Source organism: Aliinostoc maniaoense (genome assembly GCF_058172895.1).
On sequence record NZ_CP187952.1, the window covers coordinates 2,247,570 to 2,305,240 of the forward strand.

General features: G+C 41.1%; 55 protein-coding genes (2 of these 55 cut by a window edge). 31 read left to right on the plus strand and 24 right to left on the minus strand.

The features are described from left to right. Both ACPZ3T_RS10030 and thrS read left to right on the plus strand, forming a co-directional pair. On the plus strand, positions 1-839 hold the 3' portion of the coding sequence (locus tag ACPZ3T_RS10030) for an acyl-CoA desaturase (RefSeq protein ID WP_490277181.1). Its footprint begins 4 nt before the window's first position; the window shows 839 of its 843 coding nt (coding positions 5-843); its start codon lies off the left edge, out of view; it ends in the stop codon at positions 837-839. Positions 840-1,591: 752 nt separating this feature from the next. Then, positions 1,592-3,436 carry a threonine--tRNA ligase gene (gene thrS, locus ACPZ3T_RS10035; protein ID WP_490275744.1) on the plus strand — a complete coding sequence of 615 codons (1,845 nt, stop codon included), beginning with the start codon at positions 1,592-1,594 and terminating at the stop codon, positions 3,434-3,436. A 431-nt stretch (positions 3,437-3,867) separates the two neighbouring features. Here the strand turns inward: thrS and ACPZ3T_RS10040 are convergent, their stop codons facing one another. The 4 genes from ACPZ3T_RS10040 to ACPZ3T_RS10055 all read right to left on the minus strand — a co-directional run bounded on the left by ACPZ3T_RS10040 (position 3,868) and on the right by ACPZ3T_RS10055 (position 8,500). Then, complete coding sequence (locus tag ACPZ3T_RS10040; protein WP_490275746.1) at positions 3,868-5,517, minus strand: serine/threonine protein kinase; 1,650 nt, start codon at positions 5,515-5,517, stop codon at positions 3,868-3,870. A 236-nt stretch (positions 5,518-5,753) separates the two neighbouring features. Beyond that, positions 5,754-6,239, minus strand: a complete 486-nt coding sequence (locus tag ACPZ3T_RS10045) for a putative signal transducing protein (protein ID WP_490275749.1) — start codon at positions 6,237-6,239, stop codon at positions 5,754-5,756. A 270-nt stretch (positions 6,240-6,509) separates the two neighbouring features. Further along, positions 6,510-7,352 (minus strand): tetratricopeptide repeat protein, encoded by an 843-nt coding sequence (locus tag ACPZ3T_RS10050; RefSeq protein WP_490277182.1) that lies wholly within the window; start codon positions 7,350-7,352, stop codon positions 6,510-6,512. Between the two features lie 233 nt (positions 7,353-7,585). After that, positions 7,586-8,500 (minus strand): ribonuclease D, encoded by a 915-nt coding sequence (locus tag ACPZ3T_RS10055; RefSeq protein ID WP_490275751.1) that lies wholly within the window; start codon positions 8,498-8,500, stop codon positions 7,586-7,588. A gap of 130 nt (positions 8,501-8,630) precedes the next feature. Between ACPZ3T_RS10055 and ACPZ3T_RS10060 the strand changes: the two genes are divergently transcribed. Then, positions 8,631-8,768 (plus strand): hypothetical protein, encoded by a 138-nt coding sequence (locus ACPZ3T_RS10060; protein ID WP_490275753.1) that lies wholly within the window; start codon positions 8,631-8,633, stop codon positions 8,766-8,768. Positions 8,769-8,858: 90 nt separating this feature from the next. On the opposite strand, the gene ACPZ3T_RS10065 is transcribed toward ACPZ3T_RS10060, so the two are convergent. Both ACPZ3T_RS10065 and ACPZ3T_RS10070 read right to left on the minus strand, forming a co-directional pair. Beyond that, on the minus strand, positions 8,859-9,560 hold the full coding sequence (locus tag ACPZ3T_RS10065; RefSeq protein ID WP_490275755.1) for a serine/threonine protein kinase: 702 nt from the start codon (positions 9,558-9,560) through the stop codon (positions 8,859-8,861). A 121-nt stretch (positions 9,561-9,681) separates the two neighbouring features. Continuing rightward, positions 9,682-10,224, minus strand: a complete 543-nt coding sequence (locus ACPZ3T_RS10070) for a Uma2 family endonuclease (RefSeq protein WP_490275759.1) — start codon at positions 10,222-10,224, stop codon at positions 9,682-9,684. Between the two features lie 204 nt (positions 10,225-10,428). Between ACPZ3T_RS10070 and ACPZ3T_RS10075 the strand changes: the two genes are divergently transcribed. Next, complete coding sequence (locus ACPZ3T_RS10075) at positions 10,429-11,043, plus strand: Uma2 family endonuclease (RefSeq protein WP_490275766.1); 615 nt, start codon at positions 10,429-10,431, stop codon at positions 11,041-11,043. Here the strand turns inward: ACPZ3T_RS10075 and ACPZ3T_RS10080 are convergent. Together ACPZ3T_RS10080 and ACPZ3T_RS10085 are read right to left on the minus strand one after the other, a co-directional pair. After that, a complete protein-coding gene (locus ACPZ3T_RS10080) occupies positions 11,036-11,206 on the minus strand; it encodes a DUF5615 family PIN-like protein (RefSeq protein WP_490275769.1) in 171 nt (56 codons plus the stop codon). The genes ACPZ3T_RS10075 and ACPZ3T_RS10080 overlap by 8 nt on opposite strands. Then, positions 11,203-11,316, minus strand: coding sequence for a DUF433 domain-containing protein (locus ACPZ3T_RS10085; RefSeq protein ID WP_490275771.1), 114 nt, complete (start codon positions 11,314-11,316; stop codon positions 11,203-11,205). The genes ACPZ3T_RS10080 and ACPZ3T_RS10085 overlap by 4 nt, the downstream gene beginning before the upstream one ends. 222 nt (positions 11,317-11,538) lie before the next feature. Between ACPZ3T_RS10085 and ACPZ3T_RS10090 the strand changes: the two genes are divergently transcribed. After that, a complete protein-coding gene (locus ACPZ3T_RS10090; RefSeq protein WP_490275778.1) occupies positions 11,539-11,730 on the plus strand; it encodes a hypothetical protein in 192 nt (63 codons plus the stop codon). A 119-nt stretch (positions 11,731-11,849) separates the two neighbouring features. Here ACPZ3T_RS10090 and ACPZ3T_RS10095 read toward each other — a convergent pair whose 3' ends face one another. Continuing rightward, positions 11,850-12,707 carry an acyl-CoA desaturase gene (locus ACPZ3T_RS10095; RefSeq protein WP_490275780.1) on the minus strand — a complete coding sequence of 286 codons (858 nt, stop codon included), beginning with the start codon at positions 12,705-12,707 and terminating at the stop codon, positions 11,850-11,852. A gap of 179 nt (positions 12,708-12,886) precedes the next feature. On the opposite strand from ACPZ3T_RS10095, the gene ACPZ3T_RS10100 reads away from it, so the two are divergent. From ACPZ3T_RS10100 to ACPZ3T_RS10120, 5 genes are all read left to right on the plus strand, one after another. After that, a complete protein-coding gene (locus ACPZ3T_RS10100; RefSeq protein WP_490275783.1) occupies positions 12,887-14,104 on the plus strand; it encodes a TetR family transcriptional regulator in 1,218 nt (405 codons plus the stop codon). 317 nt (positions 14,105-14,421) lie between these two features. Then, a complete protein-coding gene (locus ACPZ3T_RS10105) occupies positions 14,422-14,853 on the plus strand; it encodes an NUDIX hydrolase (RefSeq protein ID WP_490275786.1) in 432 nt (143 codons plus the stop codon). Positions 14,854-15,174: 321 nt separating this feature from the next. Then, the gene (gene argZ, locus ACPZ3T_RS10110; RefSeq protein ID WP_490275788.1) at positions 15,175-17,286 is read left to right on the plus strand and encodes a bifunctional arginine dihydrolase/ornithine cyclodeaminase; all 2,112 of its coding nucleotides are present in this window, start codon (positions 15,175-15,177) and stop codon (positions 17,284-17,286) included. A gap of 152 nt (positions 17,287-17,438) precedes the next feature. Beyond that, positions 17,439-17,954 (plus strand): DUF2085 domain-containing protein, encoded by a 516-nt coding sequence (locus ACPZ3T_RS10115; protein WP_490275790.1) that lies wholly within the window; start codon positions 17,439-17,441, stop codon positions 17,952-17,954. Between the two features lie 17 nt (positions 17,955-17,971). After that, positions 17,972-18,763, plus strand: coding sequence for an Rpn family recombination-promoting nuclease/putative transposase (locus ACPZ3T_RS10120; RefSeq protein ID WP_490275792.1), 792 nt, complete (start codon positions 17,972-17,974; stop codon positions 18,761-18,763). A 179-nt stretch (positions 18,764-18,942) separates the two neighbouring features. Here the strand turns inward: ACPZ3T_RS10120 and ACPZ3T_RS10125 are convergent, their stop codons facing one another. Further along, a complete protein-coding gene (locus ACPZ3T_RS10125) occupies positions 18,943-19,629 on the minus strand; it encodes an N-acetylmuramoyl-L-alanine amidase family protein (RefSeq protein ID WP_490275797.1) in 687 nt (228 codons plus the stop codon). Positions 19,630-19,735: 106 nt separating this feature from the next. Here ACPZ3T_RS10125 and ACPZ3T_RS10130 point away from each other — a divergent pair, with 106 nt between their 5' ends. The 5 genes from ACPZ3T_RS10130 (at position 19,736) to ACPZ3T_RS10150 (ending at position 22,625) form a co-directional block, all read left to right on the plus strand. Beyond that, positions 19,736-20,485, plus strand: a complete 750-nt coding sequence (locus ACPZ3T_RS10130) for a hypothetical protein (protein WP_490275802.1) — start codon at positions 19,736-19,738, stop codon at positions 20,483-20,485. Further along, positions 20,485-21,276, plus strand: coding sequence for a Nif3-like dinuclear metal center hexameric protein (locus ACPZ3T_RS10135; RefSeq protein ID WP_490275806.1), 792 nt, complete (start codon positions 20,485-20,487; stop codon positions 21,274-21,276). The genes ACPZ3T_RS10130 and ACPZ3T_RS10135 overlap by 1 nt, the downstream gene beginning before the upstream one ends. A 257-nt stretch (positions 21,277-21,533) precedes the next feature. Next, a complete protein-coding gene (locus ACPZ3T_RS10140) occupies positions 21,534-21,752 on the plus strand; it encodes a hypothetical protein (protein WP_490275808.1) in 219 nt (72 codons plus the stop codon). 188 nt (positions 21,753-21,940) lie between these two features. After that, entirely contained in the window at positions 21,941-22,096 is a 156-nt protein-coding gene (locus ACPZ3T_RS10145; protein WP_490275812.1) for a hypothetical protein, read from the plus strand. 217 nt (positions 22,097-22,313) lie between these two features. Continuing rightward, positions 22,314-22,625, plus strand: coding sequence for a DUF6679 family protein (locus ACPZ3T_RS10150; protein WP_490275816.1), 312 nt, complete (start codon positions 22,314-22,316; stop codon positions 22,623-22,625). Positions 22,626-22,918: 293 nt separating this feature from the next. Here ACPZ3T_RS10150 and ACPZ3T_RS10155 read toward each other — a convergent pair whose 3' ends face one another. Together ACPZ3T_RS10155 and ACPZ3T_RS10160 are read right to left on the minus strand one after the other, a co-directional pair. Beyond that, positions 22,919-24,556, minus strand: a complete 1,638-nt coding sequence (locus tag ACPZ3T_RS10155; protein ID WP_490275819.1) for an MBL fold metallo-hydrolase — start codon at positions 24,554-24,556, stop codon at positions 22,919-22,921. A gap of 228 nt (positions 24,557-24,784) precedes the next feature. Continuing rightward, complete coding sequence (locus tag ACPZ3T_RS10160; RefSeq protein WP_015137787.1) at positions 24,785-24,907, minus strand: DUF8629 family protein; 123 nt, start codon at positions 24,905-24,907, stop codon at positions 24,785-24,787. A 466-nt stretch (positions 24,908-25,373) separates the two neighbouring features. Here ACPZ3T_RS10160 and ACPZ3T_RS10165 point away from each other — a divergent pair, with 466 nt between their 5' ends. Further along, the gene (locus tag ACPZ3T_RS10165; RefSeq protein ID WP_490277183.1) at positions 25,374-25,982 is read left to right on the plus strand and encodes a ParA family protein; all 609 of its coding nucleotides are present in this window, start codon (positions 25,374-25,376) and stop codon (positions 25,980-25,982) included. Between the two features lie 144 nt (positions 25,983-26,126). Beyond that, on the plus strand, positions 26,127-26,393 hold the full coding sequence (locus ACPZ3T_RS10170; protein ID WP_490275826.1) for a CopG family transcriptional regulator: 267 nt from the start codon (positions 26,127-26,129) through the stop codon (positions 26,391-26,393). A gap of 146 nt (positions 26,394-26,539) precedes the next feature. Here the strand turns inward: ACPZ3T_RS10170 and ACPZ3T_RS10175 are convergent, their stop codons facing one another. Beyond that, a complete protein-coding gene (locus ACPZ3T_RS10175; protein WP_490275831.1) occupies positions 26,540-27,064 on the minus strand; it encodes a hypothetical protein in 525 nt (174 codons plus the stop codon). Between the two features lie 343 nt (positions 27,065-27,407). Here ACPZ3T_RS10175 and ACPZ3T_RS10180 point away from each other — a divergent pair, with 343 nt between their 5' ends. Both ACPZ3T_RS10180 and ACPZ3T_RS10185 read left to right on the plus strand, forming a co-directional pair. Further along, entirely contained in the window at positions 27,408-28,868 is a 1,461-nt protein-coding gene (locus ACPZ3T_RS10180) for an integrase (protein ID WP_490275833.1), read from the plus strand. Between the two features lie 155 nt (positions 28,869-29,023). Beyond that, positions 29,024-31,627 carry a PAS domain-containing sensor histidine kinase gene (locus ACPZ3T_RS10185; protein WP_490275838.1) on the plus strand — a complete coding sequence of 868 codons (2,604 nt, stop codon included), beginning with the start codon at positions 29,024-29,026 and terminating at the stop codon, positions 31,625-31,627. A gap of 51 nt (positions 31,628-31,678) precedes the next feature. Here the strand turns inward: ACPZ3T_RS10185 and ACPZ3T_RS10190 are convergent, their stop codons facing one another. Then, entirely contained in the window at positions 31,679-32,257 is a 579-nt protein-coding gene (locus ACPZ3T_RS10190) for a Uma2 family endonuclease (protein WP_490275840.1), read from the minus strand. A gap of 262 nt (positions 32,258-32,519) precedes the next feature. Between ACPZ3T_RS10190 and ACPZ3T_RS10195 the strand changes: the two genes are divergently transcribed. The 3 genes from ACPZ3T_RS10195 (at position 32,520) to ACPZ3T_RS10205 (ending at position 34,540) form a co-directional block, all read left to right on the plus strand. Then, positions 32,520-33,158, plus strand: coding sequence for a Uma2 family endonuclease (locus ACPZ3T_RS10195; protein WP_490277184.1), 639 nt, complete (start codon positions 32,520-32,522; stop codon positions 33,156-33,158). Positions 33,159-33,596: 438 nt separating this feature from the next. After that, positions 33,597-33,803, plus strand: coding sequence for a hypothetical protein (locus ACPZ3T_RS10200; protein ID WP_490275843.1), 207 nt, complete (start codon positions 33,597-33,599; stop codon positions 33,801-33,803). A gap of 113 nt (positions 33,804-33,916) precedes the next feature. Next, positions 33,917-34,540, plus strand: a complete 624-nt coding sequence (locus ACPZ3T_RS10205) for a Uma2 family endonuclease (protein WP_490275846.1) — start codon at positions 33,917-33,919, stop codon at positions 34,538-34,540. Between the two features lie 20 nt (positions 34,541-34,560). Here ACPZ3T_RS10205 and ACPZ3T_RS10210 read toward each other — a convergent pair whose 3' ends face one another. The 4 genes from ACPZ3T_RS10210 to ACPZ3T_RS10225 all read right to left on the minus strand — a co-directional run bounded on the left by ACPZ3T_RS10210 (position 34,561) and on the right by ACPZ3T_RS10225 (position 38,258). Continuing rightward, positions 34,561-35,130 (minus strand): REP-associated tyrosine transposase, encoded by a 570-nt coding sequence (locus ACPZ3T_RS10210; RefSeq protein WP_490275849.1) that lies wholly within the window; start codon positions 35,128-35,130, stop codon positions 34,561-34,563. Between the two features lie 148 nt (positions 35,131-35,278). Next, a complete protein-coding gene (locus ACPZ3T_RS10215; RefSeq protein ID WP_490275853.1) occupies positions 35,279-37,207 on the minus strand; it encodes a bifunctional serine/threonine-protein kinase/formylglycine-generating enzyme family protein in 1,929 nt (642 codons plus the stop codon). 143 nt (positions 37,208-37,350) lie between these two features. Continuing rightward, positions 37,351-37,728 carry a Pepco domain-containing protein gene (locus tag ACPZ3T_RS10220; protein ID WP_490275855.1) on the minus strand — a complete coding sequence of 126 codons (378 nt, stop codon included), beginning with the start codon at positions 37,726-37,728 and terminating at the stop codon, positions 37,351-37,353. Positions 37,729-37,982: 254 nt separating this feature from the next. Further along, complete coding sequence (locus ACPZ3T_RS10225; protein ID WP_490275858.1) at positions 37,983-38,258, minus strand: HigA family addiction module antitoxin; 276 nt, start codon at positions 38,256-38,258, stop codon at positions 37,983-37,985. A 166-nt stretch (positions 38,259-38,424) separates the two neighbouring features. Between ACPZ3T_RS10225 and rsmA the strand changes: the two genes are divergently transcribed. From rsmA to ACPZ3T_RS10245, 4 genes are all read left to right on the plus strand, one after another. Beyond that, positions 38,425-39,243 (plus strand): 16S rRNA (adenine(1518)-N(6)/adenine(1519)-N(6))-dimethyltransferase RsmA, encoded by an 819-nt coding sequence (rsmA, locus tag ACPZ3T_RS10230; protein WP_490275861.1) that lies wholly within the window; start codon positions 38,425-38,427, stop codon positions 39,241-39,243. Positions 39,244-39,298: 55 nt separating this feature from the next. Further along, on the plus strand, positions 39,299-40,252 hold the full coding sequence (gene ispE, locus ACPZ3T_RS10235; RefSeq protein WP_490275863.1) for a 4-(cytidine 5'-diphospho)-2-C-methyl-D-erythritol kinase: 954 nt from the start codon (positions 39,299-39,301) through the stop codon (positions 40,250-40,252). A gap of 46 nt (positions 40,253-40,298) precedes the next feature. Beyond that, the gene (locus ACPZ3T_RS10240) at positions 40,299-40,622 is read left to right on the plus strand and encodes a DUF3082 domain-containing protein (RefSeq protein WP_490275865.1); all 324 of its coding nucleotides are present in this window, start codon (positions 40,299-40,301) and stop codon (positions 40,620-40,622) included. A gap of 620 nt (positions 40,623-41,242) precedes the next feature. After that, positions 41,243-43,876 (plus strand): EAL domain-containing protein, encoded by a 2,634-nt coding sequence (locus ACPZ3T_RS10245; RefSeq protein WP_490275869.1) that lies wholly within the window; start codon positions 41,243-41,245, stop codon positions 43,874-43,876. Here ACPZ3T_RS10245 and ACPZ3T_RS10250 read toward each other — a convergent pair. Further along, positions 43,826-44,182 carry a hypothetical protein gene (locus ACPZ3T_RS10250; protein WP_490275871.1) on the minus strand — a complete coding sequence of 119 codons (357 nt, stop codon included), beginning with the start codon at positions 44,180-44,182 and terminating at the stop codon, positions 43,826-43,828. The two genes, ACPZ3T_RS10245 and ACPZ3T_RS10250, sit on opposite strands and share 51 nt — an antisense overlap. A gap of 4 nt (positions 44,183-44,186) precedes the next feature. On the opposite strand from ACPZ3T_RS10250, the gene ccmP reads away from it, so the two are divergent. The 3 genes from ccmP to ACPZ3T_RS10265 are packed head-to-tail and all read left to right on the plus strand — an operon-like array spanning position 44,187 to position 46,526. Next, positions 44,187-44,828, plus strand: a complete 642-nt coding sequence (ccmP, locus tag ACPZ3T_RS10255; protein ID WP_490275875.1) for a beta-carboxysome protein CcmP — start codon at positions 44,187-44,189, stop codon at positions 44,826-44,828. Between the two features lie 21 nt (positions 44,829-44,849). Continuing rightward, positions 44,850-45,656 (plus strand): pentapeptide repeat-containing protein, encoded by an 807-nt coding sequence (locus ACPZ3T_RS10260; protein WP_490275879.1) that lies wholly within the window; start codon positions 44,850-44,852, stop codon positions 45,654-45,656. A 21-nt stretch (positions 45,657-45,677) separates the two neighbouring features. Then, on the plus strand, positions 45,678-46,526 hold the full coding sequence (locus tag ACPZ3T_RS10265; protein ID WP_490275883.1) for a lysophospholipid acyltransferase family protein: 849 nt from the start codon (positions 45,678-45,680) through the stop codon (positions 46,524-46,526). A gap of 73 nt (positions 46,527-46,599) precedes the next feature. Here ACPZ3T_RS10265 and ACPZ3T_RS10270 read toward each other — a convergent pair whose 3' ends face one another. Further along, on the minus strand, positions 46,600-46,839 hold the full coding sequence (locus ACPZ3T_RS10270) for a hypothetical protein (RefSeq protein ID WP_490275888.1): 240 nt from the start codon (positions 46,837-46,839) through the stop codon (positions 46,600-46,602). A gap of 269 nt (positions 46,840-47,108) precedes the next feature. On the opposite strand from ACPZ3T_RS10270, the gene ACPZ3T_RS10275 reads away from it, so the two are divergent. Beyond that, complete coding sequence (locus ACPZ3T_RS10275) at positions 47,109-49,814, plus strand: cation-translocating P-type ATPase (RefSeq protein ID WP_490275891.1); 2,706 nt, start codon at positions 47,109-47,111, stop codon at positions 49,812-49,814. A 47-nt stretch (positions 49,815-49,861) separates the two neighbouring features. Here the strand turns inward: ACPZ3T_RS10275 and ACPZ3T_RS10280 are convergent, their stop codons facing one another. Together ACPZ3T_RS10280 and ACPZ3T_RS10285 are read right to left on the minus strand one after the other, a co-directional pair. Further along, complete coding sequence (locus ACPZ3T_RS10280; RefSeq protein ID WP_490275895.1) at positions 49,862-51,934, minus strand: AAA family ATPase; 2,073 nt, start codon at positions 51,932-51,934, stop codon at positions 49,862-49,864. Further along, a complete protein-coding gene (locus ACPZ3T_RS10285; RefSeq protein ID WP_490275897.1) occupies positions 51,931-52,104 on the minus strand; it encodes a hypothetical protein in 174 nt (57 codons plus the stop codon). Before ACPZ3T_RS10285 ends, ACPZ3T_RS10280 begins: the two co-directional genes overlap by 4 nt. A 329-nt stretch (positions 52,105-52,433) precedes the next feature. Between ACPZ3T_RS10285 and ACPZ3T_RS10290 the strand changes: the two genes are divergently transcribed. Continuing rightward, entirely contained in the window at positions 52,434-52,685 is a 252-nt protein-coding gene (locus ACPZ3T_RS10290; RefSeq protein ID WP_490275899.1) for a hypothetical protein, read from the plus strand. Here ACPZ3T_RS10290 and ACPZ3T_RS10295 read toward each other — a convergent pair. Continuing rightward, complete coding sequence (locus ACPZ3T_RS10295; protein WP_490275901.1) at positions 52,640-56,644, minus strand: PAS domain S-box protein; 4,005 nt, start codon at positions 56,642-56,644, stop codon at positions 52,640-52,642. The genes ACPZ3T_RS10290 and ACPZ3T_RS10295 overlap by 46 nt on opposite strands. A gap of 453 nt (positions 56,645-57,097) precedes the next feature. Beyond that, positions 57,098-57,671, minus strand: partial view of a DNA phosphorothioation system restriction enzyme gene (locus ACPZ3T_RS10300; RefSeq protein ID WP_490275904.1) — the 3' portion only. The gene runs 905 nt beyond the window's last position; only the last 574 of its 1,479 coding nucleotides appear in the window; its start codon lies beyond the right edge, outside the window; it ends in the stop codon at positions 57,098-57,100.

Here is a 57,671-nt window from a genome sequence, read left to right on the forward strand (position 1 = left end):
GAGCTTGGTCAGATAATTCTGAATCTTTGCGGCTTGATTGGTTAGCTGTAGTATTTTTCGGTGCTATTCATGCAGTAGCATTATTAGCACCCTGGTTTTTTTCGTGGTCTGCATTGGGTGTAGCGGTGTTTCTGCATTGGCTATTTGGTAGTATTGGAGTTTGCCTTGGCTATCACCGAATGTTAAGTCATCGGAGTTTGCGAGTACCTAAATTGTTAGAATATGCGATCGCAATTTTAGGTGCTTTATCCATCCAAGGAGGGCCGATTTTCTGGGTGGCTGGACACCGTTTACACCATGCTCACACGGAAGATGAAAACAAAGATCCCTACTCGGCGCGGAGAGGTTTTTGGTGGAGTCATATGTTATGGATTCTCTACCCCAAAAAGGATTTCTTTGATTATGAGTCCTATCAAAGATATGCTCCCGACTTAGCAAGAGATCCCTTTTATTGTTGGCTTAATCGCTACTTTTTGCTACTACAAATTCCCGTAATATTACTGTTGTATGCTTTAGGTGGTTGGTCATTTATCATTTACGGTGTATTCGTAAGAGCGGTGATTTTGTGGCATACAACATGGTTTATCAACTCCGTCACCCATATGTGGGGCTATCGCACCTTTGAGTGTAATGATAATTCCCGTAACCTCTGGTGGGCAGCAATTCTTACCTATGGTGAAGGCTGGCACAACAATCACCATGCTTATCCTCACGTAGCTAAATGTGGCTGGCGGTGGTGGGAAATTGACATTACTTGGTGGGCGATCGCATTATTAAAAACCATAGGTTTAGCAAAAGATGTCAACTTACCACCGAGGCAGGTAATTACTAATTCGTAATACCGCTACGCGGAAGCAAGCTACGTAACGATGCTCCCGCCCCGCTCCGCTAAACGTAATTCGTAATTCATTTGGTAGTAAGGACTTTAGTCTTTTTTTTAGGACTAAAGTTCTTACTACTAACGTGCTAATTACTATTTAGAGGTTGTTTGAAAAGTCCTTTTATATCTTTAACATTATCCCAAAGTAACCGAGGAGTTAGCTTTTCTTTTTGCAAATAATAGTTAATCTTGTCATGGCTAATATAGGAATCCGACTTGAATATTGAAATTATTTGCGTAGGTAGGGAACGGGGAACAGGGTTGGGGGAACAGGAAAAGAAGTAACACAGGTGTACTGAGTTTTTTTCAGAAATCAAATATGATTCCTATATTTTCTAAATGTTCTGCTAAATTAGTAATTGTATAATTAATTTGGCTACTAAGCAGATACTGGCAATAATCCAATTTAGTAAACTTCATATTCAATCATTAATCAACTATTAACATTTCCTAACTATTTTACCAATCAAGCCATACTAATAGTATTTTTATTATCTATGTTGCTTGTAATTAAAAATCAATTTTAAGAAATGTAAAACTCCCTTTTTTGCTTGCACTTTCATTTTTGAACCCTGCTTGATATCGATGACGCAACTCCGTCTTGCCGATACTGATTGTGCCAGTTGCGTAAGTCCTGATAACCCCGTGCTATATTTGGTTAGGTTTTTCCCAAATGTAATTTATAAATTACAATTGCAATTACTTAAGCCAATGGTTCAGCAGCCAATGTCGCCTAATCAAGCTCCCAACCCATCAGCACAACCTGAAAAAATGTATTTACCGCGTACCAGCGAATCAGAACAGTTAAAGAAGATTCGCCATACCGCTTCCCATGTGATGGCAATGGCAGTACAAAAGCTGTTTCCTAAAGCGCAAGTGACAATCGGCCCCTGGATTGAAAATGGATTTTATTACGACTTTGATAATCCAGAACCATTTAGCGATAAGGATCTCAAAGCCATCCAAAAAGAGATGGTGAAAATTATCAATCGTAAACTGCCAGTAGTTCGGGAAGAAGTCAGCCGCGAGGAAGCAGAACGCCGTATCCAGGAAATCAAAGAACCCTACAAATTAGAAATCCTGGGGGATATTAAAGCAGAACCCATCACAATTTACCACCTGGGGAATGAATGGTGGGATTTGTGTGCAGGGCCTCATGTAGAAAACACTAGCCAACTCAACCCCAAAGCCATAGAATTAGAAAGTGTTGCGGGTGCTTATTGGCGCGGGGATGAAACCAAAGCCCAATTGCAACGGATTTATGCTACTGCTTGGGAAACTCCTGAACAATTAGCTGAGTATAAGCGACGCAAGGAAGAAGCATTACGGCGTGATCACCGTAAACTCGGTAAAGAATTAGGTTTATTTATCTTCTCAGATCAAGTAGGGCCGGGTTTACCTTTGTGGACACCCAAAGGGACTTTGTTACGCAGTATCTTAGAAGACTTTCTCAAACAGGAACAACTCAAACGGGGTTATTTGCCTGTAGTTACCCCCCACATTGCTAGAGTTGATTTATTTAAAACCTCTGGACACTGGCAAAAATATAAAGAAGATATGTTTCCCCTGATGGCGGAAGACGAAGCGGCGGCGGCACAAGAACAAGGTTTTGTTCTCAAGCCGATGAACTGTCCTTTTCATATCCAAATATACAAAAGTGAGTTGCGTTCCTACCGGGAATTACCGATGCGCTTGGCTGAATTTGGTACTGTCTACCGCTATGAACAGTCAGGAGAATTGGGCGGTTTAACTAGAGTGCGTGGTTTTACTGTCGATGATTCCCACTTGTTTGTGACTCCAGAACAATTAGACGATGAATTTCTGAATGTAGTAGATTTAATTTTATCGGTGTTTAGAAGTCTGCAACTGAAGAATTTTAAAGCTAGACTGAGTTTCCGAGATCCAGCTAGTGATAAATATATTGGTTCGGATGAGGTGTGGAATCAAGCCGAAGGTGCAATTCGTCGTGCTGTGCAGCAACTGGGAATGGAATACTTTGAAGGTATTGGGGAAGCGGCATTTTATGGGCCGAAACTCGACTTTATTTTCAGTGATGCCTTAGAAAGAGAATGGCAGTTGGGAACTGTACAGGTAGATTACAACTTGCCAGAACGCTTTGATTTAGAATATGTGGCAGAAGATGGCAGTCGTAAACGTCCAGTGATGATTCACCGTGCGCCGTTTGGCTCTTTAGAACGGCTAATTGGGATATTGATTGAAGAATATGCGGGAGATTTCCCCTTATGGTTAGCACCAGTGCAAGCAAGATTGTTACCTGTGGGTGAAGCACAGTTAGACTTTACCAAAGATGTGGCAGCAAAGATGCGCGCTGCGGGCATTCGTGCGGAAGTTGATACAAGTGGCGATCGCTTGGGTAAATTGATTCGCAACGCCGAAAAGGATAAAATCCCTGTAATGGCAGTTATCGGTGCAAAGGAAGTCGAAACCAACACCTTAAGCATTCGCACCCGTGCTTCTGGAGAATTGGGAGCTATCCCTGTGGATGAGGTGATCGATAAAATGAAAACAGCGATCGCTAAATTCGAGAACTTTTAGCAATTAAACTCTCCCCCTGCCCCTGGCTGATAGGTGTAGGGGTGTAGGGGTTTAGGGGTGTAGGGGTGTAGGGGTGTAGGGGTTTAGGGGTTTAGGGGTTTAGGGGTGTAGGGGTTTAGGGGTGTAAGGGTTTAGGGGTGTAAGGGTTTAGGGGTGTAAGGGTTTAGGGGTGTAGGGGTTTAGGGGTGTAAGGGTGTAGGGGTAGGGTGTTATCATCGGTGAGCCAAATTCAATAAGTAATAAGTAATAAATCATGGGTATTTACTCATTACTCATTACTCATTACTCATTACTCATTACTCATTACTCATTACTCATTACTCATTACTCATTACTCATTACTCATTACTCATTACTTAAAGAAGAAAAGGATTGTGCATGAATTTTTCACCCCAAAAAAGGTACACAGTCAACAGCCTGCCCCCTGCTTCCTACCTATCCCCAGCTTGGTTATCTGAAAGCTTGTCGTTTTTCTGAGGTGGTACTTTTGCTGGTTGGTTATCAGTTGCAGAATTTTGCTTAACTTCCACTGTCGGCACTACTACAGAAGAATCTGTGTTTTTGGATTCTGTAGCGGGTACAGTTGGCACTACCACAGGTTTAGGTTGTTTCTCACTGGGGGAGGGGGTAGAACTTTGGCTATCGGAGGATGGGGAAGTTTTACCAGAGTTGGCGGGGTTAGCTTTGCGAGAGGAGCGAATTTTCCTCAGTTTCTCTACTAGGGATGGTGAAGTTGTTGTCTGGGGTGAAACAGGAGATTTTTCTCTATTGCTGTTGGCGGATGCTTCTGTGTTGGGTTCTGGTGATGGTTGTGTAGCCGGGGTGTTGGTACTTGCAGGTGCTGTCTCTTGTTGTGGTAGTCTACGTCTCCGTCTTCTGTAATTAGAAACAGGTGCAGTTTCTCTAGAATCAACGGTGGTAGAGTTTTGGATATTGTTATTTTCTTCGGGTGATGTCAGAGTAGTATTTTTACCTGCCGGTGCGATGGGGCGTTCTTCAAATAATGGCTTTGAGGGTGATTTTGGCTGAGAACCAGAAAAAAGGTTGGTAATGCCAAAACCAGCACTAGCAGCAATTGCCGCTACACCAACACCTAAAATCACCTTAGAACCAGCCAACTTCTGAGCTAGAACTGTGAGGTTTGGCAGTGGGGAAGTTTTCTTGATAGGGCTGAAGATATTACCCTTAGCTGCATTTTCTAATTGATGAACAGATAAATCAATTGTCGGGATGGCATGGGTGGGGATAACTTGCGGTGCTACATTCACACCACTACCTGGTAGGAGTTGTAGCCACTCAGCCACGGTGGCGGGACGAAATCGAGATTCTACAGCCATGCCACGCATGACAGCTTGATTGACGGCTGCACTCAGATGGGGTTGTAGTTCGCGGGGGGCTGGCATTTGTTCGCGATCGCGTAATAATGCTGGTAAGGGTACTTGTCCGGTTAATAAGGCATATAAAGTAGCTGCCAAACCATACACATCTGTGGCGGGTGTACGCATCGCTTGGGTTAAATACTGCTCAATGGGTGAATAACCCTCAGATACTATCCCGGTGTGAGTTTGTCTCACACCATTATTAAATTCACGGGCAATCCCAAAGTCAATTAGGATAACTTCCTGAGTGCCTTGACGCAGAATAATATTGTCTGGTTTGATGTCTCGGTGCAGTAAACCATTGCTGTGAACTACCTGCAATGCTGCGCCAATTTGGCGGATGTAATGAATAGCTGTGGCTTCCGGTAAAGGTATTCCTGGCAAGATAAAAGCTTCTCCCAAGGTTTCCCCAGGAATATATTCCATCACCATGTAAGGTAAGCCATCTTCTACAAAAAAGTCGCTGACTCTGACAATATTAGGATGGACACAGGTTGCTAACCTTCTGGCTTCATCTTGGAATTGTTGCTCGAACTTGGCAAAATCAGGATGTTGTCGCAGTTTTTCATTAATTGTTTTCATCACTACCTCTTGTCCTAAGTAGTGATGAGTAGCTTTAAACGTGATGCCAAAGCCACCACGTCCAATTTCTTGGTTGAGGGTGTATTTCCCGCCCTGCAAAGTTTTGCCTGCTGCTAACATAGAGAGTTTTGCTTCCTGAGTCCTGATTCCGCAATAAGAATACGGTACTGGTTTCTAGTGATCGGGAGACTACCAAAGAAAAAGTCTGTCCATTACTAATTGTATTAGTTAGCTAGCTTTCAGCTTGGCTACAATCACGGACAATTAATTTTTGGGGTATCCCGCCATAGTCAAACCCTCCTGTGGCTGACTGTAGTCTTCCTTTAATAATACAGTAGGGGAAAAATCATCACCATCTAAAACAAAATCTGCCAGATTATATAAAGATTTAGTAAATCTAGTAGCAGAGCAACAATTACTTTGATACGTCGATTAGAACTGATGGGACGACGAGCAACCAGTAACCGCAGCAGTAGCCACAGGGAATAAAGTTGGATGGGGAGGAAAAGTAAAAGTAAACCAATTATGGCTGTGCGAAATGCCCTATCTGCGGTTGCATCTGCCCAGGATATGGTTTCGATATCATCATCTTCTAGCCATTCATCTGGGGAGTCTTCTATCTCGAACTCAGAACCAACTAAAATCTGTTTGGCTTGTTCTAAATCTGTTTGTTTAACTTGTAATTTAATCCAACCGACGGCTACTGTGAGATGCCATGCCATGTTGACTGTAGATTCATTAGCTAAGTAGCATGGAATACCTTCAGATTCTAATAGCTGCTTGGCTAGATTGGCATCAACATAGCTACTAAAAGTAGATACAGTGACAAAATTATTCACCATGCCGTTGTGAGGATATTGAATCCAGCAAGATTTATTCTGTGATTGAGTATACGTGTAAATGAGTAATTTTAATTGATCCCGAAATAAATTAAAATAATTTACCTCAGTAAATACGGTGTAGTTTTAATTATTTAAATTGGCTATTAACAGTGCAAAAAAATTGTAGTAAGGAAACCCACAACAACATCTATCTTGAGTTTTTGAGATTAATGTTGGGTTGCGCTGTGCTTAACCCAACCTACGATCTGCGTTCTTTCAGGGGATAATTGGCTATTGTCCTAATTCGTTAATATTATTCATGACTTGCTGGTATAAATCATTATTGTTTTGTTTTTGAAAGATTTCTGCGGCTTTTTGCAAGTCTTGTAAAGCTGCTTGTTTGTCACCTTGAGCAGCACGAGCGTTACCTCGATTGTTGTAAGCAGGGGCAAAGTTGGGATTAAGGCGAATGGCTTGGTTATAGTCGCTGATTGCTCCTTGTGTATCACCTTGGGCGGCGCGGGCATTACCTCGGTTATTGTAGGCAATGGCATATCTGGGATTGAGGCGAATGGCTTGGTTAAAGTCTTCTATTGAGCCGCTTTTATCTCCCTGCACAGAAAGAGCATTACCACGATTGTTATAGGCTTCAGCGTAATTAGGGGAGAGGCGAATGGCTTCGTTATAATCTGCGATCGCACCAGCTTGATCTCCGAGAGAGGCGCGGGCATTTCCCCGACTGTTGAAGGCTTCGGCATCGTTGGGAGAAAGGCGGATGGCTTCGTTGTAGTCGGCGATCGCTTTTTGTTTGTCGCCTGAATCAAAGTAGGCTAGTCCTCGTCCTCTGTAGGCTGCACCATAGTCAGAATCTAGGCTTAGAGCTTTATTATAAGCGGCGATCGCTGCTTGTAAATTACCTTGGGCGTGCTGTCTTTGTCCCTCAAGATAAGCTAATCCTGCTTGAGAGTTTTTCGCTGCTCGACGGCTAGGAGTATTGACTCCTATTTCTGTCACTAACACATCTTTGTTGTTACTACAAGAAACAATGGTAATTGCGCTCAGTGCAGTCAAAACGCCTATGGTCAATATTTTAGTTAACTTCACCTGCCTTTGCTCCAATAACCGCAGTTTTATCAGTCGCTCTCAATCGCCGTCACAACTCAATTCAATGTTTAAGAATTACTATTGCGATGTACCCAGCTAATAGACGCGCTTACCTCCTTTCCTCTAGGTTTAATTAACAGTAGTCTGCTTGCACAACCGGGAATTTTAGGAAATAAATTTTGTTGTTATTTATTATACTTTTGCCAAATGTATTTAATTATATATCTGAGCAACCTGCTAAATAATTACCCATTTTCCTATTCTTAATCTGCATCATCATCTACCTTTTTGGAAGTCAAGCGGTAAGATTGATTGATTTCTATATCTACAGATAACTGTTCGAGATTTTCTCCTAAATCTTTTTGCATTTTCTGAGTGAGTGTCACCGGAAAATCTAAACTAATATCTTGATTTTGTATTAGTCTAGCCAGTTCTGTAAACTGTACTTTTACCACTTTGCGCTCGTAACTAGTGAGTTTACAAAAAGCTGTTTCCGCTACATTTTGCGCTTGCATGGCTTTTTTTAACCGCTCTTGTAGATGCTCATATTCAGAGTTTAACAGTTTCCATGCTTCGGTAACTTCAGCCAGTTGTGTACTGATCACTGTTAAATCTTCTGATATGGGGTCTGGGTTACTTGCTAATTGCAATTCTAACAAATTCTGATGGATTTGAGCAAGATAAATACAGTCTAAATAAGCATATTCTATTTGTGCATCACTGAGTGGTCTTTGTCCCCAATCGCTACTTTGTGCTTGTTTATCAACATAGTTAAAATTACATAATTCTGTTGCTAAAGTTTGCAATTTATAATTAGGTAATGGGAGGAGGTAGTAGGGAATTGTTTTAGCTAATTCTAAAGTGCAAGTGATATTTTTAGCTTGTTTATTGCCCAAGAATTTTAGATCATAACTAGCGTTATGAAAGACTTTTTCAATGGCTGGATTGCACATTACTTGCTCAATAAACTCAGCGACTAGATCAGGTTGATTCAGGACATCTAAAAGGTAAACGCGATCGCCTGTCATATCGTCAGGATCATCTAATACCTGAATCAGTGATAATCTAGGATGACGACTTTTATATTCTGCTACTTCTGTATCTATCCACAGAGTAGTAGATTGAGTATATTCGGCAACTTTGGCACGAATTGCACCCGCAGCACTCAAGTATGGCATTGGTCAATATTTCCTGAAATTTGGGTTACAATTTCCCAAATTAACATTTTGCTGATACCTTGTGCTGCAAGGGTAAGGGAGTTCCCAGTAATACCAAGTTGCAGTCAAAGATAGTAACGTGGGGTGGGGAGTGTGGGGTGTATGGGAAGTGTGGGGTGTATGGGAAGTGTGGGGAGTGTGGGGTGTGTGGGGTGTGTGGGAAGTGTGGGGTGTGTGGGAAGTGTGGGGAGTGTGGGGTGTAGGAATACTATTTCTGAAAGCAACTTAGTATAAATAAATGTCCAATCGCTGGTAGATAGGGGAACAGGGAGAGAAAGAAACCTGGTAATCTAATTTTTGGATATCCTTAACAAAGTTGCTAACTTTTAGGAGTTAGGGAAGCAGAGGAAGTTGGACTAACTAATTTCTGTGTTTTCTCTTTTAAGGCAGTCAAGCAGCGATAAGTTTTACGCACAAAATTAAGTATAAAGTAAGGAATCCTCAACCGGAGTGGTGAAAGAATGGGACGATAGAGCCAGTAGTAGCCTAGCTTGAGATTATCCCATTTAGAACATTTTTCTTGATGGAGAAAGTCAGAAATATCTACTACTAACCCTCTCCCTTCATACATCATGACGTTGCGCCCGTGAACATCGTGGGGGTAAAGTCCTTGCTGACGAGCATAATCTAGAGCTTCATCGATATCATGAATTACTTGCTTAGGGATACGCAAACCCCGTTGGATGCAGTCGTATAATGTCACCCCATATAATCGTTTGAGAACTAAGCAACCGTCTTTTGCATATAAACATTCTGAAAATGCGGGGTGAGAACCGAGACGGCGATACACTTCTACTTCTTCGTCAAATCCTGCTCTTCCCGGTGCATAAATTTTGACTACTACATCTTGATATTCAGGGTGATTAACTACTGCCGCATAGTTACCTCTACCAATCAATTGCCAAGGATGGGGAAGATAGCGCACTTCTACGGGATCGTGGGGGTTGACACTTTCGACTTTAAAATCAGGTAATAACTCTTGATGAATACTTGCAATCAGTCGATGTATATGCTCATTCATACTAGTTTCGGCTGTTGTGAAGTAAATGAAGCCGTCGGTATTGATCAGTATATTTCATCTCATGACCAAACTAGATTTACATTTATTGAATGAGAACAATACATCTATCGAGTTCTTTTATTCAAGCCAAAAGTCTTGCTACTGATACCTGCATAGCGGCAAACGCCAACGGTGTAATATATCCCTCGGCAATAGTTTGTACTGATTTGTACTGACCATTTTCAGGTTCTCGAAATACAATTATTTGCTTGCTAGACAAATTTAAAACCCAATATTCAGGTATTTTGGCATGAGCATAAATGGCAGCTTTGAGTTCTAAATCTTTTTTTAAACTCGTGTTAGCAACTTCAATCAGCCAAAAGATATCTTGTGGCTGAGGATGACGTTCATTGTAGGTAGATTCAGGCGATCGCACAATGGCAATGTCTGGTTCTGGTTCAGAGTCAGATAGGGTGATTGGCCCGTTGAAGCGGACATCTGCTAAACCAATCAATAATTCCTCTAGATATTTTGCACCTCGCTTGGCGGTGTTGTAATGGATTGGCGTTTCTGGACTCATTTCCACAATTTCCCCTGCTAACAATTCTACGGGGCGATCGCGCAAAATTCCTGCTGCAATCATCCGGTGATAGTCATCCACAGACCATTTAGCTAGTGTCTTCATAGCAGAAATAAAAAATATGCCAGTTGCGTAAGTCCTAAGATAAATTTATATTATGCTAATTGCTCAGGATATAAGTAAAAGTTGCATTGATAATTTTATTCCCAATATTCGGAAATAAATACCATGACAAGCAAAAATCATTGAATTATCCCAATTCAAATTGTGAATATTTTGATAAGGTAACACATATATGGATGTAAGATTATGACCCAATCTTTGCCAAAATTACTGACATTGGATGAATTTATCGAATGGTATCCCAACGATGGTAAACGCTATGAATTACGTAACGGAGTAATTTTTGAAATGCCCCCTCCCACCGGAGAACATGAAAAAGTCATAGCATTTTTGTCACGTAAATTAACGGTGGAGTTTGATCGTCTGAATTTACCCTACGGTATTCCCAAAACTGCATTCGTCAAAACTCCTAGTGCTGAATCTGCTTATTCACCCGATGTCTTGTTATTAAATCTAGACAACCTCCGCAACGAACCGCTTTTTCACTCATCTTCAACAGTCAGCCAAGCTGTATCTGTGCCTTTAGTGGTTGAGGTTGTATCGACTAACTGGCGAGATGATTACTACAACAAATTTAGGGATTATGAGGAAATGGGCATTCCTGAATATTGGATTGCTGATTATGCTGCTTTGGGAGGTAGGAAATTTATCGGTAATCCCAAACAACCTACTATTTTTGTCTGTAATTTAGTTGATGGTGAATATCAAATGACTCCGTTTCAAGGTAACACAGCGATTAAATCACCTACCTTCCCCCAATTAACTTTAACCGCACAGCAGATTTTTGATGCTGCTAACTAACCCACATCACCAAAATAAAATCATGAGCTTTCGCATATTCCCAAATCAATAAATCATCACTTTGGGTAAGTCCGAGTAATTTTACGTGTGTTGAATTTGGATAAATGTCCGCAATTTGAGCAATAATTCTGTCAGAAAGTTTTTCGTCTAGAAGTAGTTTCACAGTGATGCTACAAATAATTTTCTCTCGCGGTCAGCAGCAAAAGCCAAACAAGCTTTGATATCTTCAGATGTAAGTTCAGAAAAGTCTTCTAAAATTTCTGTCTGTGTCAAGTCGCTTCGCTCCAATTCAAAATTCAAAATAATTTGTTTTCTTCATTTTGAATTTTGAATTTTGCATTTTGAATTTAAAAAAGGTCATAGCTCTAAGGAAGTACTGTAGAGACGTTGCATGCAACGTCTCTACATCATTTATTTGGCGCAACTTCATAGAGAATTGGTATAACTGTATCAAGAATACTAATTATCTCTTACTCTTTCGCAATACATTTGTTTATGCCTGAAGTAATTGAAATACCTGTAGAACTTACCCATTTTCAACTACCAAATGCGGTTCAAGAACGTCTGCAATTTTTGCTAGATAGACAGGATGCAGGTGAGGAATTGACCCAGGCAGAGCGTCAAGAAGCAGAAGGATTGGTTGAGTTAGCTGAGTTTTTATCTCTATTACTAATTCGTAATTCGTAATTCGTAATTAAACCGAGGTGGAACGCCGGACTTCTATAAGTTGTAACGTTACGGGTGGGGTCTAAATCCCCATCCGTAACGTAATTACGAATTAGTAACTACGAATTACGAATTGTTAATTACCCTTGAGTTGTGCTTGGGGATGGCGGTAAGATAACTTTCTTTGCTAAACCTAGCGTTTGTAAAAGCTTAATGCTCCACCAAGTAACATCAATCTCCCACCACTGAAAACCGGCTTTAGCTACGTGGGGGTAGGTGTGATGGTTGTTGTGCCAGCCTTCGCCGTAGGTAACGATAGATACCCACCAGAGATTACGGGCATTGTCATCAGCATCAAAGGTGCGATAACCCCACATATGGGTGGCAGAGTTGACAAACCATGTACAATGCCACAGTAATACGGCTCTGAGAAACATCCCGTAGAAGACAAACGGCCATCCTCCTAAGACGTAAAGCAGCAATCCCAGAGGAATTTGTAATAGGAGAAAATAGCGGTCTAACCAGCGATAAAAAGGTTGTCTGGCTAAATCAGGTGCGTATTTGTAATAGGTTTCACTATCAAAGAACTCAAAACGGGGATATAAAATCCACAACATATGACTCCACCAAAACCCGCGCTTGGCGGAGTAGGGGTCTAATTTGATGTCTTCTGTGTGGGCGTGGTGTTGGCGGTGTCCTCCCACCCAAAAAATTGGCCCTCCTTGGAGAGCTAATGCACCGATGAGAGCGATCGCATATTCTAACCACTTGGGTACTTGAAAACTCTTATGGCTCAGTAAGCGGTGATATCCCAAACAGATACCAATACTACCAAATAACCAGTGCAGAAATAATAGCAAACCCAATGCTGACCAGGAGAAAAACCAAGGGGCTAATAATGCTAAGGCATGAATTGTTCCAAAAAATGCCACATTTATCCATCTGAGACGTAGTGATTCTTTTCCCTCAGAGGTGAACGCCAGATTTTTTGCGGTCATAAAAATTCCTATTGACTGTTTCTGTAGCAATTTGCTCTTGGATCTGGTGCATTCATCGCCAAAAAGGCATTCACCCACTTGGCATTTATTTCGTTACAGTAGACTAGAGCAAGTATCACTTACATTTGGTATGCTAACAAATCGCCGATTTTTATGCAAGTACCACTTGCATTTTATTTATGACACCTCAACCTTTATCTACTCGTCAACGTTTGATTCAGGCGGCTTTAGAGTTGTTTACGGCTCAAGGAGTTAGTGCTACCACCACTCGTCAAATTGCAGAAAAAGCAGCCGTGAATGAAGTGACGTTATTTCGCAATTTTGGCAATAAACACGGATTATTGTTAGCTGTTCTAGAAGAATCGGCAGCGTTTACAAATTTAGGTGAATCTCTAGTCAGTCGGGCTACTCCTCCGGGGGATGTCTATCAAGCCTTAAAAGATTATGCAAGTGACACTTTACAGGCTTTGGAAAGAATGCCGGAGTTGGTGCGTTCTGTGGTAGGGGAAGCTGATCAATTTCCGGCGGAAAATCGTCGTGCTTTGGGAAGAGGATTAACGGAGGCTAATCGCTACGTCGCCCAATATTTAGTGACGATTATTCAACACGGCGATTTAAATACTTATTTACCAGCTGAAAAATTAGCTAGTTTACTCAATGGCATGATTTTGGGTTATGCGGTGATTGAATTTACTAGTGAATTTCATGAACTCTGGGAAAGTCGGGATGATTTTTTAGAGAATTTAGTGGAGTTATTTTTGCGGGGTGCGTTGTCATCAGGGACAACTAACTTATTAACTAGCCTCAACACCCATGAAATAGCTGATTTACCTGCGGTTTTAGTGCATGAAATTCTCAGACAAGCCAAAAGGACAGGATTGCAGGATTATGCGATCGCTTATTTATTATTTGCGGCTGGTTTATCCCCCACAGAAATAGTCAATTTGCAGCGAAATCAGCAAGTTTATGATCCTCAAAGTCACTTACTGCAAATTACCACCCCTGGATATGTTCGACAAGTACCTGTTAATCAGTGGATTTTAGGTAAACGCTATGGTTCTTATACGAATAATCCTTTGATTAAATGGCTTAAAAGTCGCAAAGATAGCCAAACAGCGATGTTTTTGGGTGCAGCAGGTACACCCATGACTGAATCTGAGGTGTTGACACATTGGCAAACATGGACGCAAGGATTATTAACACCCCAAGGGAAAACCCCAGAAATCGCTCAAGCGCAACACACTTGGCGTGTAGAAATGCTGATGCGGGGAATGAGTTTAGAAAATTTGAGTATTTTGACGGGTTGCGATCGCATTCAATTACAACCCTATGCTTATAGAGCTAAAGAAAAAGCCGCTTTAGAGCAAGCCACTAAGTTAGATCAAAAGCCTGTGTAATTAAGAGGGTTTGAGTGTTTGGCTAAACTAAACCTTCCCAGGTAAGAAGTAATTTTTATTACTTATTTGTGAGCGATGTCACTTTAATGTCTGTCTGTGTGTAGTAGTTTTATCAATGGCTCAAGAGAGAAACTGACTGGAAATTAACGCTGGCTGAATTTTTGCATACTTTTATTCAGAAAATTCACATCAAGTTATGGTATGGATCAATTTTAAGAAGATAAAACATATCTTTACTAAAATTAATTCAGTAAGTCCTCTCCGTATTTTGGAGTTAACAGCGCACGCAAAAACACTAACACACAAAGAGTATTGCTATGAGCAGAAAAGTTAGGAAAATCTTCAAGCAATCTGGCGTAATTCCTTACAGAGTCAGAAATGGTAGAGTGGAAATACTACTAGTGACGACACGCGATCGCCAGCGTTGGGTAATGCCTAAAGGTGGAATTGTCAAGGGTATGACTCCACCGTCTTCAGCTGCTAAAGAAGCTTGGGAAGAAGCTGGAGTAATTGGGCGAGTGGAAGCAAATAAATTAGGTAGTTATAAATATCGCAAACGCGGTAAAACTTACCAGGTAAAAATGTATTTATTACCAGTGGAGATAGTTAGCAGTAATTACCCAGAAGCTAGTACAAGATATCGACGCTGGCTAGATGCAAAACAAGCTATGAAGTTGATCAAAAAAGCATCTCTCAAACGCATTCTCAAAGGAATTATTCAGGCAAAATCAAGAATAGGCGTTTCCTAGAAAGAATATCCCTGTTACAACACGGAAAAATGCCAGTATTTTCCTCATTACTGTCGGAATATGTTCGATATCAGGGTTATCTTCTAAAGTTAAGGTTAAATTTGTTATTTAAAACTTAAATTATTCTCAATAAATGTGGCTACAATAGCACGAGGTTATAGCCTCAGAGGTATACTACTAAGTCCTTACTGATGGAGAATCAGAGCCAAAATTTTGTAACTCCTGAGACTATCTAGAGATGGATGTCAAGTAAAGGATTATACACTGCTAAAAAGAAAATACTTCTGTCTGCGTTAATTCTGTAGCATTTGTAATATTTTTATGACTTCTCGGATTCGTTTTTTGATGTGCGCTCCTGACCACTATGATGTAGATTATGTGATTAATCCCTGGATGGAAGGGAATATCCACAAATCATCACGCGATCGCGCGGTGGAACAGTGGCAAGGACTACACCAAATTTTGAAGGAACACGCAATTGTGGATTTGGTGACACCGGAAAAAGGCTGGCCAGATATGGTTTTCACAGCTAACGCCGGGTTAGTCTTGGGTAAAAATGTAGTTTTAAGTCGCTTTTTACACAAGGAGCGGCAGGGAGAAGAACCATATTTTAAACAATGGTTTGAAGGTAATGGTTACACCGTTTATGAATTACCGAAAGATTTACCCTTTGAAGGCGCAGGCGATGCACTTCTAGATAGAGAAGGGCGTTGGCTGTGGGCTGGTTACGGTTTCCGTTCAGAATTAGATTCTCATCCATATCTGGCTAAATGGCTCGATATAGATGTGTTATCCCTGCGATTAATTGATGAGCGTTTCTATCATTTAGATACTTGTTTTTGTCCTTTAGCTAACGGCTATTTACTTTATTATCCTGGCGCGTTTGATTCCTACTCTAACCGCTTAATTGAAATGCGGGTTGCAGCCGAAAAGCGGATTGCTATAGCGGAAGCCGATGCTGTGAACTTCGCTTGTAATGCGGTGAATGTAGAGAGCATCGTAATTATGAATAAAGCCAGCGAGGGTTTAAAGTCGCGTTTAGCAGCCGTTGGTTTCCAGGTTTTAGAAACACAGCTTACCGAATTTCTCAAAGCTGGTGGTGCGGCGAAATGTTTGACTTTGCGTGTCACTGAACCAGTACAGGCGGAAGTTCACGCTAATGTTTCAGTCGAAAGTCGGATTATTCGCTTAGAAGGGCATTTACTCGACTCTGGCTTGATTAACCGCGCTTTGGATATGATCGTTGATACTGGCGGTAGTTTCCAAGTGCTGAATTTCAACTTGGGTGAACAACGCCAAAGCACCTCCGCCGCAGAAGTGAAAGTTTCCGCACCTTCTCACGAGGTGATGGAAGAAATCATTTCCCAATTGATTGATTTAGGTGCGGTAGACTTACCACAAGATGAGCGAGATGTCAAGCTTGAACCTGTGCTTCAAGATGGTGTCGCCCCTGATGATTTCTACGTCAGTACGATTTATCCTACCGAAGTCCGAATTAATGGGGAGTGGGTGAAGGTACAAAATCAACGGATGGACGGCGCGATCGCTATTACTCAAACTCCCAATGGCTTACTAGCACGGTGTAAAATCTTACGTGATTTAGAAGTAGGGGAACAGGTAGTAGTAGATGTGCAAGGTATCCGCACCATCCGTAAAACCGAATCACGGGAACAACGCAATGCCCAAGAGTTCAGCTTTATGTCGGCGGGTGTTTCCAGTGAACGCCGGGTAGAATTGGTGGTGGAACAAGTCGCTTGGGAACTACGTAAAATTCGGGATGCTGGTGGTAAAGTAGTTGTCACTGCTGGGCCTGTGGTGATTCATACAGGCGGCGGCGAACATCTAGCACGGTTGATTCGGGAAGGTTATGTACAAGCACTGCTGGGTGGAAATGCGATCGCAGTTCACGACATCGAACAAAATATGATGGGTACATCCTTGGGTGTGGACATGAAGCGGGGTGTGGCTGTTAGAGGTGGACACCGCCACCACCTGAAGGTAATTAATACTGTGCGTCGTCATGGTAGTATTGCCAAGGCTGTAGAAGCAGGGGTAATTAGTAGCGGTGTGATGTATGAATGCGTCCGCAATCAAGTACCTTTTGTTCTGGCTGGTTCAATTCGGGATGATGGCCCTTTACCTGATACCCAAATGAATTTGATTGCAGCACAGCAGGAATACGCGCAACTTCTGGAAGGTGCGGAGATGATTTTAATGTTGTCATCCATGCTGCATTCTATTGGGGTAGGGAATATGACACCTGCTGGGGTGAAGATGGTTTGTGTGGATATTAACCCGGCTGTCGTGACTAAATTGAGCGATCGCGGTTCAATAGAATCAGTGGGTGTAGTTACAGATGTGGGTTTATTCCTCAGTTTGTTGGTGCAGCAGTTGGATAAGTTGACTAGTCCTTATCGCGCAGTGGTAGGTTAGGAAGAGTTTCGCGCATTCGCCGCCAGGCGTTCCGCTTGCGGTAGGCGCAGAGGCGCAAAGGTAAGAGCGCAAAAGGTAGGGTGGGCGATGTCCACTCTACTTTTTTTGGTATATCTAAAATGTAGGCTGTGTGAGGTTGAGAAAATCTAGCTATGCAAAAAACTATTTCGGTAACTGAGTCACAGTTTTTCAAGAATATTAACTGGGTGAGTTTCATTGCTGACTTTATGTTAGTCGGTATGGTTTTCGGCCCTCCGGTTGCTCCTTTTTTGGCTGCTTCTGGAGTTTGGTTACTTGGGGGTATTGCGGACATCATTTATTTCATGGGTAATCATGTCTGTCCCCAACCAGATATGGGTTTAGATTTAGCACCTCCATTTATCATGGCTGTGTGTATGCGCTGTTATGGTACTGTCACAGGATTGTTAATTACTCGCTTGCTGTATGCTGTGACTGGTGGTAAAGGATTTTATTGGCTGAGTCAATACGGTTGGAATGGTGCGGCTTTAGCTAGTGTGTTGATGATGGCTTATCCTCTGGAATTAGCAGCGCAGGTTTTTGGCTTGTGGGATTTTAATAATTATTTAGTCACACCCTTTGGTTTAATTACAGGTTTGGCTTGGGGTTTGTTTATGATGCCATTTTTACATGGTTGGCAGCGTGGTTAAACTAACAAATTAGCCTCATGAAAACCGACTCTATTTTTTATCAGCTATTTCAGAACTTTCCCCATATATTCTTTGAATTGATTGGTGCATCATCTATTCCAGGTGATGCTTATAAATTCACATCAGTTGAAATTAAGCAAACTGCTTTTCGGATTGATGGTCTATTTTTACCATCTCTTGATTCTGCCAATCAACCTATATATTTTGTAGAAGTTCAATTTCAATCTGATCCTAGATTTTATTCGCGTTTTTTTAGCGAAATATTTCTGTATCTACGTCAACATGATTTACCTAATGATTGGCGTGCTGTTGTACTTTATCCTCAACGAAGTTTAGATCCAGACGTACCCATTCATTATCGTGGTTTGTTGTTGAGTCAGCAAATACAGCGTATCTATCTAGATGAGCTAAGTGAAAATGCTGATAGTTCTATAGGTATTGGTGTAGTGAAATTAGTTGTAGAGTCAGAAATAACAGCAGTTAAATTGGCAAGACAATTAATCAAAAAAGCTAGACAAGAAATTTTTGATGACAGGATTCAAAGCAAAGTTATAGAATTAATAGAGACAATAATTTTCTATAAATTTCCACAGAAAAACCGACAGGAGATAGCAGAAATGTTTGGATTAAGCGAATTGAAACAAACAAGAGTCTATCAAGAAATTAAAGCTGAAGCTTTGTTAGAAGCAGTACCCCGACTGTTGGCTTTAGGATTAACTTTGGAACAAGTTGCTGAAGCTTTAGATTTATCGGTTGAGCAGGTACAGGAAGCACAAACTCAGCAAACTCAAGAGAATAGCGAAGAATAAAACCTCTGTCGATTCTCTCTTGGTTTGTCACCCCTTAGAATTTTTTTATGGCTTTAGCCTAACGCACTGTCATATATACGTACTAATCTTGATTCTTAACAGAAACAAGTCCTATTCTACAAGAGCATAGCAAATCTTCGTATATTTCAAAAGCTTCTGTAGCCATTCAGTCACAAATATTACAAGCTTCTAAACCACTTAGTAATACCCTCTGCTAAAACTTTGACTAACTTTTTCTGTTCCTGGGGATTTGTTGCCTCTTCAAAGTCGTCAGGGTTGCTGATAAAACCTAATTCTAATAATACTGATGGTGCAGAATGGGGGCGAGTCAGTGCTAAATTCTGCCAATATAAACCATAAGAAGGCTTACCCAAATTATTAACTAGACGGTTGTGTAGTAAGACGGCTAGACTATGGGCTTGGGGATGATACCAATAGGTACTGACACCTCTGGTATTTTCCGCATCGCCATCATCGGGTAGAGAGCGATAGTGAAAGGTAAGAGCGATCGCAGGTTCTTCTTGATCTATAATTTTCTGACGTTCTCTAAGGGATATATCTCGATCATCTTCCCTAATCATCACTACATCTGCACCACGCTCCACTAACTCATCTCGCAATAACTTCGTAACTTGTAAATTCAAGTCTTTGGCTAACAAACCACTAGCCCCAGCCGCCCCCAATTCTGTACCACCATGCCCAGCATTGAGGACAATTTTCAATCCAGCTAAGGGTTTGTTACTTTGTTTTTGGGAAATTAACAACGACTCCAACCGATTCACGGTTTGATCTTGCGCCCCAGCTACTGTGTCAGTTAGTCCGAAATCTATGACAATTAATCCTATCAGTAGCAGCGCAAATTTCACCTCAATTCCTCTATTTTAGGTTAAATTTATTAATGCTAAGTTAATTTATATGTTTTCCAAAGATATAATAACACTGATTTGCAATCTTTAACCTATCTCAATCAAGATGCCGCAACACATTGCACCAAACAGTAGTTTCCAATTGATTGATGAAATCTTGAATCAACATGATATTGAAATTTTAAGTCTTAATCCATACAAAAGAACAATTACTAAGTTTGTCGAGTTAGAAGTTTTAATTAGAGATAGGATAACAAATCCTGAATTGATTGAGGTGGTGCAATTTTCTTTAGAAAGTATAGTTAGATCACAATTAAACAATTTCCCAGAAAATATCTTCTGGGATTTTGATTTCATGGTTAGTAGTATGTTGCATCAAGCTTTAAATGCAGAAGATGGTGCGATTGCTTTTTTGGAAATTTTTACTGATAAAATGGTTTTACTGACGGAGTTATTCGGAATTAATCGTGAAATCCGTTTCCGCTATGTTCATGATTTTGTGTATGGTTTTGATTGGGCAAGGTGGGTACAAAGAGATTCAAAACATCGGGCTGATGTAGAGCCTTTTAGTTTGATTTTTTTAGATTATTTGCTGAATAAGGCGGAGGAACTAATACAGCGCATTCGTCTTGGTAAATCTCTAGCTTATAAATTGTGTGGTAATGGGTTTCGCAATCCTTTTAATTTCTCCCGCGAACCAGAAGATGAATATCTTTTGTTAACTCATTTAGCTGAAGCTGGACTTATTCCTGTACCTGGGTGGGATTGGAATGCTTTTCCTATTTGGAATCAACCTTTTCAGGAAAGACGGGAACAATTAGCATTAGAGTTGAATATTCAACCCCAAAAACATTAATGAAAATTGCTGATTTAATTAGTTGGTTTGAAGCTTGGGCTAATCCGAGTTGGTGCGAAAGTTGGGATAATTGTGGTTGGCAAATTGAGCCTGGTGTTTTGCAAGAGTCGGCGAGGGTGTTGGTATGTTTAACACCAACTTTACCAGTCATGGCAGAAGCGATCGCTTTAAATGCTAATCTGATTTTCGCCCATCATCCGTTAATTTTTAGCCCCCCTAAGTCTTTTCGTACCGGTGAACCTATCGCGGAAATGATGCGGTTAGCTTTCACCCATAATATTGGTGTCTACACGGCGCACACCAATTTTGATCAAGTGGGTGATGGTACGGCTGACGTTTTGGCGCAAATCCTAGAACTGAAAGATGTTGCCCCCATTGTACCGACTCAACCCGGCTTAGGTTACGGACGGGTGGGATTATTAGCACCATTTTTGACGTTACAGGAATTACTCACCCTCATTCAAACTCGCCTCTCTCCCCCAGATTTAATTTTTTCCCCCAGTGCTGACTTACAGCAGAACATTTCTAAGGTGGCGGTGTTGGGGGGTTCAGGAGCTAGTTTTATTAGTGCAGTGGCGAAAACTGGCGCGCAAGCTTATCTAACGGCTGACTGTAAATTCCATCAATTTCAAGAAAGCCGCGATCGCCATCTGATTTTAATTGATGCTGGACATTATGCCACCGAACGCCCCGCCTGCGATCGCCTGGCACAAAAATTTCAGTCTTTAAATCTCGACTGGGTACAGCTAAGTACTAGGGATGAGGACTTCCGGCAGTTTTTTCAAGGTTAAGAGTAATGAGTAATGAGTAATAAGTAATGAGTAATAAGTAATGAGTAATGAGTAATGAGTAATGAGTAAATACCTATGACTTATTACTTGTTACTTAAAAGAATGCCCCATGCCCCATGCCCCATGCCCTACGTTGTGATACGGATCACAATTTTTTGTAATTAAAATCACAACGGTTGGTTGTTCTATATCAATTATGAAAAACACAAAATAGTCCAGACTGGTGGTGATAAATTGCGTACTCTACCAAAATCACGATGATTCGCGCACTTGTTGAATCTGCTTTTCAAACTGGATATCTTAGCGTTGAATCTGAGGGCTTACTGCATCAGGTATTAGCGACTAAATGCTATTCGCCAGAAGATTTAGCAGTTCTGGCGGATTTATATGATGCTGTGCATACGGGAAAAATTAAACGAGAGGGATCTTCCCAACTACTCATCGAGTCTCTGACGCAATACAAGTCTTGCCAATAGGGGTGAGTGCTGTTAATAGCAGCCTAGCATTTGGTTTTTGCTGTGTCGCTCCCCCAATTAACTGCCAATAACTCAAAACTATTAAATTTTTGTTGTTGAAAACCGTGAAGGTCAGCAAAATAATGAGTTAAGATCAAGTACGTAGGGGTAACAGTCAAGCCGAAGCCCCAGGCTTCTCAGCAATGCCAATGATTACAAGTAGGCAAATTGAACAACCGCAATCATCGCTTGTTTTGGAGTATTTATTATTACATAATGGTAGAAAGGACTTACCAGCCAATATTCAGCAGGTGAGGACAAGTACCGAATTTTCTTACTTCTATGAGGAAGTAGATATTCGCTAAATGACCCTGAAAGAGATAGAATCTTGGTGCAGTAACTACCAGTTTATGACCGAAAATTTCCCTAAATGCTCACAACTCATAGCAATTCCTTGGGTGAGGTCAACTGACACACTGATTCTGAACTGTGAAACTCACCTCCAAAGGGTTTCATTGACTTGGGGTAAAACCCAAATTTGGAAAAGTTTAACTACGTTGTTTAAAAAGGCAGAAGCAGTACATGCTACACCGCAAGATTTATCAACTGTGTTGTGATGGGCGGGAGGTATGCGTTTTCTTGCGGGACCAGCAACGCTGGATAGAACGCGCCCGCATCATCGACATAGAGGGAGATTTAGTCACCTTGCGCTATGAAACGGAAGAGGAAGACGAAGTTTGTTCTTGGGAGGAAATGGTTCGTCTCGAAAGCATTGGTGCTGTAACTCAAAAGTTAGCGTCAGTTCCACGCGGTAATGTCGAACCACTCATGACTGATGATTGTCCAGAAGCCGAGCGTATCCGCAACCACTATCCTGAGTCGAATCCTGAGTAACAGCAGCAAGTAGGAGGTAATATAATGTGAGTTCGACGAATTTAAAGAACCCCTCTCCAAACCTCTCCCCTGCAAGGAGAGAGGCTTAAAAACCTTAATCTTTCGTTGAGCTTTCCAAGATATTTAAGCCCCTCTCCGCGTCGGAGAGGGGTTGGGGAGAGGTCATTGAACTCACGTTAATATAACGTCTATTTTCTGATTTTTGTTTGTCGCTCCCTAACTACTGAACACTTACCAAATTCTCTATTTTAATCCTGAGTATGATATCATACTCAGGATTAATTATTTGTTGGCTATTCGCCATGTTCAAAAGCGGGACAGTAACCTTCTAGGGTGACGCGAAAGTTATATAAAGGAGAAGCTGGATTCCAACATCTTTGTCCTCTTTGGTGTCGGCAAGTACCACAGCAGTCAATATCGGGGGTAATATAGCGATCGCTATTTTGATTGAGTAGTTCTCTTTGAGTTAAACCCCTCAATACTAATTCTTCTCCTTGCCAACGGGCTTCAATTAAACCAGTGTCGGCAAATTGTCGCCATCGGGGATCGGTGGTAATGGTATCAGGTAGGGCAATGTTGATGAGTGTGTCTAATTCGCTGACTTCTCCTTCATAATTTGTTTCTGGGGCGGCTGGTTGTAAAAATGTATCGCCAATTGGCAGTTCTACCCGTGTACCCGCTAGGGGTGAATGGATATGATACCGATTTTGTAATTCTTCTAAACTGGTTAAGTCAGCTAAATAAGCCGTAGAACCATGCACGAAAACAACGTGTTGCGGGCGCAAATTATGAATTAACTGGGTAGTTCCAGGGCCATCGCTGTGCTGTGCTAGTAGATAGCTTTCAATGATTGTCGGTGCTATATACTTTTTTTTAACATTGACACCAATTTTCTCTGGCAACAAAATCAGCCAAGGGCCTGTGTCGGCTCGACAGTATTGACTAAAATCTGCTGTAATATCGGTGAGAATAATACAAGGGGATTTACCTACTTGATTGCGATGTTCTGATTGTAATCGCCGCACACGGGGACGAACTCTTTCATCCCAAAATAAGGGTTGATGGCGGGCAAAGTTTTGTACTGATGGCGGTAGATGGGGTAATAGTTCTAAGTAAGCATCACACCCTGTAGCAACAGCACCATCTACCCAAATATCTAAATCTCTACCTGTAAAATGATGATGAGAACGCAATAGCATTAATAGTTCTTGTCCCAAACCTAAAGCGGGTGTGGGTAGTAGAACTGAACAACCTTCAGCAATGGCGCGATTAATACGCTCGGCTAGTTGGTTTTCTTGGTTGCGGCGGTGGGGATGACGAGATGTGCCGTAAGTGCCTTCTACAATCAACACATTCACATCTGAACCCCGCAGTTCTTCTAAGCGCAATCCTTCTACTAACCGGGAGTTGGATAAGAAAAAATCTCCTGTGTACAGAACCTTGTAGGCTCGTTGTGCTGTGGTGTAGGTGAGGAGAATTGCTACAGCCCCCGGTAGATGTCCAGCCGGAAACATTTCGGCCACTAGCCCTTTTTGGAGTTCAATGGGGGATTTCAAGGGCAAGGACTGACAAAACTGGGGGATTTTCTCTTGCTCTAGCCAATTTAAAGGCAGTAATTTACTGGTTACTTCACTGCCATAGATCGGTAGATGAGGAAAGGTTTGATGTAATGATAATAAGCCTCTAGCGTGATCTGGGTGAGCATGAGTGACTAACACTAAATCTGCTGGTAGCTTTGAGGATTTAGTGAAGCTTTTTGTTAAGGGTGAAATATCTGCCAAACCACAGTCTAGCAGAATGCGGTGTGGCCCCATCCGCACTAACAAACATACTCCCTCATCATCGTGCTGAACACTGTAAGGGAAGCATTCTAATTCTATTGCTGTTTCCTCTGTGTCAATGCGGGAGGATGCCGATACATTATCCCTCATCCTTTCCTCCCCTCCCATCTCATTATCTTTGATATATCCCAAAAACCCAGGGTTTTAAGGGTTTTGGGTTTGTAGCCTAGGGGTAAGTTTGACAATGTGCCTCTCATCCCTAAGAATATGGATTTTTGATGGGGGAGGACACCTGTTACAAACCCTCATGACTTAGGAAATGCTGATAACGAGAAGCCCTGACGCTGGCAGCTTAGGGAATTTGCTTTTGGTGAGCTATCAATGAGCAGAGCCATTACCGTGATAGTTGTCGGAATCATAAAATCCATTTTTCGTGCCAAAAAATAGGCATGAAATCGTAAATATAACAGTTAACCCCACAAGAATCAGCTTTACATCCATTGGTTTATTACCCTCTCATCAAGTCTTCCTTATATTAATAGTGCGATTTTGGGTTCTAGCTGAATCGCTAGAAAATCTTTACTATGCTCGGTTGGGTTGGCTAATAAGTAGATTTACCTGATTCAGTCAAATTGTAAAACTTTTTAGATCCCCTGTCTATTAACGTTATATGCCTTTACAAAAGTTATTGGGAATGGGGAATGGGGAATGGGGAATGGGGCATGGGGCATTGGGCATTGGATAGTACTGAAACAATTTATGTATTTAATTAACATATGTGTCACTACTTACTTAATAAATTTAGAACTTAATATTTTAGCTTACTAATATTTAGTGTGCTTTTAGTTTTAAAGCTAAACATCTAAAAATTTAAATATTTAGATGTTTAAGTTTTTAGAAGTAAATTAAATGTCCAAATGTTTAGATGTGGGGTAAAATCTGGAAATTATTTGCGGTTCTAGAAAAAATGATTATTACGGTAGTGGCTTTCAAGGGTGGGGTGGGAAAGTCTACAACGGCCTTACATTTGGCTACATATTTCCAGAATCAAGCTGACACATTGTTAATAGATGGTGATTTAAACCGCAGTGCTTTAGATTGGTCAAATCGTGGTTCTTTGCCATTTAAGGTGGCTGATGAGCAACAGGGGGTAGATTTAGCTAGGTTCTATGAGCATATAGTCATTGACACCCCAGCCCGACCAAATACAGATGAGTTGAAAACTCTAGCTCAAGGATGTGATTTGTTAGTTATCCCTACTACCCCAGATGCGATCGCACTAGCGGCAACTTTGCAAATGGTAGATTTGCTGAATAAATTAAAAGTTAAGTATAAAATATTGCTGACTATTGTTCCACCTCATCCCAACAAGGCAGGGGACGAGGCGAGGACAACTCTATTAAATGCAGGACTACCTGTATTTACCTCTGGGATTCGTCGCTTGGCTGTATTCCAACGTGCTGCTTTAGAAGGTGTGCCTGTGAATGCTCTCAAGGACTCTTACGCTCAAATTGCTTGGAGGTGCTATTTGGAGGTGGGGAAGGAGATATTTACTCACATTTTGCACCTCGGTTAAAAACCGGGTTTCTGAACGAAAGATTAAGGTTTTAAGCTGAGGGATTTGCAAGAAACCCGGTTTTTTAGGGCTTTTTAGGGCTTGTTGAGACGTAATCGTAATTCCGCTATGCGGAAGTAACTATATTGAAAAGTTGGTGTTACTTTGAATAATAAGAAGAAAACTAGTCGTTTTGATGATTTAATTGAGGCTGCCCGCAGTCGTCAACAGCGAGATCAGTTACCGTCAACGTCAGATAATCTTGGTTCTGTGACTAAAAGTACTGACCCCGCTTATACTCGTACAACTATCTATTTACCTAAACAACTCCATCGTCAATTTAAGGCTGCTGCTGTGGCTCAGGAACGCCAGATGAGTGATATTGTGGCGGAGTTGGTTGAGCAGTGGTTGGGGAAGATGGGGAATGAATAATCTGTTGATAGTTGACTGGGCATTGGGCGTATCAATTCAAAATTCAAAATTCAAAATTCAAAAGTTTTTCTGCCTCTGCTCCCTTGTCTACCTTGTCTCCCCCTGCTCCCTGCCCCCTGCCCCCTGCCCCCTTTCCTCTTGAGTAACTACAGAACAATTTCTTGCCCTTTTTCGGTGAAGCGTACTTCTTTAATCTGCCACTGGGAATTACTGGTGAGGGTTTTGCGGATGCTACTAAATAAAGCAAATTGTTCGCATCCAGATAAAGATGTAAATTGACGTTTAGATTGGGGTGAGAGTCTTAAGTCAATTGTGGCAATGCCATTGTTGACTCGAACACGATAACCAGAAAGGTTAAAGTCGGCTGTGTCTTGTGCTTCGATAATTTTGCCGACGGCACTAGTTAGGGGTTCTGTGGCTGATACGTTTGCTTTCTGGGGGACAAGTTCCTGACATTGGGCATCACTTGTATATAAGGTGACATTTACAGTCTTGCCAGAGATGGCTTTTGAGGTGTCAGTGGGAGACTCGGTATTATTGGGTTTGGCTCTGAGTTGAGCCATGCTTTCGTTTGGTGCGGGAGTGCTGGTTTGTTTTGGGTTGTCAGCACAGCTGCTAGTGGTAACGGCGATCGCTACAATAATTACTGGTAAAAGACACCTGGGAGTCATAATGCAAAAGTTTGGTTGTGTATCTTTCTCTTACCTTCACTCTTATAGATATCACTTCCGTATAAAATTACAACAATTTTTTAGGTAAACTTAAGCTATTGATTATTATATATTAAGCAAAAATAAATTTATTGTAGGATCTGTGAGGTGCGTTTTTTCAAGGTCATATGCCAGGTAAAAAACTGTTCTACACCCTGAATATAAGGCTAGATAACTTACCCTACTTCCCACAATTCTCCACCCTAGGAACAATAATAATCAAGAGCGAACCCCTGCCCCCTGCACCCTAATTTTGAATTTTGAATTTTGAATTTTGAATTAATTAAGCCCCCTGCCTTATATTATGTCTGTAACTAGTTTTGATCCTCGTAATTCTGAATGGCAAGGTACACCCATTGATAAGTGGGAAGCCGCTCAATGGAAGCAATGGAAGGCTAAATCTCCATCTGCTGATCAACAAGCTAAGTTAGAGCGGGAATATTTGAGAATTAAATACGCTATTCAACAGGCTAATACAGCCCTGAGTTTAGATAGAGTTAAAGTTAAATTAAAACTGACTAGTCCTAAAACTATCGGTTTGCAGGGTACTTTTCCTTGTAGACCTGGTGATGTTGGTAAACATGGTAGTCCTAATAAACAATATACTATTTCTTGTGGTTTTACTGCTAATGATGCTGGGGTAAAGATGGCAGTATTAAAGGCACGGGAGTTAGATTTATTATTAATAACTAAACAGTTCCAATGGACTCCAGAATTACTAGGTAAGCAAGCACAAAAAATAGAACCACGAGAGAATGATCAATCTACGAAACTCATTAGTGAATTAATTGCCGACTATGAGCGACAATTTTGGAAGACTCACGAACCGAATAGACGAGGAATTAAGACTTGGGCAAGTCATTATTTGCGGCATTTGAAAAAATTACCTCAAGATGTACCTATCTCTTGTGAAGCTTTAGAGGAGGCTTTGGAAAAAACTAAACCTAATACATCTTCTAGGTTTTTTTTGGTGTGGCAATTAAAGAAATTCTGTGATTTTTGTGGTGTTGATTATCTCAAAATTATTGATGCTTATGCTACTCCTAAACCCCAGCCAACTATCCGCAAAATTCCTGCTGATGAGGAAGTGATTGCAGGTTATAGGAAAATTGGTATGCCTTTATCATTATACACGAGTAAAGATAACGTTACACAGCCAGAACAATGGCAATGGGTTTACGGAATGTTAGCGACTTATGGCTTAAGACCTCATGAATTATTTGCTGTAGATTTAGAGGCATTTATAGACCCGAAAAATACTTTTCATTTAGTAAGTTTAAATCCTAGTTTAACAGAAGGAACAAAGACTGGTGAACGCAGTTGTGGTATTCCACCATTACATCCCCATTGGGTGGAGTTATTTAAGTTAAAAGATATTAGATTGCCTGAAAATGCCGGAAAACTAAGTAACAAAACCGCTAAACTTTATATTAAGTTTAGAAATAATGATTTAGGCTTTAGACCGTATGATTTACGTCATGCTTATGCTATACGTGGTCATAGGTTGCGCGTACCTATAAAAACTATGGCTGATTATATGGGGCATACTGTCCAAGAGCATACAAAAACTTATCAAAGATGGATGAATGAAGATACTAATTTAGCGATTTATCAAGAGGTGGTGATTCATAGACAAGGTAGTTCTCAGGAGGCTTTGAAGGAAAGAATTAGTGAATTGGAGGCTGAGAATTTGGCTTTGAAGGCTGAGAATGCAACTTTGAAGCAGTTGTTAATTCAGCATCAATTAGGGGAGTTGCTGAGTTAGGGAAGGGAGGAGTATATGATTTTTTTAACGCAGAGTGGCGCAGAGGTTGGCGCAAAGTAACGCAGAGTTTTGATCTTTTGATGCTGTTGGCTGGAGATTGGGAAACATAGATATTAATGTTACCTGCAAACTCTGAGCTAGGAAGTCGCGCAACTATGGCCGAGCATCTGATAACTGTAGATAAAAATACTTACGAGTCTCTGCAACAGGAGTTACAAGAACTACGGCAATTAGTGGCAAAGGGGGAGAAGAAATCTAGTCCAGAACAAATGAGGTTATTTATTGAATATACACCGGCGGCGATCGCTGTTTTTGATCGTCAGATGCGCTATTTATTGGCTAGTCGTCGCTGGCGAGAAGATTACGGGTTAGGTAATCAAGATATCATTGGTCGCTCCCATTATGAAATTCTCCCGGAGATTTCCCAGTCTTGGGGGGAAATTCATCAGCGTTGTTTGGCTGGGAAAGTGGAAAGATGTGATGAAGATGCCTTTATCCGGGCTGATGGTACAACGGATTGGGTGAAGTGGGAAATACATCCTTGGTACGAAAATTCCGGGGAGGTGGGGGGTATGATTATGTTTACTGAGGTAATTACCACCCGCAAACAAGCAGAGATAGCTTTAGCTAACAGTGAAAAGCGTTTACGGGATATTGCGAGTAATTTACCTGGGGCAATTTTTCAATTTACCCACTGTGATAGTTTCTGGCGAGTAGACTACATCAGTGATTTTATCTGGGAATTGGCTGGTGTCACTGCTATAGAAGTGATGCAGGATTTAAATTGTTTTTTTGCCTTGGTGCATCCAGAGGATATTGAGGGTTGTCTAGCTTCTATTGTAGAGGCTGTAGAAAATGCTACTCCTTGGCACTATGAAGCACGGTTAGTTAAGGCTAGTGGTGAGGTGCGTTGGTGGCAGGGAGATTCTACTCCTCACAGAAATAATCAAGGTGAGATCATATTTTGTGGTGTACTTTTAGATATTACAGACCGCAAACTGGCAGAAAGTGAACTCAAGCAGTTAAATGAGGAATTAGAGGCGCGGGTTGAGGAACGAACTAAGGCTTTGCAACAAAGTGAAGCACGACTGCAAAGGCTAGCCGATAATGTACCGGGGATGCTGTATGAGTTTCATCTGCTACCTGATGGGAAAATGTTTTTTGCTTATGTTTCCTCTGGCTGTCGAGAAATTACGGGGAGAGAAGGCAAAGAGTTACTCAATGATGCTGCTGCTACTTTTGCAGATATTCACCATGAAGATATATTGAATGTTCAGATGGCGATCGCTGAATCTGCCCAAACTCTGCAAAACTTTGAATATGAGTGGCGTATCATCACTCCCTCTGGTGAACAGAAGTGGATGAAAGCTGTTTCTAAACCAGAACGTCGAGTGGGAGGGGAAGTTGTCTGGTATGGTTGTCTACTTGATATTACCGAACAACAAACGGCACTGCGGGAACGCAAACAAGTCGAAGCTTTGTTACAGGAACAAGAGGAGTTTTTACGCAGTATTTATGAAGGTGTTGATCAAATTATCTTTGTCGTTGATGTTCTAGAAAACTCTGAATTTCGTTATGCTGGCTGGAATTGCGCGGCAGAAAAAGCCACAGGATTTAGTCGAGATGAGGTGATAGGTAAATCTCCTGAAGCTCTTTTTGTGAATAATGAAAGTGTCATAATTCGTCAACGTTATCAAAGTTGTGTAGAAACAGGTGTCGGTATAACCTATGAAGAAATGATCACTTTAAATAAACAAGAAACTTGGTGGCTAACTAAAATTAATCCTTTAAAAAACAGCGCAGGTAAAATTTATCGCCTGGTAGGAACAACTCTAGATATTACACAACGCAAACAAGCTGAAATTAAATTAAAACAACAAGCTGAAAATTTAGAAACTGCCCTGCGGGAATTGCAACTTACCCAAACCCAACTTATCCAAAGTGAGAAAATGTCTTCACTCGGTAATATGGTTGCAGGTGTTGCCCATGAAATCAATAATCCAGTTAACTTTATTCACGGTAATTTAATTCCTGCTAGTGAATATGCTCACAACTTATTACAACTAGTACAACTTTATCAAATTCACTTTCCCTACCCTCCTGAAGACATTCAAGAATTACTCCTAGATATTGACTTTGATTTTCTCAAAGAAGACTTAGTGAAGCTGCTTGTATCTATGCGTGTAGGAACTCAGCGTATCCGGGAAATTGTCCTATCATTACGCAATTTCTCCCGCCTTGATGAAGCCGAATTTAAGCAGGTTGATATTCACGAAGGTATTGATAGTACTTTGATGATTCTACACAATCGTTTGAAGGGTAAACCAGAATATCCAGAAATTTTAGTGATGAAAGAATATGGTAATTTACCTCTGGTTGAATGTTATCCTGGTCAACTTAATCAGGTATTTATGAATATTATCAGTAATGCTATTGATGCTTTAGAAGATGCAGATGTCACTCAACAAAAGCAAATCTTAATTCAGACTCAAGTTACTGATAGTAACTGGATTAATATTAAAATCTCAGATAATGGCAAAGGTATTCCTGCTACAGTCCTGCCCAAGTTATTTGACCCTTTTTTCACAACTAAGAGTATAGGCAAAGGTACAGGTTTGGGATTATCTATTAGTTACCAAATTGTGGTAGATAGACATGGTGGTAAGTTATCTTGTGATTCTACGCCAGGACAAGGTGCGGAATTTATCATTACTATTCCTATTCAACAAGAATCATTGAACGCAGATAAACGCAGATAAACGCAGATAAATCAATGGATTAATTATTTACAATCTCATATAAAATTGGTGTTAGTTCCAAACTATTGTTAAATCTAAAATAAATCCTGGTAAAATTTCTGCACATGATAATGTTGTGGGAGCATTCAAAATTTCTACAGGTTGATGTTGACGATATATTTCTACTTGTCGCGCTTGCGAATTAATTAACCAGCCAAGCTTGACTTGATTATCAACATATTCCTGCATTTTATCTTGAGTATCTTTCAAGTTATCACTTGGTGACATTAACTCTAAAACAAAATCTGGCGCAATGGGTGGAAATTGCTTTTTTTGTTCTGGTGTGAGGGTGTCCCATCTTTCTTGACTTATCCACGCCACATCAGGAGAACGATTTGCACCGTTGGGTAATTTAAAACAGGTAGAAGAATCGAATACTTCACCTAGTTTATATTTTCGATTCCAAATTACAAAATCTGCTGTAAATTCTGCATTCCGCTTTCCTGTTTCTCCCCCTATAGGTGGCATAATAATTAGTTCTCCTTTAGCATTGCGCTCAAATTTGACATCAGGATTTTGTCTACACAGTTGATAAAATTGCTCGTCAGTAAGTTTAACAATTGGGTTGAGGTTGACTGTAATAGCTGTCATGGTTATGAAGTTGCTGACTGGTTGTACTGGGTTACGCCACCTGGGTTAAAAACCGGGTTTCTTGCAAATCCCTCAGCTTAGAAACCTTAATCTTGCGTTCAGAAACCCAGTTTTTTAGGGCTTGTTGAGATTTATTCAAAAATTAAGTAATAATTCTATATTATTCTAAGTTACTTTAGATAAATAAATTCTAGTTGTTAACAATAAATGAATTATGCTGGAGTTGGTACTGTTTAAATCAATTTGAAAAGCGAGGGAAGTGATGTTACTTGCACTCAAACAATTAATTGTACCTGTCGGCCATCAGTTATTAATCAAGAATATTTCTTGGTCAGAATATAAAAATATTTTGGCGGAATTGGGAGAAAATCGGAGTTTTAGGGTGTCTTATAGTCAAGGGGTGCTAGAAATAATGTCTCCATTTCCAGAGCATGAGGTAGCTAAAGTTATTATTGGTGATTTAGTCAAGGCTTTATTAGAAGAACTGGATATAGAATTTTGGAGTTTGGGTTCTACTACTTTTGACCAAGAAATTATGGATGCTGGTGTAGAACCTGACGATTGTTTTTATATCCAAAATGAAGCTGCTGTGCGTGGTAAGGATAGAATTGATTTAACTGTTGATCCTCTCCCAGATTTAGCTATTGAAATTGATATTACTTCTCGCACTCGTTTTAATAATTATGAGTTGTTGGGAGTGCCAGAGTTGTGGCGTTGGTATGGAAATAAGTTAGAAATTAATGTTTTGGTTGATGGTAAATATGTAAAATCTCTTAATAGTGCAATTTTTCCTGATTTGCCTATTGCTCAAGTAATTTCTGAATATTTAAGGCGGAGTAAAATAGAAGGTAGAAATGCTGTAATGAAAGCTTTCCGCGCTTGGGTACGAGAACAAATATAAAATAACTATTGTTGGGATAAGGCAGGGGAGAGGGGGCAGGGTGCAGGGGGCAGGGGGAGAAAGAGTTTGAAGCTTATTTACTTTTATTTATATAGTTTGGTTTTATTTTGTACTGTAGAGACGTTACACGCAACGTCTCTACATCATTTATTTGGCGTAACTTCGTAGATAATTGGTATTACAGGAGGGGGTTTAGTGTGGCTAAACCTCTATTTTTTTAGATTAATTGTATTAAATAATGTTGTGATTTTTACTTTCATAACACATAATTTATTTTCTGGAAAATCGGCTAATTATTAATAATAATTTTCCAAAATACGCTTGGCAAGTATAATTTTATACTTTATTGTATAAACAGCATGATAAAGGCGATCGCCCAATCCGGTCAAGAAGCAAGCGATCGCCTTTATGTAGCTCCCAACATAGGAGATAATTACAATGATGGCACAACTTAGAGAAAATCCGCTTCCGCAAAGAGAACCGATGAAGCATTTATTGATTGGTTCTCCTAAAGCTGTTACTAGTACAATTCACTATTTGCAGGTAATTGGCTATGCCAGTGTAGGTGATTGGAGTCCACTGTTACCCACGACTAACGAAGGTGAGGTGATGAGTATTTTAAGCCGACAACTTTTAATACAGTAACCTAGATTTAGAGGCGTTGCGTTGCAACGTCTCTGCTTGGGTTTATTTAAGCAATTTCTGAAAATCTCACGTTGATATTCTAAAATAAAGCCATCAAATTTTCGGTTGAACCTATGACTGCCACACTGCTGACACCACCGCACGAAATGATTCACTTGTCGGGTATTAGCTGGCAGACTTATGAAAGGCTTTTGCAAGAGTTGAGCGATCGCCGTCTGCGGTTGACTTATAATCGTGGCTATCTAGAAATTATGTCCCCTTCCCCAGAACATGAATTTGGCAAAGAAGTTTTAGGTCGCTTTGTAGAAACACTAGCTGAAGAATTAGCAGTTACAATCTATCCTCTAGGCTCAACTACTTTAAAGCGTCCTGAATTGAGTGGTGCTGAACCCGATAAATGTTTCTACATTCGGAATATTGCTTTGGTTCGGGGAAAAAAACGACTAGATTTAACACAAGATCCAGCACCGGATTTAGTTGTGGAAATTGATGTCACTAGTAGTTCTCAAAGTCGTCTCCAGGTTTATGCAGATTTGGGTGTAGCAGAGGTTTGGATTTATAACGGGGAATCTCTGGTAGTTAAACAATTACAGAATAATACTTATATTACTTGCCAAACTAGTCAATTTTTTGTTAATTTGCCTATTCCAGAAATTGCTGGATTTTTGCAACAAGCCCAGACAATGGATTATTTGCAATTGGTGAAATTATTTCGTGATTGGGTGAGAGGTTTCTAGAAACCGGGTTTGTTTTAGGTTTACCCCAAAATATCCTTTTGCGGCACGAGAAACCCGGTTTCTTTAGGAGATTCTACAAATAGACGATAACTGTCTAATGAAACAAAGTGCTGCAAAACTTTATCACTTTTGATGATTTCATGATTGTGTGTCATTACATATTCTGAATAGCTGGAAAATTCCCAGTCTTGAGGATTTTTCACTAAATTAGCACTAACCGGGTTTAAATGAATGTATCGAGATAGATGCAATAAATATTCATTACTATCTATGTGTATAGACTGAAAACGCCCTTGAAATAACGAACCAACTCTCTTAAAACGTTTATTTATAGCTTTTGTATAAGCCAACATAAATGGCTGCATTAAGTTTGATAAATTATCTGTCTTTAGGTAAACCAATAAGTGATAATGATTTGGCATCAAGCAGTAAGCAACTATTTCTACACCCTTATTCACAAGGTGTCTTTCCATGAGACGTAGGAAGTATAGGTAATTTTGACGCTCAAAAAATATCGCTTCGCGGTTATTACCTCGATTGTAAATGTGGTAGTAGTTGCCCGCTTGAAACTTTACATCCCGAATTGGCATTTGTTGAGATAATTGTTTTGCTTACAGTTATATCTGTGCCAATTAGCGATCGTCATCTGCGAGAAACCGGGTTTCTTTTGCAGCCGCGAAACCCGCGCGAAGCCAGAAACCGGGTTTCTTTTAGGTTGATCGCAAAAATATCTGTTTGCTACACGAGAAACCCGGTTTCTTTACTCACCACAACGCGAAAACCGATACGGTTCTTGCGGATGTCGCGGATACTGTTGTAGCGATTAGCACAACGGCAGCCTCCAGGATCGTCGTTCCAAAAACCTCCGCGCATCAGCCGATGATTACCATTATCATCTATCCAAGCACTCCCATCCGTAGGTGCGCCGTTATAGTTATCATGCCAAGTATCTTGACACCATTCCCACACGTTGCCGTGCATATCATATAAACCAAAGGCATTAGCAGGGAAACTGCCTACTTGTGTTGTTTGCCCACGATATTGACCTTGGGGTGCAGAAGCGTAAGTTTGAGTAGCATCATAATTAGCTAACTCTGCTGTGATTGTTTCCCCAAAATAAAATGGTGTATTTGTTCCTGCTCGGCAAGCAGACTCCCATTCTGCCTCACTAGGCAAGCGATAATTGCGCCCTGTTACATTACTTAATTTTTTACAAAACTCTACCGCATCATCCCAACTCACTTGTTCTACTGGTCTTTTCTCTCCTTTGAAATTAGAGGGATTTGTCCCCATGATGGCTTTATACTGTTCTTGGGTAATTTCATATTTCCCCATAAAGAAACCTTTAACTGTCACCTGATACTGGGGACTTTCATTTGAGTCTCGGTCTTTCTCGTTTTCTGGTGAACCCATTGTAAATGTTCCCCCTGGTATCTGCACCATCTCCAAGCTGACACCATTGCCTAAGTCTTCTGCAAAGTATCTTGCTTGCTCATTGCGGCGGTTGGTGATGTTCCCTCTTGCATCTACTGTCACCGTTTCAAATTGAAAGGTTTGTAAGCTATTTGAGGAAGAACGAGACGAGAGACGCGGAGTATTTGTAGGTTCTGGTGTCGTTGTTATGTCAGGTGCGCTGATTTCTCCTGAATCGGACTGTGATAGGCGCGGTATTACAATCGCTAAACCCAACCCCGCACCCGCAAACCCAACTGTTTGTATTACCTTGCGACGTGACCAGCTTGGTGTGATGATTTTTGTTGGTGTAGATGTCAGTGGCGGTGCTTGTCGCTGTTGTGGCTGTGGTTTAGATTTTGGCTGTGGCGTTACTTGTCGCTGTTGTGGCTGTAGTGATTTAATTGCTTCCAACACTTCCACTGCTGAAGGATATCTATCCCGAAAGTCATAACTCACCATCATATTTAACACATCTGCCAACTTCTTGCTGACATTTGCCAAATTGCGCCAAATTACTTCATCTGTTGTAGAATCTCTGGGTAGTTCTTGGGGTTGTTTCCCTGTTAACCCTTGAATTGCTAACATCCCCACTGCATAGACATCACTACTTAACTTTGGTCGTCCGCCTGCTTGTTCGGTGGGCATATAACCAAGACTACCAATGGCAACACTAAAACTTGTTTGACCTTGGCTATTCACCGTCATGGTTTTAACTTCTTTGACTGCACCAAAGTCAATTAACACTATTTTACCATCTTGCCGCCGACGCATTAAGTTTTGGGGTTTGATGTCGCGGTGAATTATGTTCTGTTTGTGAACTACTGCTAATACTTCTAATATTTCTTGTAATAGTTTGATGACTGCTATTTCTGTTAACTTTTCACCTGGAATGATTTCATGGCTTAAATCTTGCCCATCTATAAATTCTTGGACTAGATAAAATTGTCCTTGTTCTTCAAAGTGGGCAAATAGTTGCGGTATTTGGTCGCTATCCTTGCCTAGACGGTATAATACTTGGGCTTCGCTGTCAAATAATCTTCTGACGATTTGTAATACTGCGGGGTCTGGGTTGGGTTTGAGGTGTTTGACTACACACTTGGGCTGTCCGGGTAGGTCGATATCTTGCGCTAGGTAGGTGTCACCAAATCCCCCGCTTCCGAGAATTTTAACTATTTTATAGCGACTGCGGAGGATTGTACCAGTGGTAGGCATGGTTTTTGATTTGGCAGCATTTGGGTTTATTGTGCCAAATTCTTGGGGGTTTAGGCAAGTGATTTCACGCAGAGGCGCGGAGAGAGGGGGCAGGGTTTTTTGATGCTGAATGGCGAATCGCTATTGCTAAATTCTTCGCCATCTCATTTTGGTTCTTGTCGCCTAAATACTAGCTTAATCGCGCCTTTTCCGCCTGCTTTCGCGCCGTTACCGATTAATTTGACTTCACCTTCAGCACTGATTTCTACGGATAATTCTATTTCGTCTAGCTGCATTCCACCGTTGGCTTGCTGTTCTGCACGGTTAAACAAGCGTCCCACTACTTCTAGGAAGTGTGTCATTTCTTGTTCTAATTTCTGGGTGCTGACTTTGACTGCATCGCCTGCGCTTTTGATGGTTTCTGTGGTTTCTTCTCGCCAAGAGCGGGTATTTCCAGTTATACCTTTAGTACCCTCGGTAACGGTAATTTGCGGTGCTTCGTCGGTGACTATCCAAATGCTGTCTGAGGATGTGTCTGTCATTTTTTTAGTATTTTTGCATAGTAATTATGTATAGGATTTTCTCACGTAAAGGCGCAAAGACGCAAAGAGAGGACAAGGGTTTTGGGGTGATGGTGAATGGCGATCGCTGGTGAGGCATATTCTAGTAGGATGGGTGATTAATGTCAGGTATTTATTTTCAGTTTGTAGTGAGGACTTTAGTCCTCAAAATAAGGGCTGAAGCCCTTACTACAAGCAAAAAATTTTTATTCTTTGTGACTGCTGATTAATTACAGTCACTCAGGTTGCTCATGCTCAAAATTATTAAATTGACTGGTGTGGTATAACTGCCAATTTGCTTGCAGGTTCACCCAAAAATCTGCACTATTTCCCCATAGTGCTGCTAACTTTAATGCAGTGCTAGATGTGATTCCATGCTGTTTATTTATCTGCTCATTGGGAATATCAATTATTTGAGCAAGTTCATCTGGTAATATTCCCAAAGGTTCTAAAAAATCTTTGACTAAAATTTCCCCAGGATGGGTAGGAGGACGATATTTTGGTAGTCTCATTGCTCGTTAATTTCAGGCGATCGCATCAAATCGTATGTCATATATAATACTTAATGTCAATACTAAAATCAACAAATAGCCAAAAAAATGACTTGAAAAAGTAAGCAAAAAGTAAGAAATAGATTTTTTGCAAAAAGCTGAAAACTAGATATAGTAAGGAAAAATAATGGTTCGACCGCGCAGGGTCTTTGCTCAACATTGGCTCAAAAGTGATAAGGTATTGGATGCGATCGCCAAGGCAGCAGAGTGTAGTACAAATGACCGCATCCTAGAAATCGGCCCCGGTACAGGTATCCTCACCCGCCGTTTACTACCTTTAGTACAGTCTTTATTAGCTGTAGAAATTGACCGCGATTTGTGTAAATTATTAGTCAAACAATTGGGGAATAAAGAAAACTTTCTCCTGTTACAAGGGGATTTTTTGACTTTAGATTTAAATACTAACTTGGCAGCATTTCCCAACTTTCAAAATCAAAATAAAGTTGTGGCGAATATCCCCTACAATATTACCGGGCCAATAATTGAAAAACTCTTAGGCACAATCGCTAACCCTAACCCTACACCTTTTGATTCCATAGTATTATTAATTCAAAAGGAAGTCGCCGAAAGATTATATGCTAAAGCCGGTTCAAAAACCTTTGGGGCATTATCAGTAAGGGTGCAATATTTAGCTGAGTGTGAATTAATTTGTCATGTCCCCGCAGGCGCATTTTACCCTCCACCAAAAGTAGATTCCGCCGTCGTGCGTTTGCGTCCTCGTCCGATAGAAAACCCCGCTAATGACCCCAAAAAATTGGAGAATTTACTGAAGCTAGGCTTTGGTGCAAAACGCAAAATGCTACGCAATAACTTGCAATCTGTCATAGACCGCGATCGCCTCGGCCAATTACTGGAACAATTAAATATAAACCCCCAAGCCAGAGCTGAAGAACTCAGCACACAGGAATGGGTAGAATTAGCCAACTTGTTGACAGTTGACAGTTGACAGGAAAACCAAAAGATTTTTAGCCCAGTCCCCAGTCCCCAATACCCAGATTCTCATGCGTAGTTACACTTTAATCGCTCCCGCCAAAATCAACTTATATTTAGAAATCATCGGCGACAGACCAGATGGTTATCATGAGTTAGTCATGATATTGCAAAGTATTGACCTCGCTGACGAAATTGAATTACACTCCATCAGCAATGAAACTATCCGCGTACATTGCAACCATCCCCAAGTTCCCACAGATAAAAGTAATCTCGTATATCGCGCCGCCGCACTCATGGCGCAGAAATTTCCCGAAGCCTTAGCTAAACATGGGGGAGTAGATATCACCCTTCACAAGCATATCCCGGTAGCAGCTGGTTTGGCTGGCGGTTCAACCAATGCTGCGGCTGTGTTAGTCGGGATAGATTTACTCTGGAACTTGGGACTAACTAAAACAGAACTAGAAGAACTCGGCGCAATTCTCGGCTCAGATGTACCCTTTTGTGTCGCAGGTGGTACAGTCATCGCCACAGGTAGAGGAGAACAACTTTCACCCCTGCCGAGTTTAGATCATATATATATAGTATTGGCTAAATATCGTAGTCTAGAAGTATCCACGGCTGGAGCATATAAAACTTATCGTCAACAATTCGGTAGTACCTATCTTCAAGATACTAACGACTTAGCAGCACGAGCCGCAGCCGTTCATTCTAGTGCAATGGTTAAAGCTATCTTAGATCAGGATGCAACAGAAATATCTCAACAACTGCATAATGATTTAGAGCGTGTAGTTCTACCAGCCTATCCCCAAGTTTTGCAATTACGAGAACTGTTTGCAGCACAAGCAGGTGTTCTGGGAACAATGATGTCTGGTTCTGGCCCTTCAGTATTTGCTATCTGTGCATCCCAACCCCAAGCAGAACAAGTTAAGTTACAAATCAGAGAAGCAATTCCCGATGAAGATTTAGAATTATTCGTAACTCGGACAACTGCACAGGGAATTACAGTCAAAGTTGACAGATAAATTTTGGAATTTTGTAGGCGTTATTGTGAATTGGGAGCAAAGCAACGTGACAGAAGAAAACACAACACCAACAGCAGATACAACCACAAAAGTTTCAGCCAGTCCCTTACGCTGTGTGATAGGGTCGATAATTTCTGGAGCTATGGGATATGGTTTATATTCTCTCATGATAGCGATCGCCACAACCTTCGCTAAAAAACCTATCACTTCTGATAACCAACTAGTCATCAAAATTACCTCCGCCGTTCGTACCCTAGTTGTTGGTATAGTAGCTTTAGGATCTGGGGTATTTGCTCTAGTAGCCATCGGTTTATTTGCTTTAGGGATACAGTTATTACTCCAAAATTTCAGTAAGGCTAAAAATAGTTAGGCAGATTATCAGTTATCAGTTATCAAGTGACTGATAACTTGTTCACCTATTCAATTCAACTAAGTTCCGATAATTTCTTTTCTGTTTTTAAGGATTTCCAAAAAATAAATTCTTCAATAATTAACAGCGAAAACGATGAGCAGATAATTTCTTCCCCTGCCCCCTGTCCCCTACCCTTGGCATTTTGCTGACACTATCTAAGGCAAAAATTCATACTGTCATTATACAATTTTTAACGATACTTATTATACTAGTAGATGGGGGACTTGTAAATCGGCTAACAGATGAACTGTTTAAAGATAAAACTTATTGCCCAGCCTAAGACTAGTAAATATACTATGTACTCTTTATTTCATTTTATACTATTGTAAAGGATCAATAAAAAGTTAAAATATGTGTCTGAGGAGAAAATCGACAGGATTGAGAATGATCAAACGAGCTAGTAAATGAGCATCGGATTTTCATGTGCTAGCCTTTAGAAACAACATTGATTTCCTCACAAAATAATTGATTATGGCTGTGACGAAATAGCTATTTGAAAAGTTGAAAATTAAAACTTGTTGGAATCATCATATTTTTAAACATCTAGATTTAAAGACATAGGAATGTGAGGACTGGTGATGAATGTGAAAGAGCGAGAAAAAATACGTCACCTATTGGTTGTTCATGATTTGCATGGGCAAAGAACTATTCCACTGCAAGAAGCCACATATTCTGTAGGCAGACACAACGGCAACGCGATTGTGCTTCATTCTCGCTCCGTATCAAGACAACACGCAATTTTATTGCGAGTAACAATCCCTGGTACTGAACAATATGGCTTTCGGATTATTGATGGTAACTTTAAGGGACAAGGCAGTACAAATGGTTTGATTGTGAATGGAGAAAGATGTATCTCCCATAACCTCAAGCATGGAGATATTATCCACTTCGGCAGTAATCAAGCTCAGGCCAAATATTATGCCATCTCTAACCTTTCCGAACAAGCTTTTTACGAATCTGCCAACGCAGAAAACCTCTCTGACTTTCTCACCGACCAATCAAATCCTGCCACTCCTTTTCAAACCCTAGTTGTAGATCCTGATTTTGAAGGAGCGAGTGATACAGCTCTAGCTCGCCTAGCATCCTTTCCAGAACTGATTCCCAACCCAATTATTGAAACAGATTTAGAGGGAAATTTAATTTATCTTAACCCTGCCGCCACTTTGAAATTTCCCCGCTTACGGGAATTGGGGAAAGACCATCCGATTTTAGCAGGAATACTAACAGAGGTAAAACAACAGAAAGTTAACTCCTTTGTGCGAGAAATCCAATTTGCTCAAGAAGTTTTTGAACAATCAGTGCATTTTCTGCCAGAAAGTGATTTAATTAGAACATATATAACAAGAGATATTACTGAGCAAAAAAAAGCTGAAGTAGAACTTTATCAACGCGATCGCTTGTTACAAGCAGTAGCAGAAGCAGCTAATTACTTGCTCGTAGAAATGGACTATGAAACAGGCATTGAAAAAGCCTTAGCCGTGTTAGGCATAGCAGCCGAAGCTGACCGCGCCTATTTATTTAAAAACCATTTTCATCCCCTCACAGGAGAATTAGCTGTAAGTCTGCAATCCGAATGGACACGCTCCCCCCTCCCCTCTTCTCGACACCAGTGGCAAAATCAGCCGTATAACTCCCCTGATTTATCCCGTTGGTATACTATCCTATCGAACGGACAGTCAATTAACGGCATCACTGAAGACTTTTCCCCCACAGAACAGGAACTATTAGCGCGAGACGGAATTAAATCCTTACTATTAGTACCACTGCGTTTAGAAGAAAAATTTTGGGGCTACCTCGGCTTGGCAGATTGTACCCAAGAGCGAATCTGGTCTCAGCATGAAGAATCAACACTATTGACAATGGCAGCTAGTATTAGTGGAGCTTGGCATCGTCAGCAAGTAGAAGAAAAAATCCGCTACCAAGCACTCCATGATTTATTGACAGGATTACCCAACCGTTTACTATTTGATGAACTACTAGCTAAAGCCCTAGCCAACGCCACCCGTAGTGGTGAAAGTCTAGCAGTCATGTTTTTGGATCTTGACCGCTTTAAAATGATTAATGATACATTAGGTCATACCTTGGGCGATCGCCTGCTACAAAGTGTAGCCCAAAGACTACAAATATCCCTCAGAAGTGGAGATACCGTTGCCCGTTGGGGAGGAGATGAATTTACTATCCTCTTACCCCGGATTCATTATCTCGAAGAAGTCACTCAGGTAGCTTGGAGAATTTTAAAATCCTTCGAGAGCGTATTTTATTTAGAAGGGCATGAACTTTACGTTAGTGCTAGCTTAGGCATCGCTGTTTTAGATGAACATAGTCCAGATCCTGAAACCTTAATTCAACACGCAGATGCAGCTTTATATCATGCCAAAGATGAAGGCAGAAATAATTATCAGTATTACACCACATCCTTAAGTGCTAAAACCCCCGATCTATTAAATCTAGAGAAAAACCTACGCTACGCCCTAGAACGGGAAGAATTTAAAGTTTACTATCAGCCCCAAATCAACATTCATACCAATAAAATTACAGGCATGGAAGCACTGTTACGTTGGCAACATCCAGAAATGGGGGTAGTAGCACCGAGTGTATTTATTCCCTTAGCCGAAGAAAGTGGATTAATTATTCCTATAGGAGAATGGGTATTAAAAACAGCTTGCCGTCAAAATAAAGCTTGGCAAGATGCAGGATTACCCCCTTTAACAATTGCCGTAAATTTATCTCCTAAACAGTTTCGCCAACCCAAATTAGTAGAAATAGTTGCCAAAGTTTTAGCAGAAACAGGATTAGAACCTCAATTTTTAGAGCTAGAAATTACCGAATCAACAGCTATTGAAGATATAGATTTCACCAAAAAAGTTTTGTATGACTTAGAAAAAATGGGTGTACATCTTTCCATTGACGACTTTGGTACAGGTCATTCTTCCCTCTCACGGCTACAACTTCTACCACTACACAACTTGAAAATTGACAGTTCCTTCATTCGAGAATTAACCACTGATAGTAGAGTAGCCCACATCGTCAAAGCGATCGTCACTTTAGGTAGAAGCTTAGGCTTGAAACTCACCGCCGAAGGAGTAGAAAAAGAAGAAGAACTGCAATTCTTAAAATCTATCAACTGTGAAGATGTACAAGGTTTCTTTTTTCATAGACCCCTATCTTCTGAAAAAGCTACTGAAATTCTCCAGAGTAAAAATAATTCGTAATTGGGCATTGGGCATTGGGCATTGGGGAATAGCACACTTGTTAAGCTGAAACCTCGTCAGGGCAGGGTGTGCTTGGTGTGCTTGGTGTGCTTGGTGTGGGATGATGGAGAACAAATCTTTCCCCCCACACTCCCCACACTCCCCCCTCCCTTGTCTCCCCTCTCTCCCCACACTCCCCACACTCCCCACACTCCCCCCTCCCTTGCCCCCCTTGCCCCCTGCCCCCTGCTCCCTGCCTCCAGTCCCCGCCTTGTGGTAATTTAAACTCATGCGAAATATAACTTTACCTTCATGACTGGAGAGCATCACCTTGGGAATAGAACTACGCAGTTTCGTATTTCTCGACAGCCTGCAACCACAACACGCAGCATATATAGGAACAGTAGCCCCAGGTTTTCTCCCATTACCAGGTGATACATCACTATGGATTGAAATCTCTCCTGGTATTGAAATTAATCGAATTACAGATGTAGCCCTCAAAGCTGCTTCCGTTCGTCCTGGTGTGCAGGTAGTAGAACGATTATATGGTCTACTAGAAGTACATTCAGGTTCTCAAGGAGAAACACGAGCCGCCGGTCAAGCGATTTTGGCGATGCTGGGAGTCAAAAAAGAGGAATGTCTCAAACCTCGTGTTGTTTCTAGCCAGATTATCCGCAATATAGACGCTTATCAAGCACAACTCATTAACCGCACACGTCGGGGACAACTACTATTAGCCGGACAAACTTTATATGTTTTAGAAGTTGAACCTGCTGCTTATGCGGCACTAGCTGCTAATGAAGCAGAAAAAGCCGCCATGATTAATATCTTGGAAGTGCAAGCTGTCGGGAGTTTTGGCAGGTTGTACTTAGGAGGACAAGAACGGGATATCCTCGCTGGTGCAGCCGGAGCTAAAGCCGCCATTGAAAATGTAGCTGGACGGCATCGTTCTGAGAGTGGTCGTCAGGAGTGAAAAACTTATCAAGGAGAATAAATGCCTAATATAGAGCATCTAGCTTTGTTACAAGCTGGTGCAGTCCGATGGATTGAATGGAGAACAACCAATCCCCAAATTCAACCAGACCTCAGCACCGCCAACCTACAAAAACAAAACCTGCGAGGAGCTAACCTCCAGGGGGTAAACTTCAACAAAGTTGACTTAAGTCATGCTTTACTAGTGCGTGCTAACCTCAGTCATGCTAACCTCAGTAGTGCAAATCTCCATCAAGCCAAACTTAGTGAAGCTAACTTAAGTGCGGCTCATTTGAGTGTAGCAAATTTGAGCCAAGCAATACTAACTCAAGCCAACCTCAGCCAAACTACCCTGATTGGTTCTAACTTGAGTCAAGCAAATTTAAGGGAGGCGACTATCACCGAGGCTAACTTGATTGGGACTGATTTCACCGAAGCTAACTTACGAGATGCTAATCTAGATGCAGCACAGCTAAACCGCGCTCATCTTTGTTTTGCTAATCTCATTGCAGCTAACTTAATAGAGGCTAATTTGAGTGAAGCCAACTTGTATGCAGCAGAGTTAATAGGAGCTTATCTCTACAAAGCTAAGTTAGAAAAAGCCCACCTCCACAAGACCCATTTAAGTGGGGCATACTTATTTAGAGCTAACTTAGTTGAAGCTGATTTAACAGGTGCTAATTTAGCCTGGGCAAATCTCAAAGGAGCTAACTTACGAGGGGCAAATCTCAGAGACGTTAACCTCAGAGGTGCAAATTTGACTGGTGCAAACCTAAGTGGTGTAAATTTTCAAAATACCATTATGCCCGATGGTATAAAACATGATTAGTTAATAGTAATTAGTTATTAGATGTTACTACAACAACATCCCCACAACACCAAACTCGGATGGTCTTTAGAGGTAAGAGATCCAAAGTTCATCCAATCTCTAATGCCCTTCTTCGGCTTTTTATACGATTATTATTTTCGTGTAGAGACTAGCGGTTGGGAATATATCCCAAACACAGGAAAAGTCTTAATTGTTGGTTCTCACAATGGAGGATTAGCCGCCCCTGATATGTTGATGATGATGTATGATTGGTTTCGCCGCTTTGGTGTATACCGACCAGTTTACGGTCTGATGCACCCGAAAGCTTGGCAAGTAAACCAGCAAGTAGCTCAATTAGCAAGTAAAGCTGGGGCAATTATGGCTCATCCCAAAATGGCTTATGCAGCTTTACGTTCAGGGGCAAGTTTGCTAGTGTATCCTGGGGGAGCAGAAGACGTGTTTCGACCCCATGCTTTACGCAATGAAATCTATTTTGCAGGACGGCAAGGATTTATCAAATTAGCATTGCGGGAAAACGTGCCGATTATCCCGGCAATTTCTTATGGAGCGCACGATACTCTTATTGTATTAGCTGATTTATACAAAATTATGCAACGGTTGCATGAATGGGGGATGCCGTGGTTATTTGATATTGATCCCGAAGTGTTTCCTATTTATTTAGGTTTACCTTGGGGATTAGGCATTGGCCCATTACCAAATATTCCATTCCCAGTAAAAATTAAAACACGCATTTGTCCCCCGATTGTATTTGAACACTATGGACGGGAAGCAGCAAGCGATCGCCATTATGTCAATAAATGTTATGAATTAGTTAAAAGCAAGATGCAGCAGGAGTTAGACCAGTTAGTATTACTCCACGAAGAATCATAAAAAACTGGGTTTCACAAAGTTAATTTCAACTTAATGAAACCCTGAAAATCAAGCAAACTTGAATTTCTTTTAATTAACTCCTGTTAAGACGTTGTGCTAAAAGTTGTTTGGCTCTATCTGCTAGTTTGCAGTTAGTGTCTTTGGCTTCTTGGAAGAAATTAGCTAAATCTCTATCTCCCGAATCATTAGCATCTTGAACATATTGTTCATAAATTGCCGCACCTTCGAGACTGTGGTACATAATGCTAATTAAATCAAAATGTTCGTTTCTTGTACCTGTATTACACTCGGCTTTGTTCATTACTGTTGACATCTTGATATTCCTACCTTGACTTTCAATTTGATGCGATTAATACAAGGCTAGGTAAGGCTGGAGTAATTTCCTTCATTCCCAAGATATAAAGAAATTTTCTCAGTTTAAATTTCATCTCAATAATTGCCAACAGAATCCTCACACTCTCTCAAGACAGATTTAATCAAAAAGCCTTACCTCTGGTAGATAAGCAAAACAAAAATTCATAGTTTAGTAAAAAAGGGCATAAAAATCAAAAATTTAGCATTTTATCAAGTAGAGCAACATTCATGGCGGAGCTTCCTCATCAACCTTGGACTCTGAGTTTAGAACAAATCCTGAATCAGCTTGATGTTTCCACTAGCGAAGGTTTGACGGAATCAGAGGTGGAAAATCGACGTAAGCAGTATGGTGAAAATCGTTTGCAGGAAGCCAAAGGTAAGAGTGTTTGGCAAATTTTTATTGAACAATTCAAAAGTTTAATTATTGGCATATTAGCGATCGCGGCTATTTTATCATTCGCCTTTAGTCAATGGATTGAAGGTATAGCCGTTATTTTAGCGATTGTGATTAATACTGCTATCGGTTTTTTCACAGAATATAAAGCTATTCGCTCAATGGAAGCACTGCAAAAACTCAGCAGCACTACCGCTAAAGTTCGTCGGCATGGTAAATTACAAGAAATTCCCTCGGTGGAATTAGTACCAGGGGATATTGTCATTTTAGAAAGTGGGGATGCGATCGCAGCTGATTTACGTTTGCTGGAAGCTGCAAATCTGCAAGTAAATGAGTCATCCCTCACCGGGGAATCAGTCCCCGTAGGTAAAAGTTTACAACCGTTACCCGCAGATACACCCCTAGCAGAACATCATAATATGTTGTACAAAGGTACAGCTTTAACTCGTGGTTCTGGGGAAGGGGTAGTCATAGCTACCGGGATGAAAACCGAATTAGGCCACATTTCTGAATTAGCACAACGCGCCGGTGCAGAAGAAAAAACCCCCCTAGAAAAGCGTTTGGATGAACTAGGACAATGGTTAGTTTGGGTGACAATTGCCATTGTGATTGTTGTAGCGATCGCGGGCATTGTGGCAGGAAGAGATGTATTCTTAATGGTAGAAACTGCGATCGCTCTGGCAGTAGGAGCAGTCCCAGAAGGCTTACCCATTGTTGCTACAGTCGCCTTAGCGCGGGGAATGTGGCGCATGGCTAAACGTCATGCACTAATTAATCAACTCTCAGCCGTAGAAACTTTAGGTGCAACTAGTGTTATCTGCACCGACAAAACTGGCACACTCACCGAAAATCAGATGACTGTCAGCCGCATCATCATTGACAGTGGTGAAATACAAGTAACCGGGGAAGGTTTAGAAACTCAAGGTGCATTTCAACACCACAATCAAACATTTAATCCCACAGAAGATCAAATACTCACAGCACTCCTAGAAGTTGGCGTGTTGTGCAACAATGCAGCTTTGCAACCAGCAGACTCAAATGAAAGTCGCGTAGTAGGCGACCCAATGGAAGTAGCATTATTAGTAGCAGGTGCAAAAGCTGAGATACAGCGTCAGCAATTACTAGCACAAATGCCAGAAATTCGGGAAGAAGCCTTTGATCCTGACTTGAAGATGATGGGGACAATTCACCAATTAGACGGTGAATATCGATTTGCCATCAAAGGCGCGCCGGAAGCAGTTCTACAAGCTTGTACTCGCATCCTCACAGACTCCCGAGCAACACCAATGACAGAGGAACTGCGACAAGATTGGCAAGAACGAGTCAACCAACTAGCACAACAAGGTTTAAGAACCCTCGCCTTAGCTCAAAAAACCACAGTTTCCGAGAAAGGCGACCCCTACGAAGATTTAACATTATTAGGGATTGTCGGTTTATTAGATCCTCCCCGTGAAGAAGTCATACCTGCAATCAAAGAATGTCAACAAGCGGGAATACGGGTAGTCATGGTGACAGGAGATCAACCAGTCACCGCCAAAAATATTGCGATCGCCGTCGGTTTAACGGATAATCAACAAGCTGATGTAGTCTTAGGTCAAGACCTGAAAAATCCCGAAGAACTCTCACCCACAGCCCGCCAGCATATTGTGGAAGCTTCCGTTTTAGCGAGAGTTAGTCCCGAACAAAAGTTGAATCTAATTAACCTACATCAACGTCATCAAGCAGTTGTGGCCATGACTGGGGATGGTGTCAATGATGCGCCGGCTTTGCGAAAAGCTGATATTGGCGTAGCAATGGGACAAAGAGGTACACAAGTCGCCAAAGAAGCGGCTGATATGGTACTTCAAGATGATGCTTTTGCTTCCATTGTGGCGGCAGTGGAACAAGGACGCGCTATTTTTAATAACATTAGGAAATTTACAGTATATTTGCTATCCGGTAACGTCGGCGAAATTATCTTAGTTGCTACCGCCTCCTTATTGAATGCACCTTTACCACTGTTACCATTACAGATTTTGTACATTAACGTCGTTAATGATGCCTTTCCCGCCTTGGCTTTGGGAGTAGGAGAAGGAGAACCCGCCTTAATGAAACGTCCACCCAGGCCAGCCCACGAACCTATTTTAGCTCGTCGTCATTGGTTAGCGATCGCAGGTTATGGGTTAGTAATTGCAGCCACTTTAGGAGGTGCTTTTGCTCTGGCTTTCATGTGGTTGGGAATGAACCAACAGCAAGCTGTGACAATTACCTTTATGACCTTGGGTTTTACCCGATTGTGGCACGTTTTTAATATGCGCGATCGCCATTCCGGGTTATTCCGTAACGAGATTACACTCAATCCCTATGTCTGGGGTGCGCTAGTTTTTTGTACAGGATTGCTACTGATTGCAGTTTATCTTCCCTTATTATCTACTGTCTTACAAACAACCGATCCTGGTATGAATGGTTGGCTATTAATCTTGGGAATGAGCCTTGTACCTTTAATTATTGGGCAATTTTCCAAGCTAATTAAAATAATGCCTAATTCACATCAGGCGTGAATTAAAACCTTGCGACGTTAGCGGGGCGGGAGCATCGTTACGAATTATTACCAATCTCTCTCAACTTCAATTACTTCTGTATATTCAAATTCATTGGGACTCTGCTTTACTAACGGATATCTTTCTCCGGCTAATTCTATATAATCTTGTTCACAATCAGGCTTAGAAGAATAATAAGTTAAGACGTATTCTCTCCCAATTCTATCTGCCATTTCGGCTTCCACTTCACCTCGCCATTGAGTTTTAGTAACTAAAACAATTAACTGATTTGCTAACTTTGGTAAAGTTTGAGCAATGCGGCGGCGATAAGTTTCGTCTAGGCTACCAAAGGGGGAATCCATGACAATTGGAAAGGTGCTACTATCTGGTACAGTCAGGATTTTACGTTTAGCACTCCACTCTCTGACTTTATCAATAATACTGGCGATAAAAGATAAACTGAGAATTTGATTTTCTCCGGTGGAAGCTGCTACTGATGCTTCTATACCGGAGGTATTTTCGATTAAAGTTAATTCGTATTTATCGCTGATTGTGGGGATGTAAGGTGTGAAAGAAATAGTCGTAAATATTTCTTGTAACCGCTTTTCTAACTGAATGCGAAACTGCTTTTCTTGACGGTTTCTAACTTCAGTTAAGCGTTCAATTGCATCTTGAGTAGCATTGATGCGTCTTTGTGCTAGTAATTGCTTATCTTCGTTCAATTTTTGTTTAGCAATTTGTTTGATTAACCCATCAATTTCTGTTTTCAGATGAGTAGTTTTTTGTTGATTTGCACCTTGTTCTCGGTTGAGTTCATCAATTTTACTTTCAATCTCATCGAGCCGTTTTTGCAAGTTGCTGATTTCTTCGTTGGGATCTTTGCGTAGCCTTTCTTGAATGTTATCTAAGTCGTTTTCAATTTGTGAAATATTTTGGCGTAATTGGTTGATTCTCGTTTGTTCTCGGTCTACTTCTTCCCAAAACACTGCGGCTTGTTTATCAATTTCATCTACTTGCGCGCTCATACGAATTGCGGTTTCTTCCACTGAAGAAGAACCTGCTTTATCTAACCACATACTGACATTTGTATGAGGATGATTACCGGGATGTAATTCTGCACCACAAATACAGCGTTGGCAATTGATTAATTCAGTGATAAATTCCCGCGAAATGCCAGAGGTTAACTCACCTTGTTGTTTTAATTGGTGGAGGATAGACCGAAATTGGGCGGTAGTATCTGATAATAATACTGTATAACCCCGTGAGGAAATAATTTTTTTGAGGGCTTCTTTAGTTTGCCGCCAATTATCTTGATTGACTTTCTTTTGTTGTTCTAATTCTTGTCGTCTGTTTTGTAATTCTTTCGCTGCACTCAGTTCTTGTAAACGATTACCTGTTTCTTTTTTAAAGGTTTGTTGATATTCTATTTCTTGCTTGATTTCGGCTTGACGGTTGTTGATTTGGTCAATTTCTTGTTCGAGTTTGGCTTGTTCTTTTAAAAGCTGTTTGATTTCTGAATCACCAATGGCTTTTAATTCATTTTCTAAACTTTTTTTAGCTTCACCGAGATGTTTAATAGAACGGTTAATCACTTCTACGCCTAAGAAAATTTTTGTAGCTTCCGCAATTTCTGATTTTTTATCAGAACGGACAATTTCTTCGATGCGTTCGCCGTCAAAAAAGAAGTATTGATGTAAACTGACTGGTAAAATTTGACCGATGATTTCCTCTGGTTGCTGTAGTGGAAAATACCATCTACCATCATCTCCAGCGACTTGCATGAGTAATTCGGTTTTACCTAGGTTAAAGTCAGTTTTAGTTTTATAACCCCGACATTGGCGTTTAACGTTATAGCGTTTACCTTCGTGTTCCCAGTTAATTTCTACCCAACATTCTACAGCTTGTCCTGGTTGTGCTTGTGCGATCGCTCTTTTGTTGACTAACTGTTCTGTCGAGGCAAAGGCAGCACTAAACCTTTCATATAATACCCACGTAAAGGCATTGAGTAAACTGGTTTTACCTGAGCCGTTATTGCCATGAATAATCGTCGTGTTGAGAACATCTCCCCCAGAAATGATGATCTCTGGAGTTTTACCATAAAAGGAGCGAAAGTTACACAGCTTAATAGAAGTGAGCTTCATTGCACTGCTCCCTTCACAATGTCCAAAATATCATCATTGATGGGGCTATTACTTTTCTTATCGAGTCTATTTTTTTCTAAATGCCATACTCGCTCTATAATTTGTCGCACCTCCGGCGGAGCAGTCATAATTGGTTCTTGCACATCATCAATATTTTGCTCTGGCGACATCTTACTTTTTTGCAAATCACTTTTCTCTATTTTAACTGCCGCAATTGCTCTTTTTACATCCGTAAACTTGCGCTGTTAAATTTCAAAGTTCTTTGACAAAATAGTTGTAATTTGATTGAAATTGGTGATATATTTGCAGTAATATATATTTTATAATGGGATATTAGTAAAATTTTTAAAACAGCCAATAATCCATTATATTAATAGTATTAATTTTTTCACATAACGTAGAATTAACTACAGCTTTTAGAAAAAATTTACAAACTTATATCTTGCACCATTCTCAACAAGCCCTAAAAAACCGGGTTTTTAACCGAGGTGCAAGATGTGTGCAAACAAAAAAAGAATATATCGGCGTTGTCCAATGCCCCATGCCCCATGCCCCATGCCCCATGCCCAATGCCCCATGCCCCATGCCCATGCCCATGCCCAATGCCCAATGCCCAATGCCCCATGCCCCATGCCCTATGCCCTATGCCCCATGCCCTATGCCCAATGCCCCATGCCCCATGCCCCATGCCCCATTCCCCATTCCCTATAAAATCTTTGATACAGTAGTCAATAAATCTTCTGCTGTGTAGGGTTTGGACAAGAATGCTGTTGCACCTAGCAAAAGAGCTTGTTGACGGTTGACTGGTAAACCACTGGTAGCAATGATCTTAACTTCGGGGTTCATGGTTTTGAGGGTGCGGATAGTGGTTAAGCCGTCCATGTTGGGCATGACGATATCTAGTAAAACAACGCTGATGTCTGACTCATATTGTGCATAAACAGCGATCGCCTCAATTCCATCGTTAGCAACCAGGGTTTTGTAGTTATAATTTTCTAGGGTTTCTTTGGTTAGTTCTTGAATGACTAATTCATCGTCTACGATCAAAATTAACTCGCCCTGACCTTGAGGTACTTCTGTTTTGACTTCCTCCTCAATGGCTATTCCTTCACCTATGGGTAAGTAAACTTGAAATTGTGTACCTCGGCCTACTTGACTTGATACTTGCACAAAACCACCGTAGTTTTTAACAATACCTAAAACCGTTGACAGCCCTAGTCCTGTACCTGTCCCCAGTTCTTTGGTTGTAAAAAATGGCTCAAAAACCCGCTCTAACAACTCTGGAGGAATACCTGTGCCTGTATCGGCAATGGTAACAACGATGTACTGTCCCGGATGAGCATCAAGGTACATCCCCGCATAGGTTTCATCAATGATGCGATTTTTTGCAGAGATAGTCAAAATCCCGCCATTAGGCATAGCATCACGGGCATTGACTGCTAAATTCATGAAAACTTGCTCTAACTGGGTAGGATCAGCTGTCACCATCCATAATGTGTTGGTAGGAATGTGAGTCTGAATTTCTATAGATTTGGGAAATGTCTGTTGAATGACTTTGACTAATTCTTTGAGCAGATGTCCAGGTTGTAATAGAATGGGTTTCCCCTCTGTACCACGGGCAAAGGTGAGAATTTGTTTGACTAAGTTAGCTCCACGCTGAGAACTATTTTCTAATGTATGGAAAAGGTCTTGAGTGCGCCTATCAACATTTTTGCATCTGTTGGGCAGTAATTGAGCAATCATCGTAATAGGAGCAAAGACATTGTTAAGGTCATGGGCAATGCCACTTGCCAGAGTTCCTAAACTTTCTAATCTTTGAGCGCGGTAAAATTGTTGTTGTAGTTGTTTTTTCTCTGTAATGTCGCTGTTGACTACTAAAATAGATTTGGTTTGTCCAGATTTATCAGGTAATAGTGTCCAGCGACTAGCAACGGTAATTTTTTTCCCTATTTTGGTAATTTGCTCTAACTCACCAGACCAAGAACCTGATTCCAGAGTCGCGTTGAGAGCTGCTTGCAGTTGGGGTATTGATTCTGTGTTGAACAGTTCATGGGCTATTTTTCCGACAGTTTCCTTTGCTGTCCAACCATATAAGTTTTCAGCACCTCGACTCCAAAAGAGAATCTGATTTTCTAAATCTCGGACAAAAATGGCATCGGTAGCGATATCAATTAAAGCTGCTTGCTCTCGGATTTTCTGTTCTGCCTGTTTGTGTTCAGTGATATCAGTGGAAATACCACCCACAGCATAGGGTTTACCAGTCCCATCGCAGAGGGGAAACTTGACAGTAATGTAGGTGTGTAGCCCATCTGCGTGCGGAACAACTTCTTCTACTTGAATTACTTGCTTGGTTTTGAGTACGTGTTGATTGTATGCAACAAATTTATCAGCAGTCTCAGTCGGCCAAAATTCATAGATACTCTTACCCAGGATATTTTCTGGAGTTGCAGATACAAGCTTTGCATACCAGCGATTCACTAACAGATGTCTCTGTTGTGGGTCAATCATGTAGATGGCCACGGCACTATTGTTAATAATCGCTTGCAGTTTTTGCTCACTTAACCGTAGTGCTTCCTCAGCCTGTTTGCGGTCTGTAATGTCTATATTTACGCCAATCATCTGGAGTGGCTCACCAGTAGTTTCATTGTATAATACCTGACCTTTACATAATGACCAACCAACTGTACCATCTGGGTAAATAAACCGAAATTCCAGATTATAGGTTACTTGCTGGTCAATGGCTCGCAAAACTGATTGATGTAGCCGTTCGCGGTCTTCAGGATGGACAATTTGATTTAAAAAATTTTCATAGCTGACATCAAATGTATCAGGGGTTAAACCAAATAAAGAAAACAGATGATCAGACCAGATAACTTCATTGGTTTGCAGATCCCAGTCCCAAGTGCCAGTATTACCAGCCCAGAGTGCTAGTTTTAGCCGTTGCTCACTTTTTTGCAGATTTGCCTTAGCTTGTTGGCGTTCTGTAATGTCCTGATGCACCCCAATCATCCGAAGTGGCTCACCAGTTTGATCGTAGAAGATACTGCCTTTCCCATGCGCCCAGTGTACTGTACCATCTAGCCACACTACCCGAAACTCGATATTACAGTTGCTATGCTGATCAATAGACTGCTTCAGAGATTGTTCCACAAATTCCCGGTCTTCAGGGTGGATGAAATTTAAAAATGATTCAAACCTGTTGTTGAATCTCCGGGGATCGAGATCAAATAGAGAACACATACTCTCAGACCAGAACACCTCATTAGTTTGCAGATTCCAATCCCAAATACCTGTGTTGCTGGCTGAAAGTGCGAGTTGTAGCCGTTGCTCACTTTCTTGCAGATTTACTTCAGCTTGTTGCCGTTCGCTCACATCCCGGATGATGGAAAGATGGCGATGTGGCATAAAATTGGCAACCGCCGCAAATTCTGTTGCTCGTACTGTGCCATCAGGACGATGCAATAGAAACTCTCCCGACATTTGTTCTTGTTCACGAAACTGTTGCCAAGCTTGGGTAAAATTAAATTCGGGTGCGGCGAAATCCGCAATTGTGGAAGCTAAAAGTTCTTCTCTAGATACACCAAATAATTCGCAAGCTGCTGCATTGACATCTACATAACGTCCCTCGTCATTCGCAATCAGGATCGCGTCTAGAGCGTGATCAAACAAGGCTTGCAACTGCTGTTCACGCTGTTCCAGACGTGCATTAGCCTGCACCAGTTTGGCTGTCCGCTCCGCCACGCGCAGTTCTAGTTCTTGTTGTGCTTGGCGCAGTGATGCTTCTACTTGGCGGCGTTGTTTTACTTCCTGTTCTAACTGCTGGTTGGTTTGCTGGAGTTGAAGCGTTTGCTCCTCAACTTTGGTTTGTAAGGTTTGGATAACGTTGAGTATTGCTACGGGATCAAGTACTTGTAAGAGATTAGTTTGTGTCACCAGTCCTTGCAGTTGTCCTTGTTCACCTACGACAACTAACCGCCGCACCCCTCGCGCTTGCATCAACTGGTGAACAGTCCACAAAGAGTCTGTGGGAGTAATACTTAATACAGGACTACTCATCACCGCTTGCGCCTGGGTTTGGTTGATATCTAGTCCCTGTAACTGGACTTGGAGAATATCTTTTTCGGTAATCATCCCCACGGGAATCAATGCTGTCTCCTGTGGGGCGACAATGACAACGCAACTGATGTGGCGATCGCTCATTATTTGCGATAATTCGAGTACCGATGTAGTAGGCAGCGCGTGAACAACTTCCTTCACCATCACTTCTGTCACACATCGCAGTTTTAGCAGGTGCGCTGGTTGGATGACTTGACGAATTTTATCTTGGGTAATTAAGCCTAGTAATTGCCCTTGTTCATCTACTATCGGCAAATGGCGAATGCTATGCTGACCCATGAAAGCTAAAGCGGTGAGGGCATTTTGCGCCGCCGCCTGAGTCAAACTAATCACCGGCTGCGTCATCACCTCGGAAATTTTCACCTGGGATAAATCCACCCCCGTTCCCGTCAGCCGGACTACATCCCGTAAAGTTAATATACCTACTAAACTAGTTTCGCTAACAACTAAAACACAACTTGCTACTGTGCTGCTACTTGCTGGATTCATGAGAGCGATCGCATCAAGCAATAGCGTATCTGGTAATACCGTTAAAGGACAAGATTCAACTACCTGTTCTAAAGTAGGCAAATCCACAGCATAAAGTGATTGCATCAGTTCCGCCTGTCAGTCAAGCGATCAATAAGTTATTTCTAAAATCCGAGTAACACAAAATCAGCTTAAAAATAATTCATCTTCAAGCCAGCTAGGGACTTCCAACTAAAAAAATATACAATCGCTGTGGTAAGCAGGGGGGCAGGGGGCAGGGAGCAGGGGGAAAAATCAAAATATTCTTTCTCGGAAATTGGATAATTTATTTTCTGGAAGCCCCCTAATCATGAGAAAATCTCACAACTAAAAATGATAGAGGAACTGGGGACAAATCAATTCAAAATTCAAGAACTACTTACTCAGCACGCTGCTCACTCCCCGCTTCCGCTAACAGCACTCAGCACTCATTTTGTAAAATCAATCACTTTCCAACCCAATCTCCAAGATTAGTTACATCATTACCTATAGCATAAACTCAAAATACCGCTTTGAAATGATTACATTTGTTATTACTCATCAAATATCAAGCAACCCATAACGTTTTTGTAAAGCAAGTAGCTTGATTCTAGCCTCCCCTGCGTTATCTGCTAAATCAGCAAATTCCACAAACCGTCTGAGTTCTTTTCTTAACAAGTTGCGCTCTACTTCTATAGTTTCCCGATCTAAATCTGGTGGCAATACAATCATATCAAATATAGAACTGCGTTTTTTATCAGGGTGAGGGCGTAAAACTCTCCCCCGTCTTTGGATGAATTGACGAGGATTACCAGAACTTGATAAAATCACCGCCGTTTGAATAGCAGGAATATCTACCCCTTCATCTAAACAGCGAATCGCTACTAAACCTTGTAATTCTCCCTTTTCAAACTGATTACGTAAAATTTCCCGTTCTGATAACGGTGTGTGGGCTGTGTAGGTACTGACTTTATAACCTAATTCTACCCCTAAAATTTTCGCCACGGCCTTGAGTTGTCGCAAGGAAGAACGTTGTCCTGTTTCTAGACAACCATCACTACAATAAAAAAGTGTATGACTAGTTTCCCGGCGCGTTGCCATTAATTGTCTGAGTGCATTTAATTTATTAGCGGCT

What these genes read in the sequence shown, in the direction of transcription:
- thrS (WP_490275744.1), top strand. Translation starts at nt 1,592, where the DNA reads ATGGTTCAGCAGCCAATGTCGCCTAATCAAGCTCCCAACCCATCAGCA.
- ACPZ3T_RS10040 (WP_490275746.1), bottom strand. Translation starts at nt 5,517, where the DNA reads ATGTTAGCAGCAGGCAAAACTTTGCAGGGCGGGAAATACACCCTCAAC.
- ACPZ3T_RS10045 (WP_490275749.1), bottom strand. Translation starts at nt 6,239, where the DNA reads ATGGTGAATAATTTTGTCACTGTATCTACTTTTAGTAGCTATGTTGAT.
- ACPZ3T_RS10055 (WP_490275751.1), bottom strand. Translation starts at nt 8,500, where the DNA reads ATGCCATACTTGAGTGCTGCGGGTGCAATTCGTGCCAAAGTTGCCGAA.
- ACPZ3T_RS10065 (WP_490275755.1), bottom strand. Translation starts at nt 9,560, where the DNA reads ATGAATGAGCATATACATCGACTGATTGCAAGTATTCATCAAGAGTTA.
- ACPZ3T_RS10070 (WP_490275759.1), bottom strand. Translation starts at nt 10,224, where the DNA reads ATGAAGACACTAGCTAAATGGTCTGTGGATGACTATCACCGGATGATT.
- ACPZ3T_RS10075 (WP_490275766.1), top strand. Translation starts at nt 10,429, where the DNA reads ATGACCCAATCTTTGCCAAAATTACTGACATTGGATGAATTTATCGAA.
- ACPZ3T_RS10090 (WP_490275778.1), top strand. Translation starts at nt 11,539, where the DNA reads ATGCCTGAAGTAATTGAAATACCTGTAGAACTTACCCATTTTCAACTA.
- ACPZ3T_RS10095 (WP_490275780.1), bottom strand. Translation starts at nt 12,707, where the DNA reads ATGACCGCAAAAAATCTGGCGTTCACCTCTGAGGGAAAAGAATCACTA.
- ACPZ3T_RS10100 (WP_490275783.1), top strand. Translation starts at nt 12,887, where the DNA reads ATGACACCTCAACCTTTATCTACTCGTCAACGTTTGATTCAGGCGGCT.
- ACPZ3T_RS10105 (WP_490275786.1), top strand. Translation starts at nt 14,422, where the DNA reads ATGAGCAGAAAAGTTAGGAAAATCTTCAAGCAATCTGGCGTAATTCCT.
- argZ (WP_490275788.1), top strand. Translation starts at nt 15,175, where the DNA reads ATGACTTCTCGGATTCGTTTTTTGATGTGCGCTCCTGACCACTATGAT.
- ACPZ3T_RS10115 (WP_490275790.1), top strand. Translation starts at nt 17,439, where the DNA reads ATGCAAAAAACTATTTCGGTAACTGAGTCACAGTTTTTCAAGAATATT.
- ACPZ3T_RS10120 (WP_490275792.1), top strand. Translation starts at nt 17,972, where the DNA reads ATGAAAACCGACTCTATTTTTTATCAGCTATTTCAGAACTTTCCCCAT.
- ACPZ3T_RS10130 (WP_490275802.1), top strand. Translation starts at nt 19,736, where the DNA reads ATGCCGCAACACATTGCACCAAACAGTAGTTTCCAATTGATTGATGAA.
- ACPZ3T_RS10135 (WP_490275806.1), top strand. Translation starts at nt 20,485, where the DNA reads ATGAAAATTGCTGATTTAATTAGTTGGTTTGAAGCTTGGGCTAATCCG.
- ACPZ3T_RS10140 (WP_490275808.1), top strand. Translation starts at nt 21,534, where the DNA reads ATGATTCGCGCACTTGTTGAATCTGCTTTTCAAACTGGATATCTTAGC.
- ACPZ3T_RS10145 (WP_490275812.1), top strand. Translation starts at nt 21,941, where the DNA reads ATGATTACAAGTAGGCAAATTGAACAACCGCAATCATCGCTTGTTTTG.
- ACPZ3T_RS10150 (WP_490275816.1), top strand. Translation starts at nt 22,314, where the DNA reads ATGCTACACCGCAAGATTTATCAACTGTGTTGTGATGGGCGGGAGGTA.
- ACPZ3T_RS10155 (WP_490275819.1), bottom strand. Translation starts at nt 24,556, where the DNA reads ATGAGGGATAATGTATCGGCATCCTCCCGCATTGACACAGAGGAAACA.
- ACPZ3T_RS10160 (WP_015137787.1), bottom strand. Translation starts at nt 24,907, where the DNA reads ATGGATGTAAAGCTGATTCTTGTGGGGTTAACTGTTATATTTACGATT.
- ACPZ3T_RS10165 (WP_490277183.1), top strand. Translation starts at nt 25,374, where the DNA reads ATGATTATTACGGTAGTGGCTTTCAAGGGTGGGGTGGGAAAGTCTACA.
- ACPZ3T_RS10175 (WP_490275831.1), bottom strand. Translation starts at nt 27,064, where the DNA reads ATGACTCCCAGGTGTCTTTTACCAGTAATTATTGTAGCGATCGCCGTT.
- ACPZ3T_RS10180 (WP_490275833.1), top strand. Translation starts at nt 27,408, where the DNA reads ATGTCTGTAACTAGTTTTGATCCTCGTAATTCTGAATGGCAAGGTACA.
- ACPZ3T_RS10185 (WP_490275838.1), top strand. Translation starts at nt 29,024, where the DNA reads ATGGCCGAGCATCTGATAACTGTAGATAAAAATACTTACGAGTCTCTG.
- ACPZ3T_RS10190 (WP_490275840.1), bottom strand. Translation starts at nt 32,257, where the DNA reads ATGACAGCTATTACAGTCAACCTCAACCCAATTGTTAAACTTACTGAC.
- ACPZ3T_RS10195 (WP_490277184.1), top strand. Translation starts at nt 32,520, where the DNA reads ATGTTACTTGCACTCAAACAATTAATTGTACCTGTCGGCCATCAGTTA.
- ACPZ3T_RS10200 (WP_490275843.1), top strand. Translation starts at nt 33,597, where the DNA reads ATGATGGCACAACTTAGAGAAAATCCGCTTCCGCAAAGAGAACCGATG.
- ACPZ3T_RS10205 (WP_490275846.1), top strand. Translation starts at nt 33,917, where the DNA reads ATGACTGCCACACTGCTGACACCACCGCACGAAATGATTCACTTGTCG.
- ACPZ3T_RS10210 (WP_490275849.1), bottom strand. Translation starts at nt 35,130, where the DNA reads ATGCCAATTCGGGATGTAAAGTTTCAAGCGGGCAACTACTACCACATT.
- ACPZ3T_RS10215 (WP_490275853.1), bottom strand. Translation starts at nt 37,207, where the DNA reads ATGCCTACCACTGGTACAATCCTCCGCAGTCGCTATAAAATAGTTAAA.
- ACPZ3T_RS10220 (WP_490275855.1), bottom strand. Translation starts at nt 37,728, where the DNA reads ATGACAGACACATCCTCAGACAGCATTTGGATAGTCACCGACGAAGCA.
- ACPZ3T_RS10225 (WP_490275858.1), bottom strand. Translation starts at nt 38,258, where the DNA reads ATGAGACTACCAAAATATCGTCCTCCTACCCATCCTGGGGAAATTTTA.
- rsmA (WP_490275861.1), top strand. Translation starts at nt 38,425, where the DNA reads ATGGTTCGACCGCGCAGGGTCTTTGCTCAACATTGGCTCAAAAGTGAT.
- ispE (WP_490275863.1), top strand. Translation starts at nt 39,299, where the DNA reads ATGCGTAGTTACACTTTAATCGCTCCCGCCAAAATCAACTTATATTTA.
- ACPZ3T_RS10245 (WP_490275869.1), top strand. Translation starts at nt 41,243, where the DNA reads ATGAATGTGAAAGAGCGAGAAAAAATACGTCACCTATTGGTTGTTCAT.
- ACPZ3T_RS10250 (WP_490275871.1), bottom strand. Translation starts at nt 44,182, where the DNA reads ATGCTCTCCAGTCATGAAGGTAAAGTTATATTTCGCATGAGTTTAAAT.
- ACPZ3T_RS10260 (WP_490275879.1), top strand. Translation starts at nt 44,850, where the DNA reads ATGCCTAATATAGAGCATCTAGCTTTGTTACAAGCTGGTGCAGTCCGA.
- ACPZ3T_RS10265 (WP_490275883.1), top strand. Translation starts at nt 45,678, where the DNA reads ATGTTACTACAACAACATCCCCACAACACCAAACTCGGATGGTCTTTA.
- ACPZ3T_RS10270 (WP_490275888.1), bottom strand. Translation starts at nt 46,839, where the DNA reads ATGTCAACAGTAATGAACAAAGCCGAGTGTAATACAGGTACAAGAAAC.
- ACPZ3T_RS10275 (WP_490275891.1), top strand. Translation starts at nt 47,109, where the DNA reads ATGGCGGAGCTTCCTCATCAACCTTGGACTCTGAGTTTAGAACAAATC.
- ACPZ3T_RS10280 (WP_490275895.1), bottom strand. Translation starts at nt 51,934, where the DNA reads ATGAAGCTCACTTCTATTAAGCTGTGTAACTTTCGCTCCTTTTATGGT.
- ACPZ3T_RS10285 (WP_490275897.1), bottom strand. Translation starts at nt 52,104, where the DNA reads ATGTCGCCAGAGCAAAATATTGATGATGTGCAAGAACCAATTATGACT.
- ACPZ3T_RS10295 (WP_490275901.1), bottom strand. Translation starts at nt 56,644, where the DNA reads ATGCAATCACTTTATGCTGTGGATTTGCCTACTTTAGAACAGGTAGTT.